The sequence below is a fragment of the Streptomyces sp. NPDC054757 genome, assembly GCF_053612185.1.
The window spans coordinates 514,021-568,063 of the sequence record NZ_JBSHBW010000001.1 but is presented as its reverse complement, the minus strand read 5'-3'; the positions used below and the strand labels follow the sequence as shown (position 1 = coordinate 568,063).

Annotated in this window: 59 protein-coding genes (1 of these 59 cut by a window edge); 36 read left to right on the top strand and 23 right to left on the bottom strand. The window is 70.5% G+C overall.

The features are described from left to right. Nucleotides 1-463 precede the first annotated feature (463 nt). The 12 genes from ACWGKJ_RS02600 (at nucleotide 464) to ACWGKJ_RS02545 (ending at nucleotide 9,848) form a co-directional block, all read left to right on the top strand. Complete coding sequence (locus ACWGKJ_RS02600; RefSeq protein ID WP_385018617.1) at nucleotides 464-1,207, top strand: hypothetical protein; 744 nt, start codon at nucleotides 464-466, stop codon at nucleotides 1,205-1,207. A gap of 59 nt (nucleotides 1,208-1,266) precedes the next feature. Then, on the top strand, nucleotides 1,267-2,094 hold the full coding sequence (locus tag ACWGKJ_RS02595) for a hypothetical protein (RefSeq protein WP_385018619.1): 828 nt from the start codon (nucleotides 1,267-1,269) through the stop codon (nucleotides 2,092-2,094). Further along, nucleotides 2,091-3,401, top strand: a complete 1,311-nt coding sequence (locus ACWGKJ_RS02590) for a CpaF family protein (protein ID WP_385018621.1) — start codon at nucleotides 2,091-2,093, stop codon at nucleotides 3,399-3,401. The genes ACWGKJ_RS02595 and ACWGKJ_RS02590 overlap by 4 nt, the downstream gene beginning before the upstream one ends. Before the next feature lie 10 nt (nucleotides 3,402-3,411). Then, on the top strand, nucleotides 3,412-4,566 hold the full coding sequence (locus ACWGKJ_RS02585) for a type II secretion system F family protein (RefSeq protein WP_385018623.1): 1,155 nt from the start codon (nucleotides 3,412-3,414) through the stop codon (nucleotides 4,564-4,566). After that, nucleotides 4,563-5,492, top strand: a complete 930-nt coding sequence (locus ACWGKJ_RS02580; protein ID WP_385018625.1) for a type II secretion system F family protein — start codon at nucleotides 4,563-4,565, stop codon at nucleotides 5,490-5,492. Before ACWGKJ_RS02585 ends, ACWGKJ_RS02580 begins: the two co-directional genes overlap by 4 nt. 35 nt (nucleotides 5,493-5,527) lie before the next feature. After that, nucleotides 5,528-5,773 carry a hypothetical protein gene (locus tag ACWGKJ_RS02575; RefSeq protein ID WP_385018627.1) on the top strand — a complete coding sequence of 82 codons (246 nt, stop codon included), beginning with the start codon at nucleotides 5,528-5,530 and terminating at the stop codon, nucleotides 5,771-5,773. A gap of 164 nt (nucleotides 5,774-5,937) precedes the next feature. After that, entirely contained in the window at nucleotides 5,938-6,309 is a 372-nt protein-coding gene (locus ACWGKJ_RS02570; protein ID WP_385018769.1) for a TadE family protein, read from the top strand. 95 nt (nucleotides 6,310-6,404) lie between these two features. After that, entirely contained in the window at nucleotides 6,405-6,836 is a 432-nt protein-coding gene (locus ACWGKJ_RS02565) for a TadE/TadG family type IV pilus assembly protein (protein ID WP_385018630.1), read from the top strand. Nucleotides 6,837-6,883: 47 nt separating this feature from the next. Beyond that, entirely contained in the window at nucleotides 6,884-7,333 is a 450-nt protein-coding gene (locus tag ACWGKJ_RS02560) for a pilus assembly protein TadG-related protein (RefSeq protein WP_385018771.1), read from the top strand. Between the two features lie 51 nt (nucleotides 7,334-7,384). Further along, on the top strand, nucleotides 7,385-8,068 hold the full coding sequence (locus ACWGKJ_RS02555; protein WP_385018632.1) for a hypothetical protein: 684 nt from the start codon (nucleotides 7,385-7,387) through the stop codon (nucleotides 8,066-8,068). 59 nt (nucleotides 8,069-8,127) lie between these two features. Continuing rightward, on the top strand, nucleotides 8,128-9,096 hold the full coding sequence (locus ACWGKJ_RS02550) for a hypothetical protein (protein ID WP_385018634.1): 969 nt from the start codon (nucleotides 8,128-8,130) through the stop codon (nucleotides 9,094-9,096). 32 nt (nucleotides 9,097-9,128) lie between these two features. After that, nucleotides 9,129-9,848 (top strand): hypothetical protein, encoded by a 720-nt coding sequence (locus tag ACWGKJ_RS02545; protein WP_385018636.1) that lies wholly within the window; start codon nucleotides 9,129-9,131, stop codon nucleotides 9,846-9,848. A 116-nt stretch (nucleotides 9,849-9,964) separates the two neighbouring features. On the opposite strand, the gene ACWGKJ_RS02540 is transcribed toward ACWGKJ_RS02545, so the two are convergent. From ACWGKJ_RS02540 to ACWGKJ_RS02515, 6 genes are all read right to left on the bottom strand, one after another. Further along, on the bottom strand, nucleotides 9,965-10,678 hold the full coding sequence (locus ACWGKJ_RS02540; protein ID WP_385018638.1) for a hypothetical protein: 714 nt from the start codon (nucleotides 10,676-10,678) through the stop codon (nucleotides 9,965-9,967). Continuing rightward, nucleotides 10,675-11,442, bottom strand: a complete 768-nt coding sequence (locus ACWGKJ_RS02535; protein WP_385018640.1) for a hypothetical protein — start codon at nucleotides 11,440-11,442, stop codon at nucleotides 10,675-10,677. Before ACWGKJ_RS02535 ends, ACWGKJ_RS02540 begins: the two co-directional genes overlap by 4 nt. A 23-nt stretch (nucleotides 11,443-11,465) precedes the next feature. Then, nucleotides 11,466-12,701 (bottom strand): WXG100 family type VII secretion target, encoded by a 1,236-nt coding sequence (locus ACWGKJ_RS02530; RefSeq protein ID WP_385018642.1) that lies wholly within the window; start codon nucleotides 12,699-12,701, stop codon nucleotides 11,466-11,468. Continuing rightward, complete coding sequence (locus ACWGKJ_RS02525) at nucleotides 12,698-12,925, bottom strand: hypothetical protein (RefSeq protein WP_385018644.1); 228 nt, start codon at nucleotides 12,923-12,925, stop codon at nucleotides 12,698-12,700. Before ACWGKJ_RS02525 ends, ACWGKJ_RS02530 begins: the two co-directional genes overlap by 4 nt. A gap of 323 nt (nucleotides 12,926-13,248) precedes the next feature. After that, nucleotides 13,249-14,304 carry a hypothetical protein gene (locus ACWGKJ_RS02520; RefSeq protein WP_385018646.1) on the bottom strand — a complete coding sequence of 352 codons (1,056 nt, stop codon included), beginning with the start codon at nucleotides 14,302-14,304 and terminating at the stop codon, nucleotides 13,249-13,251. Then, nucleotides 14,301-14,954 (bottom strand): hypothetical protein, encoded by a 654-nt coding sequence (locus tag ACWGKJ_RS02515; protein ID WP_385018648.1) that lies wholly within the window; start codon nucleotides 14,952-14,954, stop codon nucleotides 14,301-14,303. Before ACWGKJ_RS02515 ends, ACWGKJ_RS02520 begins: the two co-directional genes overlap by 4 nt. Before the next feature lie 230 nt (nucleotides 14,955-15,184). Between ACWGKJ_RS02515 and galE the strand changes: the two genes are divergently transcribed. From galE to ACWGKJ_RS02480, 7 genes are all read left to right on the top strand, one after another. Beyond that, complete coding sequence (galE, locus tag ACWGKJ_RS02510) at nucleotides 15,185-16,189, top strand: UDP-glucose 4-epimerase GalE (RefSeq protein ID WP_385018650.1); 1,005 nt, start codon at nucleotides 15,185-15,187, stop codon at nucleotides 16,187-16,189. A gap of 231 nt (nucleotides 16,190-16,420) precedes the next feature. Beyond that, entirely contained in the window at nucleotides 16,421-17,272 is an 852-nt protein-coding gene (locus tag ACWGKJ_RS02505) for an aldo/keto reductase (RefSeq protein ID WP_385018773.1), read from the top strand. A 274-nt stretch (nucleotides 17,273-17,546) separates the two neighbouring features. Next, nucleotides 17,547-20,510 (top strand): BTAD domain-containing putative transcriptional regulator, encoded by a 2,964-nt coding sequence (locus tag ACWGKJ_RS02500; protein WP_385018652.1) that lies wholly within the window; start codon nucleotides 17,547-17,549, stop codon nucleotides 20,508-20,510. A 220-nt stretch (nucleotides 20,511-20,730) separates the two neighbouring features. After that, entirely contained in the window at nucleotides 20,731-21,945 is a 1,215-nt protein-coding gene (gene mqnC / locus ACWGKJ_RS02495; protein ID WP_385018654.1) for a cyclic dehypoxanthinyl futalosine synthase, read from the top strand. A 7-nt stretch (nucleotides 21,946-21,952) separates the two neighbouring features. Continuing rightward, nucleotides 21,953-22,465: an imidazolonepropionase-like domain-containing protein gene (locus tag ACWGKJ_RS02490; protein ID WP_385018656.1), complete on the top strand. Its 513-nt coding sequence runs from the start codon at nucleotides 21,953-21,955 to the stop codon at nucleotides 22,463-22,465. 111 nt (nucleotides 22,466-22,576) lie between these two features. Continuing rightward, the gene (locus tag ACWGKJ_RS02485) at nucleotides 22,577-23,182 is read left to right on the top strand and encodes a Uma2 family endonuclease (protein ID WP_385018658.1); all 606 of its coding nucleotides are present in this window, start codon (nucleotides 22,577-22,579) and stop codon (nucleotides 23,180-23,182) included. Nucleotides 23,183-23,270: 88 nt separating this feature from the next. Further along, nucleotides 23,271-23,969 carry a demethylmenaquinone methyltransferase gene (locus tag ACWGKJ_RS02480; protein WP_385018660.1) on the top strand — a complete coding sequence of 233 codons (699 nt, stop codon included), beginning with the start codon at nucleotides 23,271-23,273 and terminating at the stop codon, nucleotides 23,967-23,969. A gap of 14 nt (nucleotides 23,970-23,983) precedes the next feature. Here the strand turns inward: ACWGKJ_RS02480 and ACWGKJ_RS02475 are convergent, their stop codons facing one another. Then, the gene (locus tag ACWGKJ_RS02475) at nucleotides 23,984-24,502 is read right to left on the bottom strand and encodes a GNAT family N-acetyltransferase (RefSeq protein WP_385018662.1); all 519 of its coding nucleotides are present in this window, start codon (nucleotides 24,500-24,502) and stop codon (nucleotides 23,984-23,986) included. Between the two features lie 99 nt (nucleotides 24,503-24,601). On the opposite strand from ACWGKJ_RS02475, the gene ACWGKJ_RS02470 reads away from it, so the two are divergent. After that, complete coding sequence (locus tag ACWGKJ_RS02470) at nucleotides 24,602-25,885, top strand: geranylgeranyl reductase family protein (protein ID WP_385018663.1); 1,284 nt, start codon at nucleotides 24,602-24,604, stop codon at nucleotides 25,883-25,885. 78 nt (nucleotides 25,886-25,963) lie between these two features. Here ACWGKJ_RS02470 and ACWGKJ_RS02465 read toward each other — a convergent pair whose 3' ends face one another. From ACWGKJ_RS02465 to ACWGKJ_RS02450, 4 genes are all read right to left on the bottom strand, one after another. Then, complete coding sequence (locus ACWGKJ_RS02465; protein ID WP_385018665.1) at nucleotides 25,964-26,956, bottom strand: hypothetical protein; 993 nt, start codon at nucleotides 26,954-26,956, stop codon at nucleotides 25,964-25,966. Between the two features lie 199 nt (nucleotides 26,957-27,155). After that, nucleotides 27,156-28,415, bottom strand: coding sequence for an MFS transporter (locus tag ACWGKJ_RS02460; protein ID WP_385018667.1), 1,260 nt, complete (start codon nucleotides 28,413-28,415; stop codon nucleotides 27,156-27,158). Nucleotides 28,416-28,528: 113 nt separating this feature from the next. Further along, nucleotides 28,529-29,257 (bottom strand): DUF4232 domain-containing protein, encoded by a 729-nt coding sequence (locus ACWGKJ_RS02455; RefSeq protein ID WP_385018669.1) that lies wholly within the window; start codon nucleotides 29,255-29,257, stop codon nucleotides 28,529-28,531. Nucleotides 29,258-29,467: 210 nt separating this feature from the next. Next, a complete protein-coding gene (locus ACWGKJ_RS02450; protein ID WP_385018671.1) occupies nucleotides 29,468-30,217 on the bottom strand; it encodes an SDR family NAD(P)-dependent oxidoreductase in 750 nt (249 codons plus the stop codon). A gap of 95 nt (nucleotides 30,218-30,312) precedes the next feature. Between ACWGKJ_RS02450 and ACWGKJ_RS02445 the strand changes: the two genes are divergently transcribed. Beyond that, a complete protein-coding gene (locus tag ACWGKJ_RS02445) occupies nucleotides 30,313-30,921 on the top strand; it encodes a TetR/AcrR family transcriptional regulator (RefSeq protein ID WP_385018673.1) in 609 nt (202 codons plus the stop codon). 425 nt (nucleotides 30,922-31,346) lie between these two features. Next, the gene (locus ACWGKJ_RS02440) at nucleotides 31,347-32,504 is read left to right on the top strand and encodes a Cmx/CmrA family chloramphenicol efflux MFS transporter (protein ID WP_385018675.1); all 1,158 of its coding nucleotides are present in this window, start codon (nucleotides 31,347-31,349) and stop codon (nucleotides 32,502-32,504) included. Here ACWGKJ_RS02440 and ACWGKJ_RS02435 read toward each other — a convergent pair. The 3 genes from ACWGKJ_RS02435 to ACWGKJ_RS02425 form a co-directional block, all read right to left on the bottom strand. Then, nucleotides 32,455-32,859 (bottom strand): hypothetical protein, encoded by a 405-nt coding sequence (locus tag ACWGKJ_RS02435; protein WP_385018677.1) that lies wholly within the window; start codon nucleotides 32,857-32,859, stop codon nucleotides 32,455-32,457. The genes ACWGKJ_RS02440 and ACWGKJ_RS02435 overlap by 50 nt on opposite strands. Before the next feature lie 248 nt (nucleotides 32,860-33,107). After that, complete coding sequence (locus ACWGKJ_RS02430; RefSeq protein ID WP_385018679.1) at nucleotides 33,108-33,305, bottom strand: DUF397 domain-containing protein; 198 nt, start codon at nucleotides 33,303-33,305, stop codon at nucleotides 33,108-33,110. Between the two features lie 11 nt (nucleotides 33,306-33,316). Further along, nucleotides 33,317-34,171: a helix-turn-helix domain-containing protein gene (locus ACWGKJ_RS02425; RefSeq protein ID WP_385018681.1), complete on the bottom strand. Its 855-nt coding sequence runs from the start codon at nucleotides 34,169-34,171 to the stop codon at nucleotides 33,317-33,319. 256 nt (nucleotides 34,172-34,427) lie between these two features. Between ACWGKJ_RS02425 and ACWGKJ_RS02420 the strand changes: the two genes are divergently transcribed. Continuing rightward, entirely contained in the window at nucleotides 34,428-34,877 is a 450-nt protein-coding gene (locus ACWGKJ_RS02420) for an ATP-binding protein (RefSeq protein ID WP_385018683.1), read from the top strand. A 69-nt stretch (nucleotides 34,878-34,946) separates the two neighbouring features. Here the strand turns inward: ACWGKJ_RS02420 and ACWGKJ_RS02415 are convergent, their stop codons facing one another. Further along, entirely contained in the window at nucleotides 34,947-35,147 is a 201-nt protein-coding gene (locus ACWGKJ_RS02415) for a DUF397 domain-containing protein (protein WP_385018685.1), read from the bottom strand. Between the two features lie 291 nt (nucleotides 35,148-35,438). On the opposite strand from ACWGKJ_RS02415, the gene ACWGKJ_RS02410 reads away from it, so the two are divergent. Further along, nucleotides 35,439-36,563 (top strand): FAD-dependent oxidoreductase, encoded by a 1,125-nt coding sequence (locus ACWGKJ_RS02410; protein WP_385018687.1) that lies wholly within the window; start codon nucleotides 35,439-35,441, stop codon nucleotides 36,561-36,563. A gap of 65 nt (nucleotides 36,564-36,628) precedes the next feature. On the opposite strand, the gene ACWGKJ_RS02405 is transcribed toward ACWGKJ_RS02410, so the two are convergent. The 3 genes from ACWGKJ_RS02405 to ACWGKJ_RS02395 all read right to left on the bottom strand — a co-directional run bounded on the left by ACWGKJ_RS02405 (nucleotide 36,629) and on the right by ACWGKJ_RS02395 (nucleotide 39,146). Beyond that, a complete protein-coding gene (locus ACWGKJ_RS02405) occupies nucleotides 36,629-37,804 on the bottom strand; it encodes a saccharopine dehydrogenase family protein (RefSeq protein WP_453315654.1) in 1,176 nt (391 codons plus the stop codon). 136 nt (nucleotides 37,805-37,940) lie between these two features. Continuing rightward, nucleotides 37,941-38,390 carry a hypothetical protein gene (locus ACWGKJ_RS02400; RefSeq protein WP_385018691.1) on the bottom strand — a complete coding sequence of 150 codons (450 nt, stop codon included), beginning with the start codon at nucleotides 38,388-38,390 and terminating at the stop codon, nucleotides 37,941-37,943. A gap of 15 nt (nucleotides 38,391-38,405) precedes the next feature. Beyond that, the gene (locus tag ACWGKJ_RS02395; protein ID WP_385018693.1) at nucleotides 38,406-39,146 is read right to left on the bottom strand and encodes a hypothetical protein; all 741 of its coding nucleotides are present in this window, start codon (nucleotides 39,144-39,146) and stop codon (nucleotides 38,406-38,408) included. 170 nt (nucleotides 39,147-39,316) lie between these two features. Between ACWGKJ_RS02395 and ACWGKJ_RS02390 the strand changes: the two genes are divergently transcribed. The 5 genes from ACWGKJ_RS02390 (at nucleotide 39,317) to ACWGKJ_RS02370 (ending at nucleotide 44,752) form a co-directional block, all read left to right on the top strand. Further along, a complete protein-coding gene (locus ACWGKJ_RS02390; protein ID WP_385018695.1) occupies nucleotides 39,317-40,036 on the top strand; it encodes a Crp/Fnr family transcriptional regulator in 720 nt (239 codons plus the stop codon). 201 nt (nucleotides 40,037-40,237) lie between these two features. Next, the gene (locus ACWGKJ_RS02385; RefSeq protein ID WP_385018697.1) at nucleotides 40,238-42,835 is read left to right on the top strand and encodes an ATP-binding protein; all 2,598 of its coding nucleotides are present in this window, start codon (nucleotides 40,238-40,240) and stop codon (nucleotides 42,833-42,835) included. A gap of 11 nt (nucleotides 42,836-42,846) precedes the next feature. Continuing rightward, nucleotides 42,847-43,152: a hypothetical protein gene (locus ACWGKJ_RS02380; RefSeq protein WP_385018699.1), complete on the top strand. Its 306-nt coding sequence runs from the start codon at nucleotides 42,847-42,849 to the stop codon at nucleotides 43,150-43,152. A 137-nt stretch (nucleotides 43,153-43,289) separates the two neighbouring features. Continuing rightward, nucleotides 43,290-44,138, top strand: a complete 849-nt coding sequence (locus tag ACWGKJ_RS02375; protein ID WP_385018701.1) for an oxidoreductase — start codon at nucleotides 43,290-43,292, stop codon at nucleotides 44,136-44,138. Next, nucleotides 44,138-44,752, top strand: a complete 615-nt coding sequence (locus ACWGKJ_RS02370) for a TetR/AcrR family transcriptional regulator (RefSeq protein ID WP_385018703.1) — start codon at nucleotides 44,138-44,140, stop codon at nucleotides 44,750-44,752. Before ACWGKJ_RS02375 ends, ACWGKJ_RS02370 begins: the two co-directional genes overlap by 1 nt. A gap of 41 nt (nucleotides 44,753-44,793) precedes the next feature. Here ACWGKJ_RS02370 and ACWGKJ_RS02365 read toward each other — a convergent pair whose 3' ends face one another. The 3 genes from ACWGKJ_RS02365 to ACWGKJ_RS02355 form a co-directional block, all read right to left on the bottom strand. Then, nucleotides 44,794-45,756, bottom strand: a complete 963-nt coding sequence (locus ACWGKJ_RS02365; RefSeq protein ID WP_385018705.1) for an SDR family NAD(P)-dependent oxidoreductase — start codon at nucleotides 45,754-45,756, stop codon at nucleotides 44,794-44,796. Further along, nucleotides 45,753-46,271 carry a nuclear transport factor 2 family protein gene (locus tag ACWGKJ_RS02360; RefSeq protein ID WP_385018707.1) on the bottom strand — a complete coding sequence of 173 codons (519 nt, stop codon included), beginning with the start codon at nucleotides 46,269-46,271 and terminating at the stop codon, nucleotides 45,753-45,755. Before ACWGKJ_RS02360 ends, ACWGKJ_RS02365 begins: the two co-directional genes overlap by 4 nt. A 177-nt stretch (nucleotides 46,272-46,448) precedes the next feature. After that, complete coding sequence (locus tag ACWGKJ_RS02355; RefSeq protein WP_385018709.1) at nucleotides 46,449-47,030, bottom strand: TetR/AcrR family transcriptional regulator; 582 nt, start codon at nucleotides 47,028-47,030, stop codon at nucleotides 46,449-46,451. A 162-nt stretch (nucleotides 47,031-47,192) separates the two neighbouring features. Between ACWGKJ_RS02355 and ACWGKJ_RS02350 the strand changes: the two genes are divergently transcribed. Next, nucleotides 47,193-48,332, top strand: coding sequence for a serine hydrolase domain-containing protein (locus ACWGKJ_RS02350; RefSeq protein ID WP_385018711.1), 1,140 nt, complete (start codon nucleotides 47,193-47,195; stop codon nucleotides 48,330-48,332). Nucleotides 48,333-48,450: 118 nt separating this feature from the next. Here the strand turns inward: ACWGKJ_RS02350 and ACWGKJ_RS02345 are convergent, their stop codons facing one another. Both ACWGKJ_RS02345 and ACWGKJ_RS02340 read right to left on the bottom strand, forming a co-directional pair. Then, a complete protein-coding gene (locus tag ACWGKJ_RS02345; protein WP_385018713.1) occupies nucleotides 48,451-49,275 on the bottom strand; it encodes a C40 family peptidase in 825 nt (274 codons plus the stop codon). An 18-nt stretch (nucleotides 49,276-49,293) separates the two neighbouring features. Next, nucleotides 49,294-49,425 (bottom strand): hypothetical protein, encoded by a 132-nt coding sequence (locus ACWGKJ_RS02340; RefSeq protein ID WP_453315653.1) that lies wholly within the window; start codon nucleotides 49,423-49,425, stop codon nucleotides 49,294-49,296. A gap of 727 nt (nucleotides 49,426-50,152) precedes the next feature. On the opposite strand from ACWGKJ_RS02340, the gene ACWGKJ_RS02335 reads away from it, so the two are divergent. The 6 genes in view from ACWGKJ_RS02335 to nuoF are tightly spaced (at most 18 nt apart) and all read left to right on the top strand, a layout consistent with a single transcriptional unit that may run on beyond the window. Further along, nucleotides 50,153-50,512 carry an NADH-quinone oxidoreductase subunit A gene (locus ACWGKJ_RS02335; protein WP_385018715.1) on the top strand — a complete coding sequence of 120 codons (360 nt, stop codon included), beginning with the start codon at nucleotides 50,153-50,155 and terminating at the stop codon, nucleotides 50,510-50,512. 18 nt (nucleotides 50,513-50,530) lie between these two features. Then, nucleotides 50,531-51,085 (top strand): NuoB/complex I 20 kDa subunit family protein, encoded by a 555-nt coding sequence (locus ACWGKJ_RS02330; RefSeq protein ID WP_385018717.1) that lies wholly within the window; start codon nucleotides 50,531-50,533, stop codon nucleotides 51,083-51,085. After that, on the top strand, nucleotides 51,082-51,804 hold the full coding sequence (locus ACWGKJ_RS02325) for an NADH-quinone oxidoreductase subunit C (RefSeq protein WP_385018719.1): 723 nt from the start codon (nucleotides 51,082-51,084) through the stop codon (nucleotides 51,802-51,804). The genes ACWGKJ_RS02330 and ACWGKJ_RS02325 overlap by 4 nt, the downstream gene beginning before the upstream one ends. Continuing rightward, nucleotides 51,804-53,147 (top strand): NADH-quinone oxidoreductase subunit D, encoded by a 1,344-nt coding sequence (locus tag ACWGKJ_RS02320; protein ID WP_385018721.1) that lies wholly within the window; start codon nucleotides 51,804-51,806, stop codon nucleotides 53,145-53,147. The genes ACWGKJ_RS02325 and ACWGKJ_RS02320 overlap by 1 nt, the downstream gene beginning before the upstream one ends. After that, complete coding sequence (gene nuoE, locus ACWGKJ_RS02315; protein WP_385018722.1) at nucleotides 53,144-54,016, top strand: NADH-quinone oxidoreductase subunit NuoE; 873 nt, start codon at nucleotides 53,144-53,146, stop codon at nucleotides 54,014-54,016. Before ACWGKJ_RS02320 ends, nuoE begins: the two co-directional genes overlap by 4 nt. Continuing rightward, on the top strand, nucleotides 54,016-54,043 hold the start of the coding sequence (gene nuoF / locus ACWGKJ_RS02310) for an NADH-quinone oxidoreductase subunit NuoF (RefSeq protein WP_385018724.1). Its footprint extends 1,358 nt past the window's final position; the window shows 28 of its 1,386 coding nt (coding positions 1-28); it begins with the start codon at nucleotides 54,016-54,018; the stop codon falls past the right edge of the window. The genes nuoE and nuoF overlap by 1 nt, the downstream gene beginning before the upstream one ends.

Genomic DNA, 54,043 nt, shown 5'->3' with positions numbered 1-54,043 from the left:
CGCGCCCCGTCGGCGGGCAGCCTGGAGGGCTCTGATTCGGTCGGACCCGGGAAGCCTTGGCGGGTGCAACCGCCGATCCCTTGTTGTGCAGTGTCTACGGGGAAATCTCGTGAAACTTTGAGGGGCTCGCAAGGACCGTCGATTCTGACCGGTTTGGACCGATCCTGACGATGCGCGTGAAGTTCGCGATCCTTATCTCGTCTTGAGGCGCTTATGTGCTGCTGCTACGGTGCGATGACTTGACAGCCTCCGGTGTCCTGGGGATCGGAACCGGATGAATGGCGGCGAAGTCGACTCGCTTATGGCGTGCACGTCATGGCGACCTGGCGTCGTAGTGATCCAGCCACATCAGCCACACCAGTCACATCAGCCACACCAGTCACATCAGCCAGATCAGTTACAACCAGCCAGATCAGCTACACCAGCCACACCAGTCGCAGAGAACATTCGGGGGAGAAGCGGCGTGAAGGTCCAGGAGCGCACGGGTGCAGGCAACCACAGGGTTCCCTCACCCGCCCAGCCGTCCGGTGAACGGCTTCCCACGGTCGCCCGGGAACGTAAGCCCGCTCTCGCCGCTCTCGCCGTCCTCCTGATCCTCGTCGGCGCGCTGGGAGCCACCGTGCTGGTGCTGCGCGCCGGGAACCGTATCGAGGTCGCCAAGCTGACGCGTGACGTCGAGGCCGGCGCGGCCATCAAGGACAGCGACGTCACCTCGGTGATGGTCGCCGACGACGACTCGATCCACTACATCAAGTGGAGCCAGCTCGGCCAGGTCGAGAAGACCCTCACCGCCAAGAGCGCCCTCTCCCACGGCTCCCTCCTGGTCGGCGAGATGTTCACCGGCGCGAAGGGCACCCCCGCGGGCAAGGCCGTCGTCGGGCTCTCCCTCAAGGACGGTCAGTACCCCGTCGGCATCAAGGTCGGCGACACCGTCACCATCTACCGGGTGGGCGACCGCAGCGGCTCCAGCAGCTCCGGCAACAGCAACAGCCAGTCCGGCTCGTCCGGCAGCACCGGTTCCTCCGGCGGCGGCATCATCGTGGACCGGGCCACCGTGAGCCACGCCGACTCACCCAACGCCTCCACCATCAGCAGCGGCAACCTCGCGGTCACCGTCCTGGTCGACAAAGCCGACGCCGCGGCCCTCTCACAGGCCGCGTCCGCGGGGGAGGCCGCGATCGTCTCGGTGCCCTCCCACGACGGCTGACCGACGCCCACAGAGGCCCCCACAGGACCCTCAGAGGAACCCAGAGGAACGCAGAAGACATGGCGCTCATCGCCCTCGCCGCAGACAAGGGTTCGCCCGGAGTCACCACGGCCGCCCTCGCCCTCGCCGCCGTCTGGCCCCGGCGGGCGCTGCTCGCCGAAGCCGACCCGGCCGGCGGAGACCTCGTCTACCGCACCACCGCCTCCAACGGCGGCCCGCTCAACCCGAACACCGGCCTGCTCTCCATCGCCGCCGCCGCCCGCCGGGGGCTCGCCGCCGACCAGCTCTGGGACCACGCCCAGCCGATGGCCGGCGGCCTTGAGCTGCTCGTCGGCATCGGCTCCGCCGAGCAGGCCGCCGGGCTTGCCGGTGTCTGGCCCACCCTCGGACACGCCTTCTCCACCCTCGGCGACTCACCGCACGCGCCCGCCGACGTGATAGCCGACTGCGGCCGGATCGCCGGGGGTTCGCCCGCCGTCGACCTGCTGCCGCACGCCGGTCTGGTCCTGCTTGTCGCGCGTACGGAACCGGAGCACATCGCCCGCGTACGGGACCGGGCCGCCGCCCTCGCCCACCAGCTGCACGGCGGACAGCGCGGGATGTCGCAGCTCGCCACCCCGCTCATCGGCGTTCTGCTCGTCGTCGATTCGAGCGCGTCCGGAAAGATCGCCCACCAGGTCAACGACATGCTCGTCGCCGCGCAGACCGGCGCCCGGGTACTCGGCACCCTCGCCCACGACACCTCCGGCGCGGCGCTGCTCTCCGGGCGCGGCCGGGGCCGGCTCGACAAGTCGCTGCTGATCCGCAGCGCCCGCAAGGTCGCCGCCGATGTCTACCAGCAGTTCGGCGCGGCCTGGTCGCAGCCGGGTGCCGGGGCCGGTCGATGAGCGACGCCGTCGACCACAGCCTGGTCAAGCGGTACCGGCAGGAGGCCGGCGACCGGATCGCCGAGCAGCGCCGTATCGACCAGGTCAGCAACACGCCGCCGATGTCCGGGGAGGACGAGCGGCAGTACGCGCGCGCCGTCATCGCCCAGATACTGGAGGAGTACGCGCGCGCGGAGATCAACGCCGGGCGTACCCCCTTCGACGCGGAGACCGAGGAGCAGTACGCGGCGGCCGTGCACGCGGCGCTCTTCGGGGTCGGGCGCCTCCAGCCGCTGCTCGACGACCCCGAGGTCGAGAACATCGACATCAACGGCTGCGACCAGGTCTTCGTCGGTTACGCCGACGGGCGCGAGGCCCGTGTCGACCCGGTGGCCGACACCGACGAGGAACTCGTCGAGCTCATCCAGGTGCTCGGCGCCTACTCGGGGCTCTCCTCGCGCCCCTTCGACTCCGCCAACCCCCAGCTCGACCTGCGGCTCCCCGACGGCTCACGGCTCTCCGCCGTCATGGAGGTGGCCCGCAGGCCCGCCCTCTCCATCCGCCGCGCCCGGATGGGCAAGGTCTTCATGGCGGACCTCGTCGGCAACGGCACGCTCACCCCGGAACTGGCCCACTTCCTCGCCTGCGCCGTACGCGCCCGTAAGAACATCATGATCGCGGGCGCCACCAACGCGGGCAAGACCACACTCCTGCGGGCCCTCGCCAACGAGATCCCGCCGGTCGAACGGCTCGTCACAGTGGAGCGCGCCCTGGAGCTGGGGCTCGACCAGTTCCCCGAACTCCACCCCAACGTAGTGGCGTTCGAGGAGCGGCTGCCCAACTCCGAGGGGCTCGGCCAGATCTCGATGGGCGAGCTGGTCCGCCGGTCGCTCCGTATGAACCCCTCGCGCGTCATCGTCGGTGAGGTGCTCGGCGACGAGATCGTCACCATGCTCAACGCGATGTCGCAGGGCAACGACGGCTCGCTCTCCACGATCCACGCCAACAGCTCCAGCGAGGTCTTCAACCGTATTTCCACCTACGCGCTCCAGGCCAACGAGCGGCTGCCCATCGAGGCCAGCCAGATGCTCATCGCCGGAGCCGTCAACTTCGTCGTCTTCGTGCAGCGCCGCAACAACTTCGAGAGCGGCGGGCGCCTGCAGCGTGCCGTCACCTCGGTCCGTGAGGTCAACGGCGTCGACGGCCGCGTCCTCTCCAGTGAGGTCTTCGCCGAGACGCCCGACGGGCGTGTGGTGCCGCACGCCCCGGTGGCGTGCCTCGACGACCTCGCCGTACACGGCTACCGCCCCTCAGGGGCCTGGGGGTGAAGGAGACCGTATGAATGGCATCTCCTCGTTGGGCGGGTTCTTCGATCCGCAGCTGCTGTACGCACTGGGGTGCGGGATCGCGGCGGGCGGCGGCCTCGCGCTGCTGATCCTCGCGATCCGCGGCTTCGAGCCCAAACCCGGCCATGTGAAGGCGGAGCGCGGCGAACGCGCCCGCGACATGCTCCAGTTCGTCGGCCGACGCGGTTCCATCGCCGTCGGTGTCGGCCTGGTGGTGCTGCTGCTGACCCGCTGGGCCGTGGCCGGGGTCGCCGCCGGGCTGCTCGTCTTCTTCTGGGACCGCCTCTTCGGCGGCGCCGCCCAGGAGAAGATCGCCATGCGTCGGGTGGAGGCGCTCGCGGGCTGGACCGAGTCGCTGCGTGACACCATCGCGGGGGCGGTCGGCCTCGAACAGGCCATCCCCGCATCCGCGCGCGCCGCGGCCCCGGCCCTGCGCCCGCACCTCGACGCGCTGGTCGACCGGTTGCGCGCCCGGATGCCGCTGCCGGAGGCGCTCCAGTTCCTCGCCGACGAGATCAACGACGCGTCGGCCGACATCATCGTGGCCGCGCTCATCCTCAACGCCAAGCTGCGCGGCCCCGGCCTGCGCCAGGTGCTCGGCGCGCTCTCCAAGTCGGCGCGCGAGGAGATCGACATGCGGCACCGGGTGATGGCGCAGCGTTCATCGACCCGGCGCAGTGTGCAGATCGTGGTCGTGGTCTCGGTGGCGTTCGTCCTGGGACTGGCTGTGTTCAACCGGGACTTCGTCTCCCCGTACGGCTCGACGATGGGCCAGCTGGTGCTGGCGGGTGTGTGCGGCCTGTTCGCGCTGGGCTTCTGGTGGCTGCGGAAGCTGTCGGTGATCGAGACGCCGGAGCGCTTCCTGGTCCGCGCGGAGCCGGAGGTCCGGTTCGTACGGCCCGAGGCGTCGCAGCAGCAGCCGGGCGGACAGCACGGCGGTCAGCAGGGTCAGCAGGGGCCGTACGGTCAGCCCGGTGGCGGTCAGCAGGGTCAGCACGGGCAGTACGGTGCCGGCCAGCAGGGTCAGTACGGAGCGCCCCAGGCGGGCGCGCCCCAGGGCGGTCCGTACCCGGGCAGTGCGCACCCCGGTGGTCAGCAGCCGCCGCAGACCTCGCCGTTCAACCATGGCCAGGGGGCGCCGCGATGATCGACATTCTCACCGCACCGGTACTGATCGGGGCCGTCCTCGGCCTCGGTGTCTTCGTCCTCGTCCGGGCCCTGTCCCGTACGAAGCGCTCCGCGGTCTCGCAGGTGCAGCGCATCGACGCGCTGCGGGCGGCCGGTTCCGGGTACGAGCGGCCGGGCGACCACGAGACCCACGACGGCCGGCTCGGATCGCTGCGGGCCCGGGTCGGGGTACGGATCGCCGACCTCTACTTCCAGCAGGGCTGGGAGCAGCGCTCGCTCCGCTCCGACCTGGCGGTCCTCGACCGCGGCTGGGAAGGGTTCCTGGCGACCAAGGTGCTGCTCGGAGTGGTCGGGCTGGTCTTCGGCCCGATGCTCTTCGCCATCGTCGTGGTGATCGGCTTCAGCAGGAGCCCGATCATCCCGGTCTGGCTCGCGCTCGTCTGCGGTCTGCTCTTCTTCTTCCTGCCGGATCTCGAAGTGCGCCGGGACGCGGCGGACAAGCGCAAGGACCTGCGCCGCGTCATCGGGGCGTATCTGGACCTGGTCTCGATGAACCTGGCAGGCGGGCGCGGTCTGCCCGAGGCGCTGATGGCCGCGGCCGAGGTCAGCGACGGCTGGGCGCTGCGCCGGATCCGTAACGCGCTCGCGGACGCCCGGATCACCGGCACCAGCCAGTGGCTCGCGCTCGGCAGGCTCGGTGAGGATCTGGGTATCGAGGAACTGAAGGACCTGTCGTCGTCGCTGGCGCTCGTCGCCGACGACGGGGCGAAGGTACGAGAGTCGCTGGCCTCCAGGGCCGAGACGATGCGCCACCGCGAAATGGCCGAGATCGAGGGGGCGGCGGGTGAGAAGTCGCAGTCGATGCTTGTCGCACAGCTGCTCCTCTGCGCCGGCTTCCTGGTCTTCCTCATCTATCCGGCCGCGATGCGCGTCTTCCAGGTCTGATCCCGCTTCCCCTTCTCTTGAGAGGATTTCATCCCATGTTCGGACGCCGCTTCAGTCACCCGACTGTCGACTTTCTGATGACGTTCCTGCAGGCACGCGTCGAGCGCGCCCGCTCCGATGAGACCGACCGCGGCGCGTCAGCCGTGGAGTGGGTCATCATCTCGGCGGTCGTCGTCGCGATCGTCGGCGTGGTCGCCGCGATCATCAACTCCGCGCTGAGCGACGGCGCCAACAAGGTCGGCGACTGCATCAAGGGAGCGAGCGCGAGCGGCACCTGCTGAGGCGCGGGGCCGCCCGGGATCCTGCCGGGCCTGCTCCCGCGTCCCCTGTTCATTCCCGAGTCCGGTCGATCGGACGAGTCACTGAGTCGGTGCTGGTGCGTCAGAGGATCAGAGCGTTCGTACGCCGCAGGGTGGAGGCAGCCTCCGCCCGCGGCGACTCCGGCATGACCGCGATCGAGTTCGTCTTCCTCACGCCGGTCCTGTTCTTCATGATCTTCGCGACGGTGCAGTTCGCGCTGTACTTCTTCGCCGACCATGTGGCCCAGGCGGCGGCGCAGGCCGGTGCGCGCAAGGCGCGGGCCGAGGCGGACGAGAACCCCGGCGGCTGGCGCGGGGACGCGGGCGACGTCGTACAGAGCTATATCCACCAGCTCGGCTCGAAGCTGGTGCTGGGCCCGGACGTGACGATGCTCCAGCCGGACCAGGACACGGTCGGCGTGGAGATCACCGCGAAGGTCCCCAATGTCTTCCCGGGCCTGGGCCTCACGGTGCACGCGCAGTCGCGGGGGCCCGTCGAGCGGTTCGTACGGGACTGATGAGAGGCCAACGGGTGGCGGGGCGTAAGGCGTTCTTGGGTACGGGGAGTGGCCGTACGGGCAGGTGTGCGCGGTGTGTGCCGCGTGCGCCCCGTGTGCCCCGTGCGATACGGACCTGGCTGGACCGCACGGGCGCCGCCGGGGCCGACCGGGGCCTGTCCACCATCGAGGTGGTCATCCTCGCCCCCGTCATGATCCTCTTCATTCTGGTGCTGGTGGGCTTCGGGCAGCTGGTCGAGGGCCGCGGCGCCGTGGACAGCGCCGCGCGTGACGCCGCCCGCGCCGGCTCGATCCAGAAGGACGGCGGCGTCGCGATGTCCGAGGCGCGCAGGGCAGCCGAGGCGGACCTCACCGATGTCTGCTCCGGCCCGGTGTCCGTCACGGCCAAGGGATTCGTCAAGGGCGGCTTCTTCACCGTCGACGTGAGCTGCCGGATCCGTGGTCTGGCCATGCTCGGCCTGGACATCCCCACCACCCTCAGCGGGCACTCCACCTCGCCGATCGACCCGTACCGGAGGACGCAGTGAACGCGCTCACCGGAGCAGCGAACGCGCAGACGGGGGCAGCGAACACCCTGACCGGATGGATCGATACCCGCAAGGCCCGCCTGGACGACCGGGGTTCGGGCGCGGCGGCCGTCATCATCTTCGCGTTCCTGTTCCTGGCCCTGGCCGCGTTCGTGGTGGACGGCGGCCTGTCCATCTCGCAGCGGGAACGGGCCGCGGACATCGCGGAGCAGGCCGCACGGTACGCGGCCCAGGACATCGACCGGGAGTCCCTGTACGGCAACCATGGCGGCCCCGCGCCGATCAACTACCAGAACTGCGACGCACGGGTGCACGCCTTCGCGGTCGAGATGGGCATGTCCGCCCGGGACATCGGCGCCTCGCACTGCACGGCGGCCAACACACAGCGGGTCGAGGTGACCGTGCAGCTGACGTACGAGCCGGTGCTGACGGGCCTGTTCTACAGCCACTCGATCACCGTGCACGGGTCTTCGGTCGCCGAGTCGGTCACGGGTTGACGGTGACGCGTTCACCGGGTTCCCGGTGCAGATGGAAAGGCACACACTCTCATGCATGACACAACCCCCTCACGTCTCGCGCGCCGCGGGGCCGGCGCGGCGGCGGTCGCGGTCGCGGCTGCGCTGGTGCTGTCGGCCTGCGGCGGCGGTCATTCGTCGTCCTCCGGCAAGGCGGGCAAGAACGACAAGATCGCTGGGGCGGACACGGGGGCGACGGCGGCCCCCTCCGCTTCGGCTTCCCCGGACGGGATCGAGCGGCCGAAGGTCGTGCTGCCGAAGGGCGTGAGCAACGTCTTCGAGGGCGGTAAGACCGGGGATCCGAAGCAGGACGCGATCCTCGCCGACAACGCGCGGAGCCTCGACGCGATCAACGCTGCGATCACCACTGATGACAAGAAGCTGCTACCGGCGGTGCGGTTCTACAACAAGGGCGATGCCCTTACCTCGGCGCTCTCCTACATCCAGGGGTTCTATGACGACGGCAGGTCCTACGTGGGAACTGCTCGTTACTACAACCGGAAGGTCACCCCTCTGAAGGACGGAGCCGTGGCGGTGACCTACTGCCAGGACGCGACGAAGACGTACCCGAAGAACCGCAAGACCGGCAAGGTGAGCCACCCCGCGGCCTCGTCGGGGGACTACACCTTCTTCAACGAGCGTCTGGAGAAGAACGACAAGGGCGTCTGGCAGTCCGCCAATGTGATCTCGGGTGAGGGGGGCAAGAAGTGCGCCTGACGCGCCGGGCCGGTTCGAGATACCTGTTGGTCCCGGGGCTGGCGCTGACCCTTTTGTCCGTGCCCACTTCCGCGTTTGCCAGCGGCGGGCTCGGAGGTAGGGGCGACCAGCGCGCCCACTCCGCGGGCGGCTCGGCCAACGGCAAGATCACCGTACACACGCGCATCCGGACCACCACCAACGGCAGTCCCGGCACCGCGAAGACCGGCTCGCTCTCCTCCACGGACAGCAACTGGACTCCGCCCGCGTGCTGGTACGAGCCGGCCTTCTCACCGAAGGAGATCCAGGCCACCGTCAAGTCCTGGCGAAAGGTGGGCTTCTTCGGTATCGGCGACATCGTGGGTGGCTTCCTCGACAGTTACTACAAGGACGGCAAGTACAAGAACTACAACCTTGACCAGCAGGGCAAGGGAATGTTCTGGGCGGCCGCCATCAATCCGAAGCGCAAGGACGACCCCCAGGCAAACTCCTGCGACAAACCGCCGTTCTGGGTCCCGAACAACACAACCCCCGACGAGCCCCTCGCCGTCAGCCCGAAGGTGCTCGCCGAGTACGCCTATGACGAACTCCCCGTCCCCGACACACAGATCGAGGCCGCCCCGGCGGGAAAGTCCACGGTCAACCTGCCCACCTGGGTCTGGCTGGACAAGGCCCGCTTCAAGCCGGTCTCTGTGACCGCCTCACTGCCTGGGACCGGGCTCTCCGCGACCACGACCGCCACCCCTGCCGCGCTCCGCCTGGACCCGGGCACGGCCGATGCGGAGGTCCACCCGGCGGGCGGCGACTGTCCACTCAACGCGGACAAGTCCATCGGTACCCCGTACATCCGGGGCTCCGCCGACCGAACGCCGCCCTGCGGGGTGACGTACCTGCGCTCGTCGGGCGGAGGGACGTATCCACTGCGGGCGACGCTCACCTGGAAGATCACCTGGACCAGCACCACGGGAGAGGGCGACACGCTGCCCGATGGAACCTACGGGGACACGAAGGACGTCGCCGTCCAGGAGATCCTGTCGGTCAACCGCTGAATACCCGTGCCACCCGAGGAGAGAAGCGAGCGATGCCGTTCGGAAGGCAGCGGCGGCCCCCCGAGCCGCCCGTCGAGCCGATGCCCTGGGAAAGCATCGGCTGGTTCGTGGTCAGCGATGTGGAACAGCCGGCCACGTTCCGCCGTAAAGCGGTGACCGGACCGCGGGCGATACGTGTGCGGTCGGTCGACGGGCCCGTACGGTGCTTCGCGCCTGCCGTGCTTGTCGTCCAGCCTGACCCGGAGACCAAGGCGTACGACCTCTACGCGGCCCGGGATCCCCGTCAGCCGATCTGCGCGCTCGCGTCCATGACCGGCGGGAAGGGCGGCGAGCAGTACCGGGTGGCGGACGGAGCGGGGCAGGAGATCGGCACCGTGCACCGTACTGTCGCCGCGAAGCGCACGATCCAGCACACCTGGTGGCTGCGGCAGCCCGGTCACCCGGATGTCGTGGCCCGCTACCACTGGGCCAAGGGCAGTGCCAAGGAGGTTGCGTCGCGGGGCAAGGCGGCTGTGGCGCGGCAGGCGGGGAGCCTTGCCGAAAGCGTCGTGGATTCCTTGATCTTCGGTGGTGACGACAGCGGCGGCCAGAGCGGCAACCACATCCGCAAGCCGGTGACCTGGCGGGCGGGCGAGGACGAAGTGGCCCTCACGTCGGATCACACGGACCGCGGGGTCAACACCTATATGCCGAAGGCCGGCTGGCTGGACCTGCGACTGGTGTTCGCGCTGGCGGTGCTGCGGGAGGGCTGACCGTACGCGGGCAGGTTGCCGTCGTCGGCGGGCAGCGGCTGTCCGTCTGCTTCTCCCGGGCCTCTTCATGTCGTGCCCGAGGTCTGGCCCGTACGGGACAACTGGCGCCGTTCGTGTCAGCGCCGTGCCTGCGCCCCCGCCCGCTCCAGCGCCGCCCGGAGCTTCTCCGGGTGGCGGGTGGGGGCCGACCAGACCGGATGGAACGTGAACTGCTGTGGAGCCGATGTCCTGAACCAGTACCGCCTCGTGTCCGGGGGCTGGAACTCCGGCACAGCAGCCGCGGAGAGATCGACGGCGAAGACGAGAGCGGCGCGCGTGTAGGGGGCCGTCAGCGGGCCCACCAGAACGGTTCCGGCAGCGGCCGATGAGCGGTTCGCCCCCACACTCCTGCCCAGCCTGGCGAGCTTCCGGATTTCCTGGCGCTCCGTGACCACTTCGACCTGCTGGAGCGCGTGCCAGGGACAGAAGTACACCTGCCGCCGCCGCGCTCTGACCCGAGGCAGCTTGTCTCCTTGCTTGCGGCCTTGCCCGTGCTCGCGCGTCCGCCTGCGCGCGGCCTGACTGAGGCCGCCGATCCAGATACCTGCCTGGTCGACGCGGATACCGATCGGCCAGACCTGGCCCAGGTACAGGCCGCCAAGAGTCATGGACCCGAACCAGCCCACGATCACTCCGGGGATGTACACCGAGGGGTTGTCGGTCAGCAGCAGAGCAACGAACGAGCCGATCAGCAGCAGGGGCCAGAAGAAGCCGTGGAACACCAGTGGTGGGCGGAGTCCGGAGCGCTCCTCGGTGTAGTAGGCAGGCTCGTGCATCTCAGGCAGGTTCATGCGGTGCGTCCAGCGAACAGATCGGTCAGGAGGCGGCCGAGCGCTTGATCGTCACAGTCGGTCGTGGTCGGCGCTGTACCGACCCCTTCGTGCTCCACGCGCAGCCCGGATGAGCCAACCCGTACTGCGATACGGTCGCGTGCGGGGCCCGAGCCCTTGTCCGGCTGATACACATCGATCACCCTGGGCAGGCGGCGGCCGAGCTTGCGAGCCGGGGCCCTGCCGACCCAGCGCAGCAGGGAGCTGACGGCTTCCTCCGGGCTGATCAGCGCGTACTCGTAGGCCGGGCCGAATCGCGACACGTGGTTCCCGGTGGCCACCTCGGCCAGCACGGCCCGCAGCCCACGGCCTTCGTCGGCGATTCCGTACAGCCGCATACGCTCGGGCTCGCCCATGGGGCCCTCGCGGCGGAGGACGACGAACGCGGGCCGGCCCCGGCCGGCCAGGATCATCGCGAGCAGCGGACGAACCGGAAGGTCCACGTTCTCGGCGATGGGGCCGGCAGCACCGGACTCAGGCTCATCGAGCAGACCGCGGTGGACCAGGAACTTCAGCGCCATGGCCGAGAGCCCGATCCGCTCCGCGTCCAGCATGTCGGACCACCAGGAGCGGGCGTCCTCGTCAACGAGCGTGGCCTGCATGGCTCCGAGTACGTACAGCTCGGCTGCCGACAGAGCGGGCAGCTGGACCGCACCGTCCTGCTCGACCTGGTCCAGCAACGCTTGCGAAGCTTCGACATCTGCTTGTCGGGGGTCACCCGTCATGTGGTGCTGCCTCCATCGGCTGCTCAGAGAAAACTGGTGACCGCATGCCAGGTGCTCTTGGCCGCTGACGCCACGGCGTGACCGGTGGCGTTGCACACGTTCTTGAACGGCTTCCAGTGGTGGTAGAGGTAGGTGCCGCCCAGATAGAGGCCGGTGCCGACCATGACGGCTTCGCCCACGACCGGTACGGCGTCCACGACCTGGAGAGCGGCGAGCGTGTCCCAGGTGGCGAGACCGGCGTTGACACCGGCCGCTCCGCGGTCCACCCAGCCCATCGCGCCCTTGTCCTCGGGCTTCCACATGGTGTAGAAGTCGCCCGCGATGGCCAGACCGTTCAGCCCCACGGTCGCCCCGCGCAGCCACGGAAGCCGCGCCGCTTCCCCGAGGCCGGCCAGCTTCGTGCCCTCGTTCCACTTGCCGATCGCTTCCCAGTCCTTGGCGAAGTCGTCGATCGCCTGGGCGAGATCGGCCTCGGTGGCCGCCCCGCTGCTCATGGCGTTCATGATCGGCCGGGCCATCTTCGGGAAGTCGGCCTCCATCAGTTCCGGGATCCGGGCCGCGAACTGCTCAGCGGTCGTGACGCTCTCCTCCGCGCCCTCCGCGCCGCTCATCAGCTTGAGCAGCACCATGTCGGCGTACGGGGCAGGTACGGCGTGCAGACGCTCGTCCCATTTCCGCAGTTCGCCCTCGGGGCCGAAGAGCTTCTCCCAGAGCCCCGGGTTCTCCTCCTTCAACTCCTCGCCCGCCTTCGCCACCTGCTCCTTGAGCTGCTTGGCGGAGAGGGTGTCAGGACAGGTCCTGGCGAGCGTCGTCTCCGCGTGGCTCAGCGCGGTCGCACACGCACCCGCGGCGCGGTTCAGGTCGGAACTCGCGTCGCTGACCTTCTGGCCGAGTGCTTTGGTGGACCGGCCCGGGGCAGAGGACGCATGGTGCGAGGCGTGGGAGTGGTTGTCGGCGCTGGTGTTGGCGCCCTTCACCGCCTTCTGTGCGGTCTCCAGCGCCCCGGCGTAGGTATGCAGTGCGTCGTACGCGGCGCCTGCCGCCGCATGGACTGCCTTGAAACGCGGATACACGCCTTCGGCCGCCGTCCGGTACTGCTTGGACAGTGGGCCCGACCAGCCCTTGAGTACGGCTTCCACATGCCGCTGGAACGTCGTCAGCAGTGCGGAATGGTCATGGGCCAGCGATTTGAACCGGCCGGCGGCGGTCCGCAGTGTCTCTGGATTCCCGGCCGGAACGGTGTACGTGGGAGGCGTCATCTGCCGCCTCCGCCCGCCTTCTTGAGGTTGGCGGCGGTCGTCCGGGCGACATCGCCGAGATCACTGACGGAGGTTCCGGTATCGTCGGCTGCCTTCGCGATTGCACCGGCCAGCGAGCTGATCGCGGTGGCCACCCGGTGGTCCCCGGCGGCGCCGGCTGCCTGCTTGCCGGCCGCCGCGCCGGCCTTGGAATGGCTGTTGGCCGAGGTAACGACCGCTTTCATGGATGAAGCCGACGCCTGTATGTGCTCGGCGTCACCACCCCGGTACCCCACTGCTTCCCCCCACCCCGTTTTCTCTGCCCGGTCCCGGCTGATCCGTCCCAGCCCCGGCTCCGGCATCCGACGGTGCTCGGCGGGCCAGGCCCAGTCAACGCCGGAAGAGGCGCATCGCCCACTCTTGGCCGGGCGGTGAGGGGAACTTTGCAATCGTGTGGCCTGGGGAAAAGAGTGGGGCGGGGAGAGCCACTTGCCGGCCGCCGGTGGATGGTCCTGACCTAAGGCCCGCCCGGCGCTTGCCGCCCGGGTGAGCGGGTGAGCAGGGCCCCTCAGCGGTTGATCGTCTGGATCTCCTGAACGTTCATGTCCTGGGTGGTCTGGAAGGTCCCGTCGGGCAGGTCGCCGCCCGCGCCCCCCGTGCCCTGCCAGCTGATCTTCCAGGTGATCGACGCCTTGAGCTGGTACGGCTGCCCGTCCGTCGCATGCAGGTAGTTGATGCCGCAGGGCGGGTTCTGGTTGGCGTCGCCCGCCTTGTACGGCGTGCCGATGGAGCCGTCCTTGTGGAAGGTGCAGGTGCCCGATGCGGGGAAGGTGTCCGCGTCGTCCGTTCCGGGGTCCAGGTGGAGGCTCACTGGCTTCGCGGTGGTCTCGGCCCAGAGCCCGGTGTTGGGGAGCTCGGCGCGGACGACCACGTCCTTGAAGGTGCCCTTGTCCAGCCAGACCCAGGTGGGTAGGTTCACGGTGGACTTGGTCTGCGGCTTCAGCTCGATCTTGGTCTCGGGGACCTTGACCTTGTTGTACGCGTACTCGGCGAGCATCTTCGGGGTGGGCGCGTGCGGGATCTTCGGGACCTGGCCTGGGGGCTGCCAGAACATGATGCGGCCGCACTGCCAGGAATCGGGGTCGGATTCGTCGGGCGCCACGCTCCGCCAGAAATAGCCGCCCTTGCCGATGTTGTAGTTCTTGTATCCGTCGGCCATCGAGTTGGGGTCGTCGAAGTTGGCCTCGGGTTTGCCGTCCTTGTAGTGGTCGGTCCAGAGGGTCTTGCCGTACCACGACTCGTGAATTCCGACATCGCCCGCGCCGTCCGTCTTGTCGACGAACGCCTTGAGCGCCTCGGGTGTGAAGACGGGCTCGTACCAGCACGCCGGAGGCTTCCAATTGGGGTCGACCGCACCCAGACTGCCCCTTTTTCCGCTTCCGCCGCCGCCCTTGGGGTAGCTGAGGCGGATTTGGGAGTGGGTGGCGGAGGCGCTGACGTTGCCCTGGTCGTCCGAGTCGCCCTTCGTGCCACCTCCCCCGATAGCGAGGGCCGGTCCGGAGGAGAGTGCAACCGCAGTCAGCGAGACCACGGCGAGCGCCGTCATCCTGCGCTGGGAGTTCACGACGGGCAGCCTCCCCTCTTGGAATTGGTGGACACGGTCTGCCATACGCCTTGTGAGCTTTTCTGCATGGTGGCCGTGTAGTACACCTTGGGATTCGTGCCTGCCGGATTCCCCTCGACCTTTCCTGTCTTGCGGTCCTTTGTGTATGCCTTGCTCTCGTCCATGCAGTAGCTGAGGACCGCTCGTGTCTTGTTGCCGCCGAGCATGCTCGCCTTGGCGTCGTATACCGGCGCCTTGCCGATGAGGGTCAGGTTCTTGCCCGTGTAGGTCTTGATCCACTTCTGGTCCTGGGAAAGACCGGCCGCAGTGTCGTAGAACTTGAGGTAGTCGGCATCGGGGGCGTTGGCGATGATGGCCGCGTATCCGGCCCGTACCTGTTCCCTGCCGTCGTTGAGAACGGCCTGCTCTTCGGAGTCGCCGCTGTTCCAGCCCTGGAAGTCCAGCTGGAAAGCGTGCGGAATCGTGATCTCCGGCCGCGCCGCACCCGGCGCCGCAGAGGTGGACGCCGAAGCGGACGGGCTCTTCGTCCCCTCGTCCGCTCCCTTGATCTTGTCCTTGGAGGCGTCACTGCTGCTGCCCCCGCAAGCGGTCAGCAGCAGGGCCGCACTGACGGTGAGTGCGGCGGCGATGGTTGGAGTGCGGCGGGCCACGAGATGTTCTCCCCCGGTTGATCGGCAGCAGGTCGGCAGTCCGGACTGCAAACCCGCAGGGAAATCGAAGCTACCAGCCGGGTGTAAAGGGCAGCAGGGGGCGTTCGGCGGATTCCGTGCCAGGTACGGGAGGCGTGACCCGGTCGTGGCGAATCCGTCGTGGGGCGGAGGTTTCACGCGTTCCGCGGGGCCGTGTGCATGTGCGACGCGGCTCGGGGAGAATCCCGCGTATGACCAAGGTTCTGATCACCGGCGGTGCCGGATTCATCGGCAGTACCGTCGCTTCCGCCCTCATCGAACAGGGCATCACCCCGGTCATCCTCGATGACCTTTCCAAGGGGCGCCGGGAGTTCGTACACGGCCGTGACTTCTACCAGGGCGACATCGCCGACCAGGCCCTGCTTGACAAGGTGTTCGCCGACCATCCCGACATCGACGCGACCCTGCACTGCGCCGCCAGGATCGTCGTCCCGGAGTCGGTCGAGCGGCCGCTGCACTACTACCGGGAGAACGTCGCCAAGACCGTCGACCTCCTTGAGGCCCTCCAGCGCAATGGCTGCGGTCGCGTCGTCTTCAGCAGCTCCGCCTCCATCTACGCGCCCACCGCCGACGCCCGGGTTGACGAGAGCTGCCCGGTGGCCGCTTCGAGCCCCTACGCCCGTACCAAGCAGATGATGGAGCAGGTGCTCCAGGACTGGACGGTCGCGGCCCCCGTACGAGTCATCGCGTTGCGGTACTTCAACCCGGTCGGGGCCGACCCCCAGCTGCGTACGGGGTTGCAGGACCTGCACCCGACCCACGCGCTGGGAAAGCTCATCGAGGCGTACACGGAGGGGACGCCGTTCACCGTGACCGGCGTGGACTGGGCCACCCGGGACGGCAGCGGTATCCGTGACTACATCCATGTCTGGGATCTCGCCCGCGCGCATGTCGCGGCCCTCACACGCTTCGACGAGGTCGTCGGGCCCGCGGCCGACGACCGGTACCGGGTCATCAACGTCGGCACCGGACTGGGCACCACCGTGCGGGAACTCGTCACGGCCTTCGAGGAGGCCGTGGGGGAGACCCTCGACGTCCGGGAGGCGGGTCCGCGCCCAGGGGACGTGATCGGCTGTTACACCGCAAGCGACCGGGCCCGTGAACTCCTGGGCTGGGAAGCGCACAAGAGCATGGTGGAAGGTGTACGGGACGCACTGGCGTGGCGGGCGAAGTGGGCTGCCCAGGTGGCCGGTTGAGCAGGTGGCGGTCGGTTGACCGTTCCACCGGTTGACGGGACGATGCCGGGCGGTGGGCTTCGCGCGGCGGGGATGTGGTGCGCGACGCGGGGAACCAGGCACGAACGCAGGAACGGGGAGAGCGTGAACTTGAATGTGAACAACACCGTGTCGGACGCCCAGGCGTCGGACGCCGCCCTCGCATCGGGCACTGACGCGTCCGGTACCGCCGCATCGGGCGCCGGCGCCTGGATGCTCGGTGACCGGAGCGTGAACCGGATAGGTCTGGGCACCATGCGCCTCACCGGCAGCTCGGCCTTCGACCTCGGAGAGCCCGGGGACCGCGACGTATCGGTCCGGGTGCTCCGCCGCGCCGTCGAACTCGGCGTCAACCACATCGACACCGCCTCGTTCTACTTCTCACGGCTGCGCTCGGCCAACGAGCTGCTCAACACCGCCCTGTCCCCGTACCCGGATGACCTGGTCATCGTCACCAAGGTCGGACCCGGCCGCGACCCCTCGGGCGAGTGGTACGAGGCCACGCCCGAGCAGCTGCGCGGCCAGGTGGAGGAGAACCTGCGCCAGCTTGGCCGCGACCACCTCGACGTGGTCAACTTCCGCCGGATGTCCGAGGACTCGATCGCCGAGCACTTCGGCGCGCTCGCCGACCTCCGTGACGCCGGGCTGATCCGGCACCTCGGGATCTCCAGCGTCAGGCCGGAGCATCTGGCCGAGGCGCAGGCCATCGCGCCGGTGGTGTGCGTACAGAACCAGTTCAGCCTCGATGTCCGGAGGAACGGCGAACTGCTGCGCCAGTGCGGGGAGCAGGGCATCGCGTTCGTGCCCTTCTTCTCGATCGCCGGGGAGGGGCGTGACGAGGGCGCCGGGGCGAGGGGCGGGGAGAGCACGGCCGTACGTGAGGTCGCCGCGGCCCACGGTGTGTCCGCCGCCCAGGTCCGCCTGGCGTGGACGCTGCGGCAGGGGCGCCATGTCCTGGCGATCCCGGGCACCGGCAACCCCGTACATCTGGAGGAGAACGTGGCGGCGGGGGCGCTGCACCTCACCAGTGAGGACATGGATCTGCTGCAGACCGCCGGGGGCTGAGAGGGGCCAGGGGGCGGGGCCGGTCCCGTGACGGGCTCCGCCCGGTCTGCGGTACGCAATCGGGGCAAGCGTCAACGGTTCTGTCATTTCGGGCACGTTGTGTCCTCCGGGCCCCTGTCTGGCCTTCGAAACCCTCCGTACCATCTCGATAGGCTCGCCGAGTACCGCGCAGTACGTACCGAGCACCCAAGCACCAAGCACCCAAGCACCAAGCACCCAAGCACCAAGCACCCCGACGATCCCGAACCCGCTCCCTCCCCACAGGAAACCCGCCATGGCGCGCAATACTCCCGGTTCGACGGGCCCGACCAACCGGACGCCCCAGCCTCTGCCCCGCCAACGGACCGCGGGTGACTTCGCCAAGGCGTTCTTCGCGTTTCTCGCCCTCGCGGGGCTGCTGCTCGCCGTGCCGCTGGCCCTGTCCACGCAGGGCTGGCCGCTGCCGCACGGCATGCCGTCCTTCGACATGGTGCAGCAGCAGATCACCGTCGATACGTTCGTGCACATCCTGGTCTGCGTGGTGTGGCTGGCCTGGGCGCAGTTCGCCGCGTGCGTCATCGTCGAGATCAAGGCCGCCGTCTCCGGTGTCGGGATGCCCTCGCACATTCCCGGTGCGGGTCCGAGCCAGTTGCTGGCGCGGCAGCTCATCGCCGCGCTGCTCCTGGTCAGCGCCACCGCCGCGAGCTTCGCGCCGGGTATCTCACAGCTGGGGCAGTCCCTGGAGTCGACGCACAAGCCGACCGTCGCCGCCGCGCAGCAGGCCCCGGGGATCGGGGTCGCGCAGCAGGCGCAGGCAGCGGTGGCCTCGCAGGCCGACGCGCAGGCCCACGCCGAGCAGGCGAACGCGAGGACCGGGGCCGAGGGGGCGACGAAGTTCTACCGGATCAGCCCGCCCGAGGGCCGCCACCACGACTCGCTCTGGGAGATAGCCCAGCGCCACCTCGGGGACGGCCGCAGGTACAAGGAGATCTACCAGCTCAACAAGGACCGGATGCAGCCCGACGGCACCAAGCTGTCCGAGGCGAGTCTGATCCGGCCCGGCTGGATCATGGAGATGCCGGCCGACGCCCACGGCGGCGAGGTCGTGGAGATGCCCGACCAGGCGCCCAAGGTCTCCGAGCAGGTACGCCACCAGATCGACCAGTACGCCAAGTCCGGCAACCACCAGCAGCAGCCCGCGCAGCACCAGGGCGGCAGCCGCGGCGACAGCCCGACGGCGCAGATCTCCGTACCGGAGCAGCGCCTTCCGAACGCGCCCTCGACGGGCAACACGCCCTCGACGGGCAACGCGCCCGGCGCCGGATCGGGCGCCGTCGCCGAGGCCCCTGCGCAGAGCTCCGGGTCAGGGTTCGGCCTCTCCACCGCCCTCATCGGCGCCCCGCTGCTCGCCGCCGGTGTGCTCGGCGCGCTGGGCCGCCGCCGCCGCATGGCGCTGTGGCAGTCGGCGATGACCGCGGTGGCGGGCCGGCGCGGTATGGAGCCGCCGGTCCCGACCGGCGACGAGGCCGATGTGCACGACGCGCTGCTCGTCGGGGCCGACCCCGACGCCGTCCGCTTCCTCGATCTGGCGCTGCGCGGGCTCTCCGCCTCGCTCGGCCGGGAGAGCCGTCCGCTGCCTGTCGTGTACGCGGCGTGGCTCACCGACGACGACCTGCACCTCCAGCTCGCCCAGCCCTCGGGGACCCCGCCCGCGCCCTGGGAGCAGGGCCAGGACCAGACGTTCTGGCGCCTTGAGCGGTCGGCCGTCGCGGCGTACGAGGGGATCGACCCGGACACCGCGGCCGCCCCGTACCCGGGTCTGGTCAGCCTCGGCACCCGGGACGACGCACGGCTGCTGCTGAACCTGGAGGCCGTGCCCGGTCTCGTCGCGCTCACCGGAGCCGACGCCGACCGCGCGGCCGTCCTCTCGTCCGTCGCCGCCGAACTCGCCACCAACGGCTGGTCGGACCGGATGACCGTCACGGTCGTCGGCTTCGGCGCGGAGCTGAGCCCGCTGGCCCCGACCCGGCTGCGCCACCTCGCCTCCGTCGACGAACTCGTCGAGACGCTCGGCGCGGAGGTCGGGCAGCGCCGCAGCGCGCTCGGCGCGGCGGGCCACGACTCGGTCCTCACCGGGCGGACCGGACCCGCCCAGCAGACCCGCTGGGCCCCGCATCTGGTGCTGGTCGCGGACGAGCCCACCGCCGATGAGGCCACCGCGCTCGCCGAACTGACCGCCGACTCCGGCCGGTTGGGCATCGGCTGTCTGATCGGCGCTGGTTCGGATGGTCAACTGCCGGGCGCAACATGGGACTTGCAGATCACGGGTGAGGGGAGGCTGCTCGCGCCGCTGCTCGGTCTCGAACTCGACGCGCAGCTGCTTCCGCAGGCCCAGCACGAAGCGGTCGTACGTCTCTTCGCGGACGCCGACCCGGACGGCGAAGGGCCGGAACCGGCCCGCCCGTTCCTGGTCGACATCACCGAGCAGGGCCGCCCCGCGGTGTACGCGCGGCTGGTCGGCCCGTACGAGATCATCGGCCTGGACGCCCCGGACAGCGAGCGTAGCGCCCTGCTGCACGAAGCGCTCGCGCTGCTCCTGCTGCACCGCGAGGGCGTCCACCCGCGGGTCCTCGCCTCCGCGATGTGGCCGCGGGGAGTCACCCCCGAGGTGTGCGACGCGCTCATCGAGCGGCTGCGGCTCTGGCTCGGCACGGACGAGGACGGCTCGGCCCGGCTCCGTACGGACAGCACCGGGCGGCTCATGCTCGCCCCGTCCGTCGTCTCCGACCTGGACGTGCTCCGCTCGCTGCACCACGAGGCGACCGAGGGCCGGGGCGCACGGCGCGCCTCGGTGCGGGAGCGGCTGCTCACCGACGCGCTCGGGCTGGTACGGGGGCCGCTGCTCGCCGACCGTACGGAGGGCCGCTACACCTGGCTGACCCACGAGATCATCGACACCCAGCTGCCGCTGCTCGTGGCGGACGTGGCGCTGGCCCTGTCGGCGCACCACCTGGAGCAGGAACAGCCGGAGAAGGCGATCGCCGCGCTGCGGGCGGCGGTCTCCGGATCGTCGGCCGACGAGCGGTTGTGGAACGAGATGCTGCGCGCGACACACGCGACGGGCGACGAGGCGCGGCTGCGGGAGCTGGCGGCGGACCTGGTGGTACGGGGCGGGGAGCGGGGGGTGCCGCCGCGTACGGAGGCGCTGCTGGACGAGTTGCTTCCGGGGTGGCGTGGGGGTGTTGCGGCGGCGGGGTGACCTTACGCGTGGCGGGGTGCGGGTGCGGTGGTGCGGGCCTTTCGGGGCTCCGCCCCGGGCCCCGGTCCTCAATCGCCGGACGGGCTTGGTTGTGCCGCCGGTGCCCTCTGGACATGCTTGAGCGCCGTATGTATCCGGACAAAGGGGGCGCAGGATTTCGTGCGGGGCCCTGGCGTAGGCTGGATCGGTCGTCTGTAGCCCCTTGGGAAGGACCCGCCCGGTGACCGAGAACGCCGACCTTACGTCTGTAAATGTCGCAGCCGTCCTCGACCGTGCCGCCGCAGGCGGGCGCATCACCCCCGAGGAAGCGGTCGTGCTGTACCGCGACGCCCCGCTGCACGCGCTGGGCGCGGCGGCCGATGCCGTACGGCGCCGGCGGTATGCCGGGACCGAGCACATCGCCACGTACATCATCGAGCGCAACATCAACTACACGAACCTCTGCGTCACCGCCTGCAAGTTCTGCGCCTTCTACGCGGCCCCGAAGGACACCGAGAAGGGCTGGACGCGCGACCTCGACGACATCCTGCGCCGCTGCGCCGAGACCATCGAGCTCGGTGGCACGCAGATCATGTTCCAGGGCGGGCACCACCCCGACTTCGGTGTGGAGTACTACGAGGAGCACTTCGCGGCGATCAAGAAGGCCTACCCGGAGCTGGTCATCCACTCCCTCGGGGCCTCCGAGGTCGAGCACATGGCGCGTATCTCCAAGGTCTCGGTCGAAGAGGCCGTCTCGCGGATCCACGCGGCCGGGCTCGACTCCTTCGCGGGCGCGGGCGCCGAACTGCTGCCCGCGCGGCCCCGTACGGCCATCGCACCGCTCAAGGAGTCCGGCGAGCGGTGGCTGGAGATCATGGAGGTGGCGCACGGCCTGGGCGTCGAGTCCACGTCGACCATGCTGATGGGCACCGGCGAGACCAACGCCGAGCGCATCGAGCACCTCCGCATGATCCGTGACGTGCAGGACCGGACGGGCGGGTTCCGTGCCTTCATCCCGTACACCTACCAGCCCGAGAACAACCACCTGAAGGGCCGGACGCAGGCCACCCTCTTCGAGTACCTGCGCATGATCGCCATCGCCCGGCTCTTCCTCGACAACGTCGCCCATATCCAGGGCTCCTGGCTGACGACCGGCAAGGAGGTCGGCCAGCTGTCGCTGCACTACGGCGCGGACGACCTCGGCTCGATCATGCTGGAGGAGAACGTCGTCTCGTCGGCCGGTGCCAGGCACCGGTCGAACCGGATGGAGATCATCGACCTCATCCGCAAGGCCGGCCGCGTTCCCGCGCAGCGCGCGACGACGTACGAGCACCTGGTCGTGCACGAGGACCCGGCGAACGACCCGGTCGACGACCGCGTCGTCTCGCACATCTCGTCCACGGCGATCGAGGGCGGCACGGCCCACCCCGAGCTGAAGCTCCTCGACGCCAACTGAGGCCCCGTTGCTGACGCTTCACCGGGCGCGCGCGGACGCGGTCGTCATCGACGGCGACCGTATCGCGGCGCTCGGCCCGTACGAGGAGCTGGAGTCGGTGTACGGGGAGCGGGCCCGGCTGCGCAGCTGGGACGGGGTGCTCACCCCCGGCCGTCACGAGCCGGACGCGCCCGCGCTCCTCGAAGCGGCCTACTGGCCCGACCCCCGCGAGGACCTCGGCCCCGACCCGCTGACCGGCGACGCCCTGGCCGCGCTCGGCATGACCGAGGTCCGCTGGGGTGCGAGCGCCCGGCGCGGCCTGCAACGGCTGCTGGCGGCGGGGACCACGTCGCTCGCCGGCCCCTTCGCCCGCCCGGCGGTCCGCACCGCCGTCGAGCGCTCGGGCCTCACGGTGACCACCGGGACCGGCGCCCCGCGCCCCCTCGCGGTCTCCGGGCGGGCCGACTTCGCGGTGTACGGCGATGACGGGAGCTGTCTCGTGACGTGCGTCGCGGGGCGGATGGTGCACCGGGCGCGGTGACGGCCTACCCGTCAATGGCGCGCTACCGGCTCACGACTTCGGGTGACGGTACCGTCGTACACAGGACCGCATTCCCTCTCTCCGTTCACACTCAGGTCCATGGGAGCAGTCATGGCTATCGCACGCCGGGCGGAACAGGCCACCGAGGACAACTGGATGTTCCCGCCCCCCGCGGGGTGGGTCGTCGAGCAGGTGACGGATCTCGAGCTGCCCTTCGACTGGGAACTCGTGGACGGAGTGATCGTGGCCCGTGGGCAGACAAAGGTGTGGCACAACCGGGTGCGCGACAGCATCGCACGCCGTCTGGAGGACGCACGGGCCGAACCGTACGCCGTCCTCACCGAGCAGTGCGTCCTGGTGGATCCGTACAACGCGCCGCGCCCCGACGTGATCGTCTACGACCCCACCGGGCTGGACGTCTTCGAGCTGGAGTGCATCCCGGTGAGCCGGGTCGCCCTCGCGGTCGAGGTGGTCTCGCCCGAGTCCCGGCAGGACGACCGGGTGCGCAAGCCGGCGCTCTTCGCGGAATCCAAGATCCCGTACTACTGGCGGGTCGAGCTGGGCAAGGACGACGGCCTGAGCATTCACGAGTACTGGCTGCACCACGAGCGGCATGAGTACATCCCCGCGGTCACCCACCCGGTGCACACCAAGCGGCTGGTCACGGACCAGCCGTTCGCCGTCGAGTTCGACGTGTCCGCGCTGCTGGAACTCTGAGCCTTCCCGTGCGCGGCGGCACGCCGTTCTGCCACGCGGGTACGACCCTGTGGCCGCTCTCCATGGGGACGCACGACACAATGGCCGGGTGACCCGAGCATCCCTGGACAAGCAGCCGCACGAAGTCGCCTCGATGTTCGACGACGTGGCGGCGAACTACGACCTCACCAACGACGTGCTGTCCCTCGGGCAGACGCGGCTGTGGCGCAAGGAGGTGGCCCGGGCCGTCGGGGCCCGGCCCGCGCAGAAGATCCTCGATCTGGCCGCCGGGACCGCGACGTCCTCGCTGCCGTTCGCGCAGACCGGTGCGTACGTCGTGCCCTGCGACTTCTCGATCGGCATGCTCCGGGTCGGCAAGGAGCGCCATCCGCACCTCCCGCTGACGGCCGGTGACGCGACGAAACTGCCCTTCCGCGACGGGGTCTTCGACGCCGTGACGATCTCCTTCGGGCTGCGCAACGTCCAGGAGACGGATGCCGCGCTGCGGGAGCTGTACCGGGTCACCAAGCCCGGCGGGCGGGTCGTGATCTGCGAGTTCTCGCAGCCCACCTGGGCGCCGTTCCGTACCGTCTACACCGAGTATCTGATGCGGGCGCTGCCCCCGGTGGCGACCGCCGTCTCGTCCAACCCGGACGCGTACGTCTATCTCGCCGAGTCGATCCGCGCCTGGCCCGACCAGCCCGCGCTCGCCGCCCGCCTCCAGCAGGCAGGCTGGGCGGATGTCGCCTGGCGGAATCTGACCGGCGGCATCGTCGCCCTGCACCGGGGCTTCAAGCGGACCGACTGAGACCGGCGGCAGGCTCAGTCTGTCGACAGGTCCAGCCGGAAGCAGTGGCCCGTCCGCTTCGACACCGGAGTCGTGAAGGTCTCGTGCAGCTCCATGCCGAGCCGCCGGGTCACCGCGACCGACCGGGCGTTCTCGGCGTCGACCATCGCGAACACCTCACCGACACCGGCCGCCCGTACCCGCTCCAGCGTCATACGGGCGGCCGTCGTCACATAGCCGTGGCCCCAGTGGGCCCGCCCGAGCCGCCAGCCGATCTCGACCTGGCCGACCGGGCCGAAGTTCTCGTACGGCCAGGGCTGCGCGCCGGTGAAGCCCAGCACCTCGCCGTCCCCGTCGAGCACCGTCCACAGGCAGAAACCGCGCTCCGCGTCGTGTCTGCGCTGCCGTGCGGTCAACTCCTCGTACTCCGACAACTCCTTCGACGCACCCCCGTGGAACTCCATGACGTCGGGGTCGTCGAACACCCGGTGCCAGGCGTGGGCGTCCTCCTCGGTGGGGACGCGGAGCCGGACGACCGGCGCGGGCTTGTTCACTTCGCAGAACCCTTCAGCTGATCGATCAGGAGGTCCCCATAGACTGCACCTGTCCAGTGCCCCGTGGCACGTGAAATCGAGTCTTCCGGAGTTCCCGCCGTGACCGAGCCCCTCTCCGAGCACACCGCAGATGTGATCGTCGTCGGGGCAGGCCCTGCCGGCTCGACGACCGCGTACTACCTGGCCAAGGCGGGGCTCGACGTCCTGCTCCTGGAGAAGACCGCCTTCCCGCGCGAGAAGGTCTGCGGTGACGGCCTGACGCCGCGCGCCACCAAGCAGCTGGTCTCCATGGGCATCGACATCTCCGAAGAGGCCGGCTGGCTGCGGAACAAGGGCCTGCGGATCATCGGCGGCGGCGTACGCCTCCAGCTGGACTGGCCGGAGCTCGCCTCGTACCCGGACTACGGACTGGTCCGCAAGCGGGACGACTTCGACGAGCAACTGGCGCGCCAGGCACAGAAGGCGGGCGCCCGGCTGCACGAGCGGTGCAACGTCGGCGCCCCGATCACCGACCCCCGTACCGGCCGGATCACCGGCGTCAACGCCAAGATGGGCGAGGAGAAGACCCCGGTCACCTTCCACGCCCCGCTGGTGGTCGCCGCCGACGGCAACTCCACCCGGCTCTCCATCGGCATGGGCCTGCACCGCCGCGACGACCGGCCGATGGGGATCGCGGTCCGTACGTACTTCACCTCGCCGCGTCACGACGACGACTACCTGGAGTCCTGGCTGGAGCTGTGGGACCGGCGCGGTGCCCAGGAGCGGCTGCTCCCCGGGTACGGCTGGATCTTCGGCATGGGCGACGGCACCTCCAACGTCGGCCTCGGCATCCTCGACTCGTCGGCCGCCTTCCGGGAGCTGGACTGGCGTGAGGTGCTGAAGACGTGGTGCGCGTCGATGCCGGAGGACTGGGGATTCGTCCCCGACAACATGACGATGCCGATCCGTGGCGCAGCCCTGCCGATGGCGTTCAACCGGCAGCCGCACTACACCAAGGGCCTGCTGCTCGTGGGCGACGCGGGCGGCATGATCAACCCGTTCAACGGTGAGGGCATCGCGTACGCCATGGAGTCCGGCCAGATCGCGGCCGACGTGATCGTCCAGGCCACGGCGCGGGCGACCCCGGCGCAGCGTGAGATGGCGCTGCACAACTACCCGAAGATCCTCAAGGAGACCTACGGCGGGTACTACACGCTGGGCCGCGCCTTCGTGAAGCTGATCGGCAACCCGAAGGTGATGAAGCTCATCACCGAGCGCGGTCTGACCCACCCGGTGCTGATGAAGTTCACCCTCAAGATGCTGGCGAACCTGACGGATCCGACGGGCGGGGACGCGATGGACCGGATCATCAACGGGCTGTCGAAGGTGGCCCCGAACTCCTGACGGCGGGGCCTGCCGCCTCCGCGGAGCTCCTTCCCCGGCGCCGGGCGCCGGGGAAGGCTCATGCGCGGCGGTGTTCCGTCAGCCGACGGCCTTCCAGTGGTCGTACGCGCTGACCATCTGGTAGGTGCGGTCGGGGCAGTAGAAGGAGCCGGCCGGGGAGTCGTAGGCGGTGTCGGAGTTGTCCGCCGACGCGCGGGTCCAACTGCCGTTGATCCGGACCGTTATGTTGCTGGACTCGAAGGTCTGGCCCGCCATGTCGACACAGGCGTCCGAGCGGCCCGAGCTGCCGACCGAGGAGTACAGCTCGTTGATGTCCCAGCCGGTGTCGCGCCCCGACTGGTTCTGGCCCGACTGGCTGAAGAGGGTGTCCCAGGAGCCGGTCCGGTAGTTGTAGAGCTGCGAGGTCCAGGCGTTGGTGGCGGCGTCGGTCTTGATGACGCGGCCGGTATACGCGCTGGACGAGCCGTCCGTGTAGGTGCTCAGGAAGGTGCTGTCGATGGGCACCGACGCCTCGAAGGCGACGCTGCCGCACCAGTCCCAGGCCGAGACGGAGGGGCCGGACTGCGTGTAGACGGTGACCAGTTCGATGCAGGAGCCGCCCGCCGGGTACATGGTGGGGGTGTAGATCGTCGTGGAGCCGCTCCGGACGTGCAGGGCCGTGGACACCGACTGGGTCGCGCAGGAGCCGTCGCTGCCCGCGATCGCCTTGAAGGACGTGCCCTGGGCCGGGTGGATGTCGGTCGCCAGCGTGCGGTCCGGTGCGCCGCCCCGCAGGGGGCCCTTGTCGGGCAGGCCGGACGCGGGGTAGCCGCGGGCCTCGCGGTGGGGCGTGGTCAGGGCGGCGAGCTGATGGTGCACCTGGGTACGGGAGAGCGCCCCGCCGACCGTACGGCCGGATGCGGCGCCCGCGGACGCGCAGACCGCGGCGGCCTGTTGGTGCGCGGTGGCGGTGGCGGTGGCGGTGTGGCCCGGTACGGGTGCGGCGTCGGCGGTGGCGCTGCCGAGACCGCAGGCCAGGAGCAGCAGAGTGGTGGCGCCGAGCGCGGCTGCCGTGGATGTCAGACGTCTCACGGGGATGCGTTCCTCTCAGGGTGGGGGCCGAGGAGTACGCGGAAAACCATGCTCATGACAGATCGCTGAGTCAATCGAAACGGGAATCTTTGGCCAGCTCTTGTCTGATTGCGACAGCACGGATTGCGGCAGGCCGGATAACGGCCGTCCCGATTGCGGCCGTCCCGATTGCGGCCGTTCCGGCTGGGGCCGTTTCCGATTACGGCAGCGGGGAGGCGGTCGGTTCGGGTTCGGGTTCGGGTTCGGGTCGTGGTGCGGGGGCGCGCCGGGGGAGCAGCAGCGGGGTCGCCAGGAGGAGCAGACCGGCGACGGCGATCGCGGTGCGGGGGCCGGTGACCGCGGCCAGCAGGCCCCACAGGGCGGTCATGGCAGCGATGGAGGTCTTGCTGGTGACCGACCAGGCGGAGAGCGTACGGGCGATCCGGTCCGGCGCGGTCTGTTCGAGGCGGTAGGTGGCGAGCACCGGGTTGAACACCCCGGAGCAGGTGATCAGCCCCAGCTCGACGGCCATCACGAGCACCAGCCCGGCCACGCCCGGCCCGACGAAGGCGAGTCCGACCGACCAGCAGGCCCGCAGTGCCCCGGCGGTCAGCAGGACCCGGTGCTGCCCGAACCGCGCGACGAGCCCGCGGGCCACCCGGGAGCCGATCAGACCGCCGACGCAGGGCCCGGCGAAGGCAAGACCGTACTGCCAGGGGGCGAAGCCGAGGTGGCCGAGCATCAGCACGGAGAGCAGCGGTGAAACCGCCATGATCAGGCCGTTGTTCAGGATCGAGTTGAAGAACAGCGGGCGCAGCACCGGGTGGTGGAGGATGTACCGCCATCCGTCGAGGAGGTCACCGGCGCGCAGCCGCGGTGCGGCGGGCCGCTCCGGGTGCGGCTCGTCGCCGCCTATCGCGCGGATTCCGGCGGCGGAGAGCAGATAGCTGACCGCGTTGGCCAGGACGGTCAGTACCGGGCCGAACATGCCGATCGCGGCCCCGCCGAGCGGCGGTCCGAGCATGGTGGCGGTCCAGGTCGTGGACTCGAACCGGCCGTTCGCGACGAGCAGGTCCTCCGGCCGTACGAGCGCCTTAAGGAAGGCGCCGCTCGCCGCCGTGAACGCGATGTCGGCCGCGCCGACCAGGACCGAGACGACCAGCAGCTGGGCGAAGCTGAGCAGACCGAACGCGTAGGCGGCCGGGACGGTCAGCAGCGCCGCGAAGCGGACCAGGTCCATCGTGATCATCACCGGCCGCTTGCGGCGGAACTCCACCCAGGGGCCGAGCGGCACCGCCACCACCGCGCCGACCGCAAGACCGGCGGCGGCGAGCAGGGACACCTCGGTCGCCCCGGCGTGCAGGGCGAGGATCGCGATCAGCGAGAACGAGTCGAAGGCGAGCCAGGTGCCGAGTGTGCTCACCGCGTACGCCGTCCAGAGCCACCCGAACTGCCGCCCCAGCGACTGCCTGAACGCCATGTCCGCCCCACCTCCCGCTCACTTCGCTCTCTCGCCAGGACAACCTAGCGCCGGCCTCTGACATCGGAGCGGGAGGTGCACCCCGCGCGGGAGCGCGGGCGTTGCTGCTGGGCTCACTTGCCCGAGCCGGTGTGGTAGCCGATCGGGTCGACGTAGACGTCGGGGGCGTTGCCGCTGGACGGGGAGACGGTGATGGCCAGCTTGCCGAGGTTGACGATCTCCGAGACCCGCTCGTTGGGCGGGGTGACGTCGAGCCGGGTGTAGGTCTTGCCCGAGCCGCTGGTGTCGGGGATGTAGTGGAGCAGGAAGCGGGTCTCCTCGCCGTGCGCGATGGTGACGGCGGAGCCGGAGGTGTCGGTGCGGGCGGCGTCCGGGCCGGTGTCGCCCAGTCCGTCGGGGCCGATCAGCTGGACGCCGGGGAAGCCGTGCATGGTGCACGCGCTGGGGCCGGTGTTCTTCATGTTGACGACGATCTCGTTCTTGGCCCCCGTGGAGGCGGTGCTGAGAGCGAGGTGGTCGGCGTCGCACGTGGCGGCCGACGTCGCGGACTGGGTCTTGGTGGTGAGGTTGCTGCCCTTGCCGGAGCCGCCGTTGCCGGAACCGGCGGAGGAGCCGGACGCCGAGGAGCCGGAAGCGGACGCACCGGACGCGGACGAACCTGACGACGAGGAGTCCGAGGAGCCCGAGGCCGTGCTCTTGTCGCCGGTGGAACTGCCGGCGGAGTTGGAGCTGTTGGTGTGGGCGGCGGAAGCGCTCGGTCCGTCGCTGCTGCCGCACGCGGTCAGCGAGAGGCCGGCCGCGGCGACGACGAGGGCGAGAGCGGAGATCTTCTTGACGCGCATCGGTACTCCAAGGAAGCGGTGTCGTCACGCTCGCTCCGGCTGAGCGAGCGTTGTTGCTTCTTTGGATCTCCCCGGACGGGTGAGTTGTTCGCGGCCGGGTCCCATCAAGACGCCCCTGTGACATGCGAGTCGAATCGCCGTGACGGAAGAGCGGAGGAAGCGGGACAGTCCGGGCGCCGGGCCCCGGGGGACGCGGACCCGGCCCGCCGGTCAGATCTGGTTCTCGCCGCCGTCGACGTACAGGTTGGCACCGAGGACGAAGCTGCTCTGCTCGGAGGCGAGGAACGCCACCGCGCTGGCGACCTCGTCCGCGCGCCCGATCCGGCCGAGCGGGACACCTGCGGCAAACCGCGACCTGGTGGCGGATATGTCCTCCGTACCGGCCAGGCCGTCGAGTCCAGGGGTGTCGATGGTGCCGGGGGAGACCGCGTTGACCCGGATGTTCCGGTCCTTGAGCTCGTTGGCCCAGGTCCGGGCGAAGGACCGGATCGCCGCCTTGGACGCCGCGTACGTACCGAACGCTGCGACCCCGTCGTCGGCGCGCACCGAGGCGTTGAGGATCACCGACGCGCCCTCGTTGAGCAGCGGCAGTGCCTTCTGCACGGTGAACACCGTGCCCCGCACATTGACGCCGAAGATCCGGTCGAAGTGCTCCTCGGTGATCTGCTCCAGCGGTGCGAGCGAGGCACTGGCCGCGTTCGCGAAGAGCACGTCCAGGCCGCGGCCCCGGGCGCGGACCGCCCCGTACAGCCGGTCCAGGTCGGCGAGGTCCGAGATGTCACCCGCCACCGCGGTGGCCCTCTCCGGGCCGATGGCCTCGACGGCCGCGTCCAGCGCGGACCTGCGCCGGCCGGTGATGAAGACATGTGCGCCATCGGCCGCCAGCCGTACGGCGGTGGCCAGACCGATGCCGGTGCTGCCTCCGGTGACGACGGCTGTCCTGCCTTCGAACTGTCCCATGCGAACGACCTCCGTGAAAGTTCGGTACCGATCGGTACGGAATGAGACCGTAGCACTTCCGTACCGATCGGTGCGGAAAGAGTAGGGTGGGTGGCATGGAGTCCCCGCAGAAGGCGCCGGTCGGCCGGCCGAGAGGTTTCGACGCCGACGAGGCCCTCGAACGCGCCATGCGGGTCTTCTGGGAGCAGGGTTACGAAGGGGCCGGACTCACCGACCTGACCAGCGCCATGGGCATCACCCGCACCAGCATGTACGCGGCTTTCGGCAACAAGGAGGAGCTGTTCCGGAAGGCCCTGGAGCGCTATACGGAAGGCCCCGCCTCGTACGGGGAGCGGGCGCTGCGGGAGCCGACCGCCCGGGAGGTGGCCACCGCGTTCCTGACCGGCTCCGTCCGCGCCACCACCCGCCCCGGCTGCCCCGCCGGCTGTCTCGGCGTCCAGGGCTCCCTCGCCGCCGGTACCCAGGGGCGCAACGTCCGCGACCTCCTCACCGCCTGGCGCGAACAGGCCATTTCCCGCCTCCATGACCGGTTCCGGCAAGCCCTCCGGGAGGGCGACCTGCCTGCGGACGCCGATCCCGGGGTGCTCGCCCGTTACCTCATGACCGTGGCGAACGGCATCGCAGTCCAGGCCGCGGGCGGCGCCACCCGGGACGAACTCCGTCAGGTGGCGGAGACGGCGCTGCGAAGCTGGCCGTCCGCCTGAGAGTCGCCCGCGGCTTTAAGCACTGGCATGGCCGCCACCCCTGCGGATAGCGTCATCCCATGTCCAGCCCCGAGTCCGACAGACCGAGGCCACCGGTGTTCCGGTGGCCGAGCTCCTGCTGACCGAGACCGGCTGACCCACGGGGTCAGGGGCATCTCATCGCACGGCTCCGTCGCCGCCGGTTCACCCCGGGTACGGGCCGCTTCCTCCTCGGCCGCGCGCTGAAGCGCCGCTCACCGAGTCATGTCCCGGAGGTTCGCTCCGGGCACTCTTCCGCGTCACCGCCCGCCGGACCTCCCGGCGACGTATGACGTACGCGGCCCCCTCCCCGTACACCGGCCCGCCCGTCCACGACGGTTCCGTCCCGAGGTCTCTCCACGGTCTCGCGGTCTCAAGGTCTCAAGGTCTCAAGGGGTCTGTCTCCCATGCCATTTGCTGTCTACGTCCTGGGGCTCGCGGTCTTCGCCCAGGGCACATCGGAGTTCATGCTGTCCGGGCTCCTCTCGGACATCGCCACCGACCTGCACGTCTCACTCTCCGCAGCCGCTCTGCTGACTTCGGCCTTCGCCGTCGGGATGGTGATCGGCGCGCCTCTCATGGCGCTCTTCAGCCGCACCTGGCCCCGGCGTCGTGCGCTGCTGCTGTTCCTCTCCGCCTTCGTCGCGGTGCATGTCATCGGGGCGCTCACCCCGGGGTACGGAGTCCTCCTCGCGACCCGTTTCGTGGGCGCCCTCGCCAACGCGGGCTTCTGGGCCGTGGCGCTGGCGACCGCTGCCGCCCTGGTGCCCGGGCAGTTGAAGGCGCGGGCCACGGCCGTCGTGGTCGGCGGGGTCACGGTCGCCTGTGTGGTCGGGGTGCCGGCCGGGGCGGTGCTGGGGGAGCGGTGGGGGTGGCGGTCGGCGTTCTGGGCGGTCGCGCTCGTCTCCGTACCGGCGGTCCTGGCGATCCTCCGGATCATCCCGGCCGACCGGCCCGCCACCGAACCCGTCCCCGCCCGTACCGAACTGCGGGCCCTGGCCCGCCCCGCCCTCCGGCGCACGCTGGTCACGATGGTCCTGGTGCAGGGGGCGACCTTCTGTACGTGCTCCTATCTGGAGCCGCTCCTCACCCGCGAGACCGGGCTCGGCGCCCGGTGGGTGCCCGTCGCGCTCGCGCTCTTCGGGGTGGGCTCGTTCCTCGGCGTCACCGTCGCGGGCCGGTTCGCGGATCTCCGGTCCACGGCCCTGATCGCCGGTGGCATGGCCGCGCTGACCCTGGGCTGGAGCGCCCTCGCCCTGACGGCGGGCAGCCCGGCTGCGGCCCTCGCCCTGGTCCTGACCCAGGGGGCGTTCGCCTTCGGTACGGGTACGGCGCTGATCGCCCGCGTCATCGCCCAGGCCCCAGAAGCCCCGTCCCTCGCGGGCGCGTTCTCCACGACCGCCTTCAACCTGGGCGCCACCCTTGGCCCTTGGGCGGGCGGTCTGGCCCTGGACACCGGTTTCGGCTACCGGGCGCCGGTCTGGGTGAGCGGTGCGCTGATGGCGTGTGCGCTGGTCACGGCAGGGGTACGGCGGGTGCGGGCCCGGGCGACGGGTCGAGCGTGAGGTAGCGCAGGGGGCGCACGGCCCATTCGAGGTGGCGGCCCTTGCGGAGCAGCAGGACGAATCCGCAGGGCTCGCCCCGGTGCAGCGCGGCGAGCGCGGGCAGCCAGCCGCCGTGCTCGGACCAGCGCAGGGCGCGGGCCGCTTCGCGCGGTGGCAGGCCGAGTACGTGGCTGGTCCGGAGCTGGGCGCGGATCGTACGGATCGCCTCGCGGGGCGTGGCGAGGACCCGCAGGTCAACGGGCTCGGGCCGGAACCCGTTCGCGGGCCCGTACCGCAGCACCTCCAGCCGGAAGCCGAGCGCGACCCGGGCGTCGGCGGTGTGCGGGGGAGGGGGTGTGTGGGGTGACGTACGCATGGCCGACCGTCCGATCGCAGCGTCTGGGAGTCCGGAGCGCCTGCCTCAACTGGGGTGTGGGCAGGCGGGGTTACGTTGCCCGGGGCGCGGCGCGGTTGCTGCTGCGGCCTTGGTGGCGACGTACGGTGACGGTAGCGTCACCGTTGCGGGCTCCGCAAGTATGCTCCGGAGCATTCATGCTTCCGGGTACGCGCGAAGGCCCTCGCCGCGGGGGGCAGAGGGCCTTCGGGGGTGGACCGGCGGGCCGGCTACTGGGCGAAGTGGTCGAACTCGCCTGCCTTGACGCCCTGGATGAACGCCGCGAACTTCTCCCGGCTGGTGGCGGCGACCGCGCTCGGGTCGTCGCTCTCGCGCATCAGGATCTCGCCGGCGTGCTCGGCGATCTCGACACACTGTTCCTGGCCGTTGGAGAAGGATGACTTCTGCCACGCAATTGCTTTGTCCATGCCGCCGATTCTCACATGTCCCGTGCGATGTGGTGAATGAAGCTGCGCGACTCCGAGGGCTCCAGTGAGGCTTGCTTCGCGACGTCGAGTTGCAGGCGATATCTGTGGACATCCGCCGCAGCGTCCAGGTAGAGCCCACGGATCGGGGTGTCGATGTGCACCGTGTCCAGCTGCGGAACGACCCCGCCCGCGTACAGCACGGTCTGGGTGATGTCGATGAACCGGTCGAGAGCGAATGGGACCACCTGCACGGTCACATTCGGCCGGTCTGTCGCCTCCACGAGGTGTTGCAGTTGTTCGCGGGCGATTTTGCGCCCGCCCACGCGCATGCGCAGCGCTGCTTCATGTACGACGACTTGGAATTCGGGCGGCTGCTCCCTATCGAGCACAGACTGCCTGCGCATCCGGTGTTCCAGTCGGGCTGCCACGTCGTCCTCGGGCAGCTTGGGGAGGACCGCGTCGAACAGTGCCTGGGCGTAACTGTGTGTCTGGAGCAGTCCGGGAAGAGTCACTGACTGGAGACAGTGCATGTAACGGGCGTGGTGCTCCAGCTCGGCCATATTCAGGAATCCGGGCGCGAGTACGCCCCGGTACTCGTCCCACCAGAACTGGCCCCGGTGCTCCCGCGAGATGGCGCACAGCGCCTCGACGAGCGCTTCGTCGTCGCAGGCGTAGAAGCTGGCCAGTCGGCGGATGCGGTCCTCACCGATACCGGTGCGGCCTGCCTCGATGTGGCTGATCTTGGCCTGGTCGGTCGAGATCAGCCCGGCGGCCTCCCGGGCGGTCTTGCCGGCGCGTTCACGCAGCTTCCGCAGTTCACCGCCCAGGCGTACCTGGCGGCCGGTCGGGTTGTCCCTTGGCGGCATGTCACCTTCCCCTGTCCGTGCCCAGTTTGGCCTGTCGTGGCGTAACCGGTCCACTCGGTCGTGTGAACCGTGGCGACAAGCTTGCTCCGGAGTCTCTGTGCCCCTACGGTCCTCACTGTACGGAGTTCTCTGCTGACATTCCGAAGTGCAGCCTCCCGCTTGCCAGTTCACGGCAGGCCGGGCGGGCCATGCCACGGGCCGCGGAGGGCGATCCGCGCTGCGGCCGAGACCGGCAACACGTAAGGGAGACCACGAGATGACCCCCGTACCCACCCGCCCCGTACCCCGCCCGCCCCTGCCGCAGCGTGGAGTCTCCTACCGGCTGGTCGCGCCCAACAGCCCGACCGCGCCCGGGATCGTGCGGGACTTCCTCGGAACCCTGCTACGGGCGACCGGTCACGCCGGACTGGTGGAGGACGGGCGCCTCTGTGTGAGTGAGGTCGTCACCAACGTGTACTGCCATACCCGCTCGCCACTCGTCCGGGTGGATGTCACGGTCAACCGGAACCGAGTGACGGTGTACGTCACGGACGACGATCCGGCGTCGCTGCCCTGGCGCGGGTACCCGGAACACATGCCGTGCGCCGAACACGGCCGGGGTCTCGTCCTCGTGGAAGCCCTCGCAGCCCGCTGGGGAACCAGGGCCAACGGCGAACCCGTACCGGAGTCCAAGTCCGTCTGGTTCACGCTCGAAACGGCCTGGTGAACGAAGGGGGCGCACAGTGGCCGGGGCCTGGGCCCTTCTCGTGCCGTTCCGTGCGCTCCGTACGGAAGGTCAGATGAGGTGGTCGAACTCTCCGGCCTTCACGCCCAGGACGAAGGCGCGCAGCTTCTCGACGCTGGTCGTCACCACTACGGCGGGGTCGTCGCTCTCGCGCATCTTGATCGAGCCGTCAACGGGTGCCAGCTCGATGCAGCTCTGATTGTTGTCTGGTCCCGAGAATGAGGACTTCTGCCAGTTGATTGCGTCGGTCATGTTGGTTGACTCCCAGTTCCGGTGCGATGCGGTGGATGGGTTGGGCCGACTTCGTCGGGCTGAGCGAGCTTGGTCCTGTGTGTACACCCCGAGCGACTGCTTGCGCCAGGGGGCCGGGTCCGGTTCGGGGAGCGCGACCCCGGTGTAGAGCCTGTCGGTCAGCAGATCGGCGATCGACTCAGGGGGTCTCCCGACCCCCTGCGACTTGATACGAACTAAGTTCGTTAAGTAGAACTTAGATCATCAAGGCGAACTAAGTTCGTATGCGTGTCGATGGCCTGGAGGTGTGTGATGCGGGTTTCCGTTGTCGGAGCCGGTCTGGGGGGCCTGGCTCTCGCGCAGGGACTGCGTGGTGCCGGGATCGAGGCCGACGTGTTCGAGCGCGACCCGGGGATCGGCGCACGGTTTCAGGGCTACCGGCTGGTGCTGGACCCGATCGGATTCCGGGCGGTGCGCGACTGTCTGCCGACGCGCTGGCATCCGCTGCTGGACGAGATCGTCATGGACGCCTCCGCCGAGCAGATGATCCTGGACCCGCAGCTGAACGAGATCGGCAGGCTCGGCGCGGGCCGGACCGGCATCGTGGTCGACCGGCAGGTGCTGCGACACCTGTTGCTGACCGGCCTCACCGTGCACACCGACGCCGCGCTGACCGGCTACGACGTGCTGGGCGACGGCAAGGTCCAGGCCCGGTTCGCCCGCCGCGACCCGGCCACCGCGGACCTGCTCGTCGGCGCGGACGGTGTCACCTCCGTGGTCCGCGGGGTGTTGTCGCCGCAGACCACCCCGACCGACACCGGCGTCCGGTTCGTCATCGGCCGCACCCCGCTGACCGACGAGTTCGCCGGTCTGTCCATGGCGTACGGCTCGAAGATCACGGACGGCGGGGTCAGCCTGCTGCTCGGCGCGATGCGCTTCCGTACCCCGCCCAGGCAGGCGGCCGAGCGACTGGCCCCCGAGGTCACGCTGCCCGACATCGGCGACTATGTGCGCTGGGCCATGATCCTGCCGTCGAACGGCTCGCTGGGGGACCTGTCCGCGCAGGACGCCGTGCTGTCCCGGATGGAAGGGTGGCACCCGGAACTGCGTGCGCTGATCGAGCAGGCCGACCCGGACAACAGCACCCTGTTGTCCATCCGGGCCGTCGAGCCCGGCGAGCGCTGGGCGTCAGGCCCGGTCACGCTGCTCGGCGACGCGATCCACGCCACATCGCCGACCGGCGGCAACGGCGCGAACACCGCGCTGCGCGACGCCGACCTGCTGCGCCGCTGCCTGAGCGAGGCAGGCGAAGGCCGCGAGGAGCTGCTCGGCGCGGTCGACGCGTACGAGCGGCAGATGTTCGCGTACGGCGCCGAGGCCGTGCGCAGCAGCCTTGAGAAGCTGCCCGCCTTCGCCCCCGGGGCGAGACTGTCCTGAGGCCGAAGCCCACCCCGGACGACCGGCCGGACCGCCCGCCCGCTCGTGGCCGGCCCCCGCCCCGCTCAGTCCCCTCGCCGCGCGGCCACCCTGAACCGCAGTCCGGCGCGCTCCAGCCGGGCCCGCAGGGTCGGACCCATGGCGACGGCGGGGGTCAACTGGCCTGCCAGGGCGGGGAGTTCGTCGAAGGCGAGGCAGAGCGCGGACTCGCCGAGGATCTTCGCGGTCTCGTCGTAGCCCGGGTCCCCGCCCGACACCTCGGTGCAGACGCGCCGGCCTCCGCCCTCGCCGACGAACCGGACGCTGAACCAGCTGCGGGCCCGGCGCTCATCGGACGGGCCGTCGCCCGGGGCGAGGCGGCCGGAGATCCAGCGCCGGGCGGCGGGGAGCTGGGCGGCGGCCGCCACCCCGGCCACCCCGGCCAGCGCGCCCAGAGCGACCGGCAGCCGCCGGACCGCCGCGTAATGGCGGTAGCGGAAGTCCGGGCCGTACGTGTCGAGGGCGGCGGCCGAGCGGGCCACGACCTGCGGGTCGATGGTGGGCAGCGGGAGGGCCCAGGCGCCGACCTCGGGGGCGAACCTCGCCCCGACCGGCGTGGAGACGCGGCGGTCCGACGGCCGGGGCTCGACCGCACGGCGGTCACGCGCCGCGCGGACCGTCTGCCGTCCCCGGGAGAGCGCGGTGAGAGTGGAGGCGAGTGTTCCGCCGGACGGAGCGGCACTGGTGCGTACGAAACCGTCGACGCGCAGCGGCACGCCCTGCGGCAGCTGCCCGACCGTGAACTGCACACCGAGGTCGTGCGGAACGGAGTCGAAGCCGCAGGCGTGCACCAGCCGGGCTCCGGTCTCCAGGGCGCGGGCGTGGTGCCGGACGTAGGCGGTGTCGACGAACTCCGGCTCGCCCGCGAGGTCGACGTAGTCGGTCCCGGCGTCGGCGCAGGCGGCGACCACCCCCATGCCGTGGTCGATGTACGGGCCGACCGTCGTGGCGAGGACCCGGGTGGAGTACGCGAGTTCCCTCACGGTGGCGGGGTCGTGGACGTCCACATGGAGCAGGGGGACATCGGCCGCCGATGGCACGGTCTCCGCGATCCGGCTCCGCAGTCCGCGCAGAGCCTCGGCGTTGCGTCCGGCCAGTGCCCAGCGACAGTCGCCGGGGGCGTTGCGGGCCAGGTACTCGGCGGTCAGGGCGCCGACGAAGCCGGTCGCACCGACGAGGACGATGTCGTATGTACGGTCCATGGGCTCGCGCTCTCCTCAGCTTGCGGTTACCCAACGGTAAGGACCGGGTGGGGGCGCGACAAGCAGGCGGCTCACGACACCGGCAGGACCAGGCGGCTCACGGGGGCCCTGGTGTGTCACCGGGGTCCGGGCGGGCTCACCGGGGTCCTGGTGTGTCGCCTCGCCCCGGCCAGTGCACGGGCTGGTCGCCGCCCTGGACGGCGAAGACCGTGCCGGAGCCGTGGGCGGTGTTGGTCTGTTCGAGGTGTGCGTGGGCGGTCTCCCGGTGGCCGTCCGGCAGCGTGCGCCGTACCTCGTCCACCAGACGCGCGAGTGGCTCACGGCAGGACGGCTCGCTGCGGAGCAGGGCGTCCAGTTCCCTCGCCCACGAGCCGAGGACGGCCTGCCGTGCGGCGTCGCGCGCCGCGGCCCCCTCGATGAGCGCGGCGTGGCTGTCGAGCCGGGCCGTGATCTCCCGGCGCCGTCGGCCGGAGCGGCGGAACAGGTCGGTGAAGCCGTCGCGCACGGTCTGCCACAGGTCCGTGGTCATCGCGGTGACCAGGGTGGCCGCTCCGGCTGCCGCGAGTGTGGCCAGTTCGTCCTCCACGCCACTCCCCTTTCCTCACTCGGGTGTGCGTCCGCTGATGTGCTGGTTTCCGTTCTGGGTGGCGTAGACGACGCCGTGCCCCGAAGCCTTGTTGACCATCTTCGACAGACCGGCCGGGCGCTCCCGCGGTTGCGGCTCGACGGCCCGGCCCGGGGCAGCCGCTCCCCCCGTCGGAGCGGTTGCCCCGGGCAGATGCAGCCAGGCGTTCGCCGTGTACTCCTTCTCCGTGACGTCGACCTGCCGGAAGGACTCGGGGTCGATGCCCGGGTAGCCGTGCCGCACCGTCTCGTCGTAGAAGTGCTGGGAGACGAGGAGCGACGCGGGCACCGAGCCGGGCGCCCCGGCCAGGGCCTCCCGGGCGGGGCGGGCGTCGAGCAGCCGGGCGAGCACCTCCAGCGGCCCCCCGGCGACCCCGGCCCGTCCGAGCCACACATCACCGGCGTGCAGCGCCACCCTGAGGCGGATCCGTGTCGGGGCGGCGGCCGTCCGGTTGTGCGCGTGCAGCCGGACCACCAGTTCGTGGAAGAGCGGGTGGATCAGCCGGGACTTCGGCACGCACGCCGGGGCGACGATCCGGAGGCCGTCCCCGAGGTCGTCGACCCGGCACTCCCGCCAGTCGATTCCGCTCTCCTCCAACGCCTCCTGAAGGGTGATCAGAAGGACCTCGCGGATACGCAGCAGGGCCACGTCGCCCCGGCCCCCCGAGCGTTCGATGTCCACCGCCACCATGGGCCGGTACTCCAGTACTGCGTCCATACGTTGCGTTCCTCCCGGTGCCGCCGGCCCTGCCGGTCCTGCCGCGTCCCCCACTGTGCACCAGGCGTACGCCGGAGATCCCGTACCAGGAGGGGATGTGCTCAATCCGTATGCGCACCGGGGGTGTTGAGTGCCATGACTGGCGCTGCGCCCGGGTGCACACTGGTGCCGTGGTGAATCCTGCGGAGCGGCGGGCCGGGCGGAGACCGCGTGAGGCATGGGCCTGGCCGGCGGCGAGCGTGCTCGGGGGACTCCCGCAGGCCGCGCGCGAACGGCTGCTCGCGCTGGGGGCCCTCGCGCGCTACCCGGGCGGGCGGGTGCTGATCCGTGAAGCGGAGGAGAGCACGTTCCTGCTGATCCTGCTCGACGGGGTGGTCAAGGCGACCGGGCGCACCAACGACCACCGGGACGCTCTCCTGGCCGCCCGGATGGGGGGCGACCTGGTCGGCGAGTTCGCCGCGGTCGACGGGCGGCCACGGTCCGCGACGGTGACGACCTGCGGGCCGGTCATCGCCCGTGTCGTGACCCGGGCCGACTTCCTGGACTGTATGCGCCAGGACCGGCGGATCGCCCAGGCGGTCAATGAGTCGATCGTCGCGAAACTTCGGGTCGCGACGGGCCACCGTATCGACTTCACCGGCTGCGACGCCCCGACCCGGCTGGCCCGGGTGCTCCACCAGATCACCATGACCTACGGGGAGCGCACCGGCGCGGGCGCCGTCATCCGCTGGCCGATCACCCAGCCCGAACTGGCCACCCTCGCCGGTGCGGCGGAGCCCACCGTGCAGAAGGCGCTGCGAAGGCTCCGTGAAGCAGGTGTGGTGTCCACCGGTTACCGGACCTTCCGGGTTGAGAATCTCGCAGAGCTACGTCAACTCGCCTTCTCCTGAAGCCCGTACGGCGGCCTGAGTGTTCGGCGGAAAGCCGTCATAGGACGGTATCCGGGCGGCGGCAGGTCCTTAGCGTGACAGCGGTGACGGCCTTGGCCTCAGGGTGAGGTGAGGGCGGTGGACGAGAGTGACGGCAGCGGCAGCGGCAGCGGACGGCCGGGCACAACAGCGGGCGCAACAGCGGGTGCAATAGGGGGAGCGATGCCAGACACGGATCCGGACAGGGATGACAACACGCCGCCTGACAACACGCCGACTGGCCACACGTCGGCACCCGGCCGGCCGGGCGGGACGCACCGGATCGACATCGGCGGCAGCGTCACCGGCTCCGTGATCGCGGGCAACCACAACGTCGTCGTCGACGCGCAGCAGGGCTCGCAGGTCACCGTGCTGCTGGGTCCCGAACGGCCCCGCCCCGAGCGCAGGGAGCGGGCCGAAGTGCTGCCCCGGAGCCTGCCGGAACCGGTGGGCCGGGAGGAGGCGGCGCGGGCGCTGGCGGCGGCGGTCCTGGCCGGAGGACCGGTGCAGCTCTGGGGGCCGCCCGGGGTCGGCAAGACCACGCTGCTGCGGCACGCCGCGCGGCTGCTGCCGCCCGGCCCGGACGGGACGGTGTTCCTGGGCGGTGCCGACCGAGATATCGAGGACCTCGCCCAGGACGTGTTCGAGGCCTGCTACGAGGCCCCGGGATACGCGCCGAACCGGGCCGAACTGCGGCGGCTGATGGCCGGGGTGCGGGTGACGGTCTACGTGGACGACGCCGACCTGACCTCCGATCAGCTCCTGGAGCTGATGGATCTGGCCCCGCAGGCGGCCTTCGTCTTCGCCAGTGCGGAGCGGACGTTGTGGAGTGGCGGCACGGCGCTGGAGCTGTGCGGGCTGTCAGAGACAGACGGACTCGCCCTCCTGGAGCGGGAGTTGGGCGTCCCGCTGCCGGATGCGGACCGGGAGACCGCCGCCTCCCTGTGCCGGGCCGCCGGTGGTCTGCCGCTCCCTCTGCTGCGGGCGGCTGCCGTGGCGCGCTCCGGTCCGGAGGGCGGGGTCAGGCTCCCGCGTGTGGGTGAAGTGGCAGACCTGCTACCGGCGTTGCTCGGCCGGCTGGCCGGTGATGAGCCGGTGATGGCGGTGCTCCATCTGCTCGCGACCTTCGACGGGGCCGAGGTCGCTGCCGTACATGTGGGGGCGCTGACGGAGGTGGCGGAGCCCGGTGCGGTGTGCGACCGGCTGGTGGGCCTGGGGCTGGCGCGTCTCGGGGAGTACGGCTACGCCTCCGTGGCCGACACGGTGCCGGTGGTGCGCCAGCGGTTCGCCGCACCGTTCCCGGCCGACCGGCTGTGCGACCACTTCACGCGGTGGGCGGCGCTCCGGGAGACCACGCCGCAGGAACTGGCCGCCCACGGCGGGGTGCTGGCGAAGGTGGCCGAGGTGGCCGAGTCGGCGGGCCGCCCGGATCTGGCGGTGCGGCTGGCACGGGCCACGTCGCCGGGGCTGGCGCGTTCGCTCCGCTTCGGGGCGTGGGGGCGGCTGCTCGGCCGTGGCTGGGTGGCGTCGCGCGCCGCGGGCGACCGTCAGGCCGAGGCGTACTTCCTCCATGAGGAGGCCGTCCGGGCCCTGTTGACCGGCAAGCGGGTCGTGTACGCGGCGCTGCTGGCCCATGCGGCGTGGCTCGGCCATGAGCTGGCCGCCGGGGCGGGGAGCGGTGCCGGGGCAGGGGCCGGTGCCGGCGGTGGTGTGGGCGGTGCGGGTGTGGGGGCTGGCGGTGCCGGTGGTGGTGCGGGTGCTGGTGGTGGCGTGGGCGGTGCCGGTGGAGGAGTGGGCGCAGGAGCGGGTGCGGGGGCGCACGGGAGCGGTGCGGCGGCCGGGGTGGGGGGCCACGCGGGTGGTGCGGCCGGAGGAGTGGGCGCGCACGCGGGTGGCGGGCCGCCCTCCTTCGACGTCCACCACTACATGGGGCAGCACGGCTTCGGGTCGGCCCACTCCGGTGCGTCCGCCGGTCATGGCGCCCTGGCCCAGCCGTCGGTGGGCTCGGGGGGCGGCTCCTGGGGCGGGGCCCCCGGGCACGGGGCCGCGTCGGCGGCCCCGGGGCACGGAGGTACGACTGCGGCCTCGGGCCACGGCGGCGGTACCGCGTCGGGGCTCACCGGCCACGGCGGCGCGTCCGGTGCCACCGCTCACGCGGCGGGTGCTGGGGGCGGTTCCTGGGGCGGCGCCACGACAGCGTCGTCCGGTGCCACGACAGCGACGACGGCGGCGACGACGACAGCGGCGGCGGGAGCGGCCGGCGCGGGCATGAGCACCCTGGCCGTGACCATCGTCTCGTTGGTCGCCGCCTGTGCGCTGGTCGCAGGTGTGGGTTACGCCGTCAGCTCGCCGAGTTCCCCCCACGGGCAGTCGCGATCGGGCGACGCGCGCAACGGGGCGCTGCCGATCCCGTCGTTCTCCCTCCCGTCGGAGCTGACGGACACCTCGACGCCCACGGCCGACCCCTTCGCGCGCCCGGCGGGGTGCAAAGAGGAGACCGACGCCAAGCAGAGGTACTCCGGGACCATGGCGAAGGCACCGGTCACGAACCCGGGTGCCGATGAGGCGTGGGCCGCATCCACGGAACAGCTCTCCAAGGACCTGGCGGCAGCATCCGAGCTGGCGACCGACTCGTCGGTCAAGTCGGCGCTCCAGAAGGAGTCTTCCGACGAAGCGTCTCTCTCCCGTGCGATCACCCGTCATGACCAGGCGGCCCTGGACCAGTACGTGGACGCCACTGGCGACGACGACTCCGCGGTGACCGATCTCTGCTACTCGTAGGAGCCCCCACCGTGCCACCCTCACCACCGCAGCCGCAGCGCTCGTCGGGCGACGAGTTCACCGTCCGGATCGGCGGCGACGTGTCCGGCCCTGTCGTCGTAGGCCACGACAACCACGTCGAAGTGCACCACCCCGCCCCCGCGGCGCCACCCGTACCGGAACCGGCCCCCGCGACATCGACCCAGACCAATACGGCGAAGGGGCACGGCACGGTCTACGCCGTCACCAACGGCGACATGCACATTCACCAGGAACAGGAACAGGAACAGGCTCGGAATCGGGCTCGGGATCGGGATCAGACGGCCGAACGCCCCTGAGCGCCGTCTTCCTCCCCGGCCGGACTCCCGGCGACGCGGCATGAATCAACAGCGCGGCGATAAAAACCTGCACTGTGTAGACTTTCTGCTGAGGGAGCGGTCCCGCTCCTCGCCGTACCCGTCCCGGAGGGCGACACATGGAGAAGCAGAACTGGTTCATCACCGGCGTCAGCACCGGCCTCGGGCGCGCCTTCGCCGAGGCCGCCCTGGCCGCCGGGCACACCGTCGTCGGCACCGTCCGCGCGGAGAAGGATCTGCGGGCCTTCGAGGCGCTCGGACCCGGCCGCGCGCACGGCCGCCTGCTGGACGTGACCGACGACGAAGCCGTCTCCGGCGTGATCACGGAGGTGGAGCGGAGCGTCGGCCCCCTGGATGTCGTCATCGCCAACGCCGGTTACGGAGTGGAGGGCACCTTCGAGGAGACCCCGCCGGCCGAGGTACGGCGGCAGTTCGAGGTCAACGTGTTCGGCGCGGTGGCCACCCTGCGAGCGGCGCTGCCCGCTATGCGCAGGCGCCGCCGCGGGCATCTGATGGCCGTCACCTCCATGGGCGGGCTCATGGCCGTACCCGGTATGTCGGCCTACTGCGGCAGCAAGTTCGCCCTGGAAGGCATCCTGGAGGCGCTGGGCAAGGAGGTCGCCCAGTTCGGGATCCATGTCACAGCGATCGAGCCCGGCTCCTTCCGTACCGACTGGGCCGGACGGTCCATGACCCGCGCCGAGCGCACCGTCGACGACTACGACGAGCTGTTCACCCCCATCCGGGAGGCGCGGCGGAAGGCCAGCGGGAATCAGCTGGGCGACCCCGCCAAGGCCGGGGAAGCGGTCGTACGCATCACGTCGGCCGAGCACCCACCGGCCCACCTGGTCCTGGGCTCGGACGCGCTGCGCCTGGTCGCCGCCGCGCGTCAGGCGGTGGACGAGGACATCCGCGCCTGGGAGGCACTGTCCCGTACGACCGACTTCGCCGAAGGCGCTCAGCTCTGATGCCCGGTCACGACCCGGTACGCGGCCGCCGCGCCACCGAACGCAAGGGCGATGTCCGGGAGCGGGCCATCCTCGACACCTGCGAAGCCCTGCTGGCGCGGAAGGGCTACGACGCCATGACCGTCGGCGACATCGCCCAGGGCGCGGGCATCACCCGGGGCGCCCTGTACTTCTACTTCGGCTCCAAGCAGGAAGTGGTCGCGGCACTCGTGGCCCGGACCGTCGAGCATCTGTGGGAGCGGTCCAGGGCTGCCGCAGAGGCCGACGAACCGCGCCAGGCCATCGCGGCGGCCATGCGGCGTACGGTCGAGCTGTGGAACGACCACGGCCTGGTCATGCGCACGGCGATCGACCTGTCGTTGACGGTGCCGGAGATCGGGGAGCTGTGGAACCACACGGCGGACCTGTTCATCGCGGCCATCACCGCCGTCCTGGAACGAGCAGGCGTCGAGCCGGGGAGCGGACCGGAACAGGCGGCGGCGATGGCGGGCGCGCTGTGCTGGATGATCGAGCGGACCTTCTACCACGCCTCGCGGGAGTCCTCGGAGAAGGTGCGCGAGGCCGCCGCGACCTGCGCACACATCTGGCTGACCAGCGCCGGTCTGACCGGTTGAGGCGGGCCGTCAGTACGAGGGGCTGCCTCAACCGCCTGCCGTCAGTACAAGGGGCCGCCGCCGAAGGCCGCACGGTGTGAGGCGGCGCGTCGGCCGTCGGGCTCGGTCACCCCGTACTCCTCGGCGAGTTCTGCGACCACATACGTGTGCCCGCTGCGCTCCGGCAGCCGGCTGTCGTCCGCGAGGCGGGCGACGACCGTGCCGATGAACTCGGGCGATTCGGCGTCCGCCAGCCGGAACCCGGCCACCTCCCGCACTCCGGCCTCGACCAGCCCGTCCGTACGGACCAGGCCGGGCCAGAGGGAGAGCGCCGACACCCCCGTCGCGCGCAGCTCGTGCGCCATGTCGGCGGCCATCTTGTCCAGACCCGCCTTGGAGATGCCGTAGGGCACCGAGTGCAGCGGGGCCCGGGCGCCGAACGAGGAGATGTTGACGATCAGTCCGCTGCCGCGGGCCACCATGTGACGGGCCGCGTGCACCGATGCGACGTAGTGGGCGCGCAGCCCGATGCCGACCAGCGGTTCCCAGTCGGAGACGGGGCGGGTCCAGAACGGCTCGTCGAACCCGGCCATACCGTCGGGTGCCGCCCACACGTTGTTGACCAGCAGGTCAAGTCGGCCTCGTGTGCCCGTGATCCGCGCGACGAGTGCCTCGACCTGTGAGTCGTCACCGTGGTCGCAGCGCAGACCGATTCCCTCGCCGCCGGCCTCTGTCACCCGGCGGACGGTCTCCGCCTGCGGGCTGCCGGGGCCCGGCCCGCCCCGGCCGGTGACGTAGACGGTCCAGCCGTGGGCGCCGAGCGCGGTGGCGATACCCCGGCCGACGCCCTTGCCGGTGCCGGTGACCAGCGCGACGCGCTGGGCGGTGTTCCCGCTCTTCGCGGTCTCCGCGGCCGCACCGCTCTTCGCGGTCTCCCCGGCCGCACCGGTCTCCGCGGCCGCACCGGTCTCCGCGGCCGCACCGGTCTCCGCGGTCTCCCCGGCCGCACCGGTCTCCCTGGTCACTGAAACCCTCCCTGGTCGACGGCGTACCCCTGGGGCAGCGGGCGGCTGAGCGACCACAGGGTGCGGAAGTGATGCCTGGCCAGGCGCCATACGCCGTCCTCGACGACGTAACGGTCGTCGTACTCACCGCACATCACCCGCTCGGTCCCCTCGGCGAGGTCGAGCTGCCGGAAGCGCAGCGTCCAGCGGCCGCTGGCCTCGGTGGATGAGTGGAAGGTGATCCGCGGATGCAGACCGTGGTGCATGTCCAGGACGGTGTGGCCCTCGCTGCCACGGGCCAGCGCGATCCGGCTGAAGAGGGTGACGAGGTCGTCGACCGTGGCGAAGGAGCCCAGTTCGCCGTAGTCGATGTCGGCGCCCTCACGGACGAAACAGGCGCGGAACCCCTCGGGGTCCTTGTGGTCGCACGCGCGCAGGTAGCGGTACTTCAGCTCCTCGATCTCCTGCCGCGCCTCCAGCCGGGCAACACGCTCGGCAAGGCTCGGGCTCGGCGGGGCGGCGGACGGTGACGGCATCGCTGGCTCCCTCTCGGCGGTCGGATGGACCGGCCGCGACGGTAGGCGCCGGGCACGGTCCCGGGCCACCGTGGTTTCCCTGTCAGTGGGATAAGCGGAAGCGGAAGCAGGAACCGGAAGCGGCTACGGGGAGGGCGGGCGGCACGCTGACGACAGACCCCGATTACGGGACCGCCCTTAGCGCCGCCCTGCGCCCGGTTCCCGTGCCGGCAGGCCGCGTAGGAGCGTGTCGAGGAACAGCTCGTAGCGGGGGGCGCTGTCGCCCAGGCCGAGGGGGTGCTCCTGGACGGCCAGCCAGCTGACGACGGAGGTGATGAAGATGTACCAGCTCTGTTCGGCCAGCTCGGGGGAGACCCCGGCGTCGGTGAAGGCGGAGACGACGCTGCTCCGGAGCCGCCCGAAGGGCTGGGCGGTGTGACGGTGCGGTCGTGAGATACGGGTGGCGTAGCCCGGCAGGGCCAGGAAGCGGTCATGCATGCCCCAGGCGAGGTCCGCGAGCCAGGGCCGCCAGTCACGGTCCTGCGGGCCATCGGCGGGCAGGACGCGTTCCACCATGAACTCGTTGATGAGGTCGAACAGTTCGTCCCGGCTCTTGACCCAGCGGTAGAGCGCGGCGTGGGTGACCCCGAGGCCGGCGGCCAGCTCCCGCATGGTCAGGGTGTCGAGGTTCCCGGACGAGATGGCGGTGTCGACGATCAGCTCGCGGCTGATCTGCGCGGGGCGTCCCCGACGGGATCGGGTGGTCGGGGAATCGGCCATGGCCAGCACTATACGAGACCTCTCCGGCGGGATCCGGTGATGAGGATTCCGCCCGGACTGGACCCGCGCGGCTAAATAAGTAACCATTGGTTACTAAGTCGTCCGGGCTCGCGGGAACACCCGCCGGGCCCCAGACCGTGGAGAAGCCGGGAGGAACCGACGATGGACGAGAACGTGGTACGGGGCACGGTGGCCGACGGGTTCGGTCAGGTCCGTGCGGAGTTCGCCGCGGTCGCGGCCGGGGAGGGCGGCGACCACGCCGCACAGCTCGTGGCCTACCGGCAGGGGGAACGGGTCGTCGACCTGTGGACGGGGCCTGAGATCACCGGGGACTCGCTGTTCGGCGCGTACTCCGCGTCCAAGGGCGCCGCCCACCTGGTCGTCGCGTCACTCGTACAGGAAGGCGTGCTGGACCTGGAGCAGAAGGTCAGCCACTACTGGCCCGAGTTCGCGGTGGAGGGCAAGGGGGCCCTGGTGCTGCGCGAGTTGCTGGCCCACCGGGCCGGCCTGGTCGGCGCCGACGCGGGGTTCTCGGTCGGGGAACTCGCCGATGACCGGATCGTCGCCGAGCGTCTCGGCGCGCAGCGCCCGTACTGGCGGCCGGGTGCCGCGTTCGGCTACCACGCGCTGGTCATGGGGGCGCTCAGCGGCGAAGTGGTGCGCCGCGCCACCGGCCGCAGCGTCCAGGAGCTGTTCGCCGAGCGGGTGCGCGACGCGTACGGAGTCGATTTCCACCTCGGACTGCCGCAGGACCAGGAAGCGCGATTCATCAGCGCCCGGCCGATGGTGGTGACCCCCGAGCGGTCGGCCGTCACGGTGGCGTCCGCGAACTCCCTGTCCGGTATCGCCTTCAACCGCAACCACCCGCACAACCCGGAGGTGTGGGAGCTGCCGAACTTCCCCGTGGTCCGGGCCATGGGTACGGCCTCGTTCGGCGGGGTGGCGTCGGCGCGCGGCCTGGCCCGGATGTACGCGGTCACGATCGGGCCGGTCGACGGCTCGGCCGCACTGCTCGGGCCCGGGACGCTCGCGGCGGCCGGGCAGATCCAGTCCGTCGGCCACGACGTGGTGCTCGGTGAGCAGAAGGCGTTCACCATCGGGTTCCACGCCACCTCCGCGTACTACCCGCAGCTGGGCCAGGGCGCGTTCGGCCACAGCGGCGCGGGCGGTCAGCAGGCGTTCGCCGACCCGCGCAACGGCATCGCCTACGGCTACACCCGCCGCCGCACCCCCTTCCCGGCCGCCGCGGCCCCGGAGAACGCCCGCCTGATCCGCGCCCTGTACGAAGCCGCCGCACGGTGAGCGCGACCGCGGCCGCGCATGACGAAGGGCCGCCACCCCGAGCGGGGGAGTGACGGCCCTTCGGGCACACGTGAGAAGCGGCCCGGACGTCCGGACCCGGCTGCTCAGCCGTCCGGACTCAGAGGACGCGGACCGCGCCGGTCGGCTGGTCGTAGTCCATGGGGCGCTCGACCACACCGCTGCTCGGGTTCTGCGCGCCGACGAACTGGCCGCCGCCGACGTAGATGGCCACGTGGTACGCGCTGCCCGCGCTGCCCCAGTAGAGGATGTCGCCCGGCTGCAGGTTGCTCAGCGAGACCTGGCTGCCGGCCGTCGACTGGCCCTGGGAGACGCGGGGGAGGTCGACACCCACGCTCTTGTAGGCGGCCTGGACCAGGCCCGAGCAGTCCCAGGAGCTGGACCCGGTGCCACCCATGACGTACGCGTCGCCCAGGTGGGACTTCACGAAGCTGACGATGGAGGCGGCGGAGCCGGAACCCACCGAGGAGCTGGAGGAGCTGGACGACGTGCTCGCGGCCGTGGTGACGGCGTGCAGGGTCGTACGGGCGGATGAGCGCGAGGCGCGTGCGGCGGCCTCGGCCTTCTCCTTGGCCTCGGCCTTGGCCTTCGCTTCGGCCTTCTTCTTGGCCTCCGCCTTGTGCACGGCCTCGGTGTGGGCCCTCTTGGCCGCCTTGGCGGCGTCCTGGGCCGCGGTGTCCTGCTGGGCCTGCTGCTGCAGGTCGGACGCGACCTGCTCCGTGACATCGGCGACCTGGGCCGCGCTGAGGGTGGGCATCTGGATGGTGCTCTCGGTCACCGGCTCGGCCGCGTTCGCCGAACCAGCTGCACCCGCCACTGCGATGGTGCTGAGAACGCCACCGGCAACTCCGGCGCGGAGCGCGGTCCTGGCTGCGCTGCGCTGACGGGGCTTCCGGTGGCTGGGTATGTGAGCGGTGTGGGACATGAGCACTACCGCTATCAGTCATTCCGGGGTGGCTTCAACAAACGTGTGTTGCGCCACAGTTACGACTGGAACAGTCCATTCCGGTTGGCTGCGGCCTTTATTGACGCCGAAACGGGCAATACGGGCGCACGCGATCAAGGGCGTGATCATGGGCTTTCTGTAATACGCCCGAATTGCCCGACGCCTACCATCCGTTCACGAGGTTGGCCAAGCCCTGTTTCTCCGGCACCCGGGACGGGTGAGGCAGGTCACAGGTGCGCTGTGAACCGGGGGGTGCCGGTACTGCGTCCGCGGGCGCAGCCGTGAGTCCCCCTCTTCCGGGTGGTGTCCGGTGCGGTGTCAAGGCCGGTGTCCGGGCCGGTGTTCGGGTCGGTCCCCGGGTGGCTTCCGGTCGTCCTCTCACGTCACCTCCCGACTGCCGCCCGCGTCACTTCCCGGCCGCTCGTGAACGCGTGCACGCACCCCTCGCCGTCAGCTGAGTGATCACGGGAGCCGCCACGGGAGTGGCCGAAGGTGCGATATCACCCATCCGTGTCCATCGCCAATTTGCATGTACGGTCCACCACTTGATAGAGGCACACGCTCTCGACCAGCGGTAACACAGTGAGATGTCACGTCTCGTGACCACTCGGGCGCTTCACGTGTGAAGATCACCGGTCATCCGACTTGATGATCCTTCGTCAGGTGGTGGAGATCACAAAGGCGTTGTCGTACCCCGTGTCGCAGATCACAGACCGGCGGGCATAGGATGCGGGGCAGTCGGGCTTGTGACCTGCTTCACATATTCGCGATCTTCGTCAGGACGGCGGGGGAGCGAGGCGGACGAGCCGGCCCGATGCGGTCCAACGGTCAAGGACGACTGGAAGGAGCGAGGAGCGTGAATGCCTACGCGCCCATCCTCGTGCTCGGCGCCCTCGGGGCAGGGTTTGCGATCTTCTCCGTGGTCATGGCCACGCTTGTCGGTCCCAAGCGCTACAACCGGGCGAAGCTAGAGGCCTACGAGTGCGGTATCGAACCGACACCCACGCCGGCCGGAGGCGGCCGTTTCCCGATCAAGTACTACCTGACGGCGATGCTTTTCATCGTCTTCGACATCGAGATCGTCTTCCTCTACCCCTGGGCGGTCACCTTCGACTCCCTGGGGCTTTTCGGGCTCGTCGAGATGCTGCTCTTCGTGCTCACCGTCTTCGTCGCCTACGCGTATGTGTGGCGGCGCGGCGGTCTGGAATGGGACTGAGGGGCTGAGGAGCACACCATGGGACTCGAAGAGAAGCTGCCGAGCGGATTTCTGCTGACCACCGTCGAACAGGCCGCCGGCTGGGTGCGGAAGTCCTCCGTCTTCCCGGCCACCTTCGGCCTCGCCTGTTGCGCCATCGAGATGATGACGACGGGTGCGGGCCGCTACGACCTCGCGCGGTTCGGCATGGAGGTCTTCCGCGGTTCGCCGCGGCAGGCGGACCTGATGATCGTGGCAGGACGGGTGAGCCAGAAGATGGCGCCCGTCCTGCGGCAGGTCTACGACCAGATGCCCAACCCCAAGTGGGTGATCTCCATGGGGGTTTGCGCATCCTCGGGCGGAATGTTCAATAATTACGCAATTGTTCAGGGTGTAGATCATATCGTCCCGGTTGATATCTATTTGCCCGGTTGCCCACCGCGTCCCGAGATGCTGATGGACGCCATCCTCAAGCTCCACCAGAAGATCCAGGGCACCAAGCTCGGGGTCAATCAGGCCGAGGCGGCCCGTGAGGCGGAGGCGGCGGCCCTCAAGGCGCTCCCGACGATCGAGATGAAGGGGCTGCTGCGGTGAGCGGCGACGGAGAGCAGCGCGAAGAGAACGGCGCGGCACCCGCCCAGCGCGGCGAGACCGGTGAGGTCATCGGCGTACGCAAGGGGATGTTCGGCGCCCGCAACGGCGGGGACACCAGCGGATACGGCGGTCTCGTACGGACCGTGGCCATGCCCGGCGCGTCGAGCCGCCCCTACGGCGGCTGGTTCGACGAGGTGGCCGACGAGCTGGAGGGCGCACTGGAGGAGCAGGGGCTCGTCCCCGGCAACGCCATCGAGAAGACGGTCGTCGACCGGAACGAACTCACCTTCCACATCGACCGCGAGCACCTGCTGACCGTCGCGCGCACACTCCGCGACGACCCGGCGCTGCGCTTCGAGCTCTGCACCGGCGTCAGCGCGGTGCACTTCCCCGATGACAAGGGCCGCGAACTCCACGCCGTCCACCACCTGCGCTCGGTCACCCACGGCCGGCTGATCCGGCTGGAGACCGGCGTCCCGGACGCCGACCCGCACATCCCGTCGCTGGTCAGCGTCTACCCGACGAACGACTGGCACGAGCGCGAGGTCTACGACTTCTTCGGCCTCATCTTCGACGGCCACCCCGCCCTCACCCGGATCATGATGCCGGACGACTGGCAGGGCTTCCCGCAGCGCAAGGACTACCCCCTGGGCGGGATCGCCATCGAGTACAAGGGCGCCCAGATCCCTGCTCCGGACCAGCGGAGGTCGTACACCTGATGACCACTTCCAGCGAAGCCCCCCGCGCCTCGGCCGCATCGGCCCGCGAGACGACCGAGGGGACTGTATATACAGTCACCGGCGGCGACTGGGACGAGGTCGTCCAGTCCGCCGCCAAGGCCGACGACGAGCGCATCGTCGTCAACATGGGACCGCAGCACCCGTCCACCCACGGAGTCCTCCGGCTCATCCTGGAGATCGACGGCGAGACCGTCACCGAGGCCCGCTGCGGCATCGGCTACCTCCACACCGGCATCGAGAAGAACCTCGAATACCGGACCTGGACCCAGGGCACCACCTTCGTCACGCGCATGGACTACCTGACGCCGTTCTTCAACGAGACGGCTTACTGCCTGGGCGTCGAGAAGCTGCTCGGCATCGAGGAGCAGATCCCCGACCGCGCCTCGGTGATCCGGGTCCTCCTGATGGAGCTCAACCGGCTCTCCTCGCACCTGGTGGCCATCGCCACCGGCGGTATGGAGCTGGGCGCAACGACGATCATGATCTACGGGTTCCGGGACCGCGAACTCGTCCTGGACCTCTTCGAGCTGATCACCGGACTGCGGATGAACCACGCGTTCGTCAGGCCCGGCGGACTGGCCCAGGACCTGCCGCCCGGTGCCATGGACCAGCTGCGCGAGTTCCTCAAGGTGATGCGCAAGAACCTGCCGGAGTACGACAAACTCGCCACCGGCAACCCGATCTTCAAGGCGCGTATGCAGGACGTCGGCTATCTCGACCTGGCCGGCTGTATGGCGCTCGGCGCGACCGGCCCGATCCTGCGCTCCGCCGGCCTCCCGCACGACCTGCGCAAGTCCGACCCGTACTGCGGTTACGAGACCTACGACTTCGACGTACCGACCGCCGAGACCTGTGACTCGTACGGCCGTTTCCTGGTCCGCCTCGAAGAGATGCGCCAGTCGCTGCGGATCGTCGAACAGTGCCTGGACCGGCTGGAGCCGGGGCCCGTCATGGTCGCCGACAAGAAGATCGCCTGGCCCGCGCAGCTCGCACTCGGCCCGGACGGACTCGGCAACTCGCTCGACCACATCAAGAACATCATGGGCACCTCCATGGAGGCCCTGATCCACCACTTCAAGCTGGTGACCGAGGGGTTCCGGGTCCCGGCAGGACAGGCGTACACCGCCGTCGAGTCGCCCAAGGGCGAACTGGGCGTCCACATGGTCTCGGACGGCGGCACCCGCCCCTACCGGGTCCACTTCCGCGACCCGTCCTTCACCAATCTCCAGGCGATGGCGGCGATGTGCGAGGGCGGCCAGGTCGCCGACGTCATCGTGGCCGTCGCGTCCATCGACCCCGTGATGGGAGGCGTCGACCGATGACCGAAGCTCATGCGGCGGCTCCGGCGGCATCGGCCGCCCCGACGAGCCTGGGCATGCCCCAGCTCCCCGCCCCCGATTACCCGGCCGACGTACGCGCCAGGCTCGACGCGGACGCCAAGGAGATCATCGCCCGCTACCCGGGCAGCAGGTCCGCACTGCTCCCGCTGCTCCACCTCGTCCAGGCCGAGGAGGGGTACGTCACCCGCACCGGTGTCCGGTTCTGCGCCGAGGCGCTGGAGCTGACCACCGCCGAGGTCACCGCCGTCTCCACCTTCTACTCGATGTACCGGCGCAAGCCGAGCGGCGACTACCAGGTGGGCGTCTGCACCAACACGCTCTGCGCGGTGATGGGCGGCGACGCCATCTACTCCGCGCTCCGCGAGCACCTCGATGTGGGCGACGGCGAGACCACCGAGGACGGCAAGGTCACGCTGGAGCACATCGAGTGCAACGCGGCCTGCGACTTCGCCCCGGTCCTGATGGTCAACTGGGAGTTCTTCGACAACCAGACCGTCGAGTCCGCGAAGCGGCTCGTCGACGACCTCCGCGACGGCCGGCAGGCCACCCCGACCCGGGGCGCGCCGCTCTGCACCTACCAGGAGACCTCGCGGATCCTGGCCGGCTTCCCCGACACACGGGACGGAGCGGTCGAGGCGACCGGCGGCGCCGGGCACGCGTCGCTGGCCGGACTGCGGCTCGCCAAGGGCGAGGTACCGCAGCCGCGCGTCGTCGCCCCGCGCGGCGGAGCCACCAGGGAGACGCCGCCCCAGCCCGGCTCCGAACACCTCAGCTCGCACGACGCACCGCAGAAGACCTCGGCGTCCGACCCGGAGCACCCGGCAGGCCCCGTGACAGAGGAGGGGGAGTGATGAGCGTGGCAACCGAGCTCAACGGCA

Excerpts from the sequence above, each read along its gene's own strand:
- ACWGKJ_RS02530 (WP_385018642.1), bottom strand. The coding sequence starts at position 12,701 with ATGACGCCTCCCACGTACACCGTTCCGGCCGGGAATCCAGAGACACTG.
- ACWGKJ_RS02580 (WP_385018625.1), top strand. The coding sequence starts at position 4,563 with ATGATCGACATTCTCACCGCACCGGTACTGATCGGGGCCGTCCTCGGC.
- ACWGKJ_RS02340 (WP_453315653.1), bottom strand. The coding sequence starts at position 49,425 with ATGATCACGCCCTTGATCGCGTGCGCCCGTATTGCCCGTTTCGGCGTC.
- ACWGKJ_RS02355 (WP_385018709.1), bottom strand. The coding sequence starts at position 47,030 with ATGGCCGATTCCCCGACCACCCGATCCCGTCGGGGACGCCCCGCGCAG.
- ACWGKJ_RS02485 (WP_385018658.1), top strand. The coding sequence starts at position 22,577 with ATGGCTATCGCACGCCGGGCGGAACAGGCCACCGAGGACAACTGGATG.
- ACWGKJ_RS02405 (WP_453315654.1), bottom strand. The coding sequence starts at position 37,804 with ATGGACCGTACATACGACATCGTCCTCGTCGGTGCGACCGGCTTCGTC.
- ACWGKJ_RS02440 (WP_385018675.1), top strand. The coding sequence starts at position 31,347 with ATGCCATTTGCTGTCTACGTCCTGGGGCTCGCGGTCTTCGCCCAGGGC.
- ACWGKJ_RS02525 (WP_385018644.1), bottom strand. The coding sequence starts at position 12,925 with ATGAAAGCGGTCGTTACCTCGGCCAACAGCCATTCCAAGGCCGGCGCG.
- ACWGKJ_RS02425 (WP_385018681.1), bottom strand. The coding sequence starts at position 34,171 with ATGCCGCCAAGGGACAACCCGACCGGCCGCCAGGTACGCCTGGGCGGT.
- ACWGKJ_RS02420 (WP_385018683.1), top strand. The coding sequence starts at position 34,428 with ATGACCCCCGTACCCACCCGCCCCGTACCCCGCCCGCCCCTGCCGCAG.
- ACWGKJ_RS02575 (WP_385018627.1), top strand. The coding sequence starts at position 5,528 with ATGTTCGGACGCCGCTTCAGTCACCCGACTGTCGACTTTCTGATGACG.
- ACWGKJ_RS02450 (WP_385018671.1), bottom strand. The coding sequence starts at position 30,217 with ATGGGACAGTTCGAAGGCAGGACAGCCGTCGTCACCGGAGGCAGCACC.
- ACWGKJ_RS02375 (WP_385018701.1), top strand. The coding sequence starts at position 43,290 with ATGGAGAAGCAGAACTGGTTCATCACCGGCGTCAGCACCGGCCTCGGG.
- ACWGKJ_RS02555 (WP_385018632.1), top strand. The coding sequence starts at position 7,385 with ATGCATGACACAACCCCCTCACGTCTCGCGCGCCGCGGGGCCGGCGCG.
- ACWGKJ_RS02415 (WP_385018685.1), bottom strand. The coding sequence starts at position 35,147 with ATGACCGACGCAATCAACTGGCAGAAGTCCTCATTCTCGGGACCAGAC.
- ACWGKJ_RS02570 (WP_385018769.1), top strand. The coding sequence starts at position 5,938 with ATGACCGCGATCGAGTTCGTCTTCCTCACGCCGGTCCTGTTCTTCATG.
- ACWGKJ_RS02460 (WP_385018667.1), bottom strand. The coding sequence starts at position 28,415 with ATGGCGTTCAGGCAGTCGCTGGGGCGGCAGTTCGGGTGGCTCTGGACG.
- ACWGKJ_RS02350 (WP_385018711.1), top strand. The coding sequence starts at position 47,193 with ATGGACGAGAACGTGGTACGGGGCACGGTGGCCGACGGGTTCGGTCAG.
- ACWGKJ_RS02540 (WP_385018638.1), bottom strand. The coding sequence starts at position 10,678 with ATGAACCTGCCTGAGATGCACGAGCCTGCCTACTACACCGAGGAGCGC.
- ACWGKJ_RS02505 (WP_385018773.1), top strand. The coding sequence starts at position 16,421 with ATGCTCGGTGACCGGAGCGTGAACCGGATAGGTCTGGGCACCATGCGC.
- ACWGKJ_RS02370 (WP_385018703.1), top strand. The coding sequence starts at position 44,138 with ATGCCCGGTCACGACCCGGTACGCGGCCGCCGCGCCACCGAACGCAAG.
- ACWGKJ_RS02445 (WP_385018673.1), top strand. The coding sequence starts at position 30,313 with ATGGAGTCCCCGCAGAAGGCGCCGGTCGGCCGGCCGAGAGGTTTCGAC.
- ACWGKJ_RS02320 (WP_385018721.1), top strand. The coding sequence starts at position 51,804 with ATGACCACTTCCAGCGAAGCCCCCCGCGCCTCGGCCGCATCGGCCCGC.
- nuoE (WP_385018722.1), top strand. The coding sequence starts at position 53,144 with ATGACCGAAGCTCATGCGGCGGCTCCGGCGGCATCGGCCGCCCCGACG.
- ACWGKJ_RS02360 (WP_385018707.1), bottom strand. The coding sequence starts at position 46,271 with ATGCCGTCACCGTCCGCCGCCCCGCCGAGCCCGAGCCTTGCCGAGCGT.
- ACWGKJ_RS02435 (WP_385018677.1), bottom strand. The coding sequence starts at position 32,859 with ATGCGTACGTCACCCCACACACCCCCTCCCCCGCACACCGCCGACGCC.
- ACWGKJ_RS02385 (WP_385018697.1), top strand. The coding sequence starts at position 40,238 with ATGCCAGACACGGATCCGGACAGGGATGACAACACGCCGCCTGACAAC.
- ACWGKJ_RS02330 (WP_385018717.1), top strand. The coding sequence starts at position 50,531 with ATGGGACTCGAAGAGAAGCTGCCGAGCGGATTTCTGCTGACCACCGTC.
- ACWGKJ_RS02500 (WP_385018652.1), top strand. The coding sequence starts at position 17,547 with ATGGCGCGCAATACTCCCGGTTCGACGGGCCCGACCAACCGGACGCCC.
- ACWGKJ_RS02430 (WP_385018679.1), bottom strand. The coding sequence starts at position 33,305 with ATGGACAAAGCAATTGCGTGGCAGAAGTCATCCTTCTCCAACGGCCAG.
- ACWGKJ_RS02585 (WP_385018623.1), top strand. The coding sequence starts at position 3,412 with ATGAATGGCATCTCCTCGTTGGGCGGGTTCTTCGATCCGCAGCTGCTG.
- ACWGKJ_RS02410 (WP_385018687.1), top strand. The coding sequence starts at position 35,439 with ATGCGGGTTTCCGTTGTCGGAGCCGGTCTGGGGGGCCTGGCTCTCGCG.
- ACWGKJ_RS02595 (WP_385018619.1), top strand. The coding sequence starts at position 1,267 with ATGGCGCTCATCGCCCTCGCCGCAGACAAGGGTTCGCCCGGAGTCACC.
- ACWGKJ_RS02395 (WP_385018693.1), bottom strand. The coding sequence starts at position 39,146 with ATGGACGCAGTACTGGAGTACCGGCCCATGGTGGCGGTGGACATCGAA.
- galE (WP_385018650.1), top strand. The coding sequence starts at position 15,185 with ATGACCAAGGTTCTGATCACCGGCGGTGCCGGATTCATCGGCAGTACC.
- ACWGKJ_RS02590 (WP_385018621.1), top strand. The coding sequence starts at position 2,091 with ATGAGCGACGCCGTCGACCACAGCCTGGTCAAGCGGTACCGGCAGGAG.
- ACWGKJ_RS02535 (WP_385018640.1), bottom strand. The coding sequence starts at position 11,442 with ATGACGGGTGACCCCCGACAAGCAGATGTCGAAGCTTCGCAAGCGTTG.
- ACWGKJ_RS02345 (WP_385018713.1), bottom strand. The coding sequence starts at position 49,275 with ATGTCCCACACCGCTCACATACCCAGCCACCGGAAGCCCCGTCAGCGC.
- ACWGKJ_RS02545 (WP_385018636.1), top strand. The coding sequence starts at position 9,129 with ATGCCGTTCGGAAGGCAGCGGCGGCCCCCCGAGCCGCCCGTCGAGCCG.
- ACWGKJ_RS02455 (WP_385018669.1), bottom strand. The coding sequence starts at position 29,257 with ATGCGCGTCAAGAAGATCTCCGCTCTCGCCCTCGTCGTCGCCGCGGCC.